This is a genomic window from Streptococcus saliviloxodontae, assembly GCF_016908655.1.
Lineage (GTDB): Bacteria > Bacillota > Bacilli > Lactobacillales > Streptococcaceae > Streptococcus > Streptococcus saliviloxodontae.
In genome coordinates this window covers 1-53,630 of the sequence record NZ_JAFBEI010000011.1, presented here as the reverse complement: position 1 = coordinate 53,630, position 53,630 = coordinate 1, and the positions used below count along the sequence as shown (strand labels likewise).

31 protein-coding genes and 4 pseudogenes are annotated in these 53,630 nt (G+C 39.7%); 25 read left to right on the top strand and 10 right to left on the bottom strand.

Going from position 1 to position 53,630, the window contains the following annotated elements; all coding sequences use genetic code 11:
* The first annotated feature begins 97 nt into the window (after positions 1 to 97).
* From JOC31_RS03575 to nox, 15 genes and pseudogenes are all read left to right on the top strand, one after another.
* Entirely contained in the window at positions 98 to 700 is a 603-nt protein-coding gene (locus JOC31_RS03575) for a prolyl oligopeptidase family serine peptidase (RefSeq protein WP_205016812.1), read from the top strand.
* A gap of 12 nt (positions 701 to 712) precedes the next feature.
* A pseudogene (locus JOC31_RS10075) lies at positions 713 to 1,368 on the top strand (ATP-binding cassette domain-containing protein).
* Between the two features lie 12 nt (positions 1,369 to 1,380).
* Positions 1,381 to 2,739: an FtsX-like permease family protein gene (locus JOC31_RS03560; protein ID WP_205016809.1), complete on the top strand. Its 1,359-nt coding sequence runs from the start codon at positions 1,381 to 1,383 to the stop codon at positions 2,737 to 2,739.
* Between the two features lie 973 nt (positions 2,740 to 3,712).
* Positions 3,713 to 3,787 (top strand): annotated as a pseudogene (locus JOC31_RS03555) (maturase); the annotation flags it as partial.
* Positions 3,783 to 3,935, top strand: a pseudogene (locus JOC31_RS03550) (DNA-binding protein); the annotation flags it as partial. The pseudogenes JOC31_RS03555 and JOC31_RS03550, both read left to right, overlap by 5 nt.
* A gap of 78 nt (positions 3,936 to 4,013) precedes the next feature.
* A complete protein-coding gene (locus JOC31_RS03545; protein WP_205016808.1) occupies positions 4,014 to 4,472 on the top strand; it encodes a hypothetical protein in 459 nt (152 codons plus the stop codon).
* Between the two features lie 225 nt (positions 4,473 to 4,697).
* On the top strand, positions 4,698 to 5,549 hold the full coding sequence (gene ylqF / locus JOC31_RS03540; protein WP_205016807.1) for a ribosome biogenesis GTPase YlqF: 852 nt from the start codon (positions 4,698 to 4,700) through the stop codon (positions 5,547 to 5,549).
* Positions 5,536 to 6,315, top strand: coding sequence for a ribonuclease HII (locus JOC31_RS03535; RefSeq protein WP_205016806.1), 780 nt, complete (start codon positions 5,536 to 5,538; stop codon positions 6,313 to 6,315). Before ylqF ends, JOC31_RS03535 begins: the two co-directional genes overlap by 14 nt.
* Positions 6,312 to 6,860, top strand: coding sequence for a sugar O-acetyltransferase (locus JOC31_RS03530; RefSeq protein ID WP_205016805.1), 549 nt, complete (start codon positions 6,312 to 6,314; stop codon positions 6,858 to 6,860). The genes JOC31_RS03535 and JOC31_RS03530 overlap by 4 nt, the downstream gene beginning before the upstream one ends.
* Before the next feature lie 124 nt (positions 6,861 to 6,984).
* A complete protein-coding gene (gene dprA / locus JOC31_RS03525; protein WP_205016804.1) occupies positions 6,985 to 7,821 on the top strand; it encodes a DNA-processing protein DprA in 837 nt (278 codons plus the stop codon).
* A gap of 155 nt (positions 7,822 to 7,976) precedes the next feature.
* A complete protein-coding gene (gene topA, locus JOC31_RS03520; protein WP_205016803.1) occupies positions 7,977 to 10,097 on the top strand; it encodes a type I DNA topoisomerase in 2,121 nt (706 codons plus the stop codon).
* A 380-nt stretch (positions 10,098 to 10,477) separates the two neighbouring features.
* The gene (trmFO, locus tag JOC31_RS03515; RefSeq protein ID WP_205016802.1) at positions 10,478 to 11,812 is read left to right on the top strand and encodes a methylenetetrahydrofolate--tRNA-(uracil(54)-C(5))-methyltransferase (FADH(2)-oxidizing) TrmFO; all 1,335 of its coding nucleotides are present in this window, start codon (positions 10,478 to 10,480) and stop codon (positions 11,810 to 11,812) included.
* Between the two features lie 317 nt (positions 11,813 to 12,129).
* Entirely contained in the window at positions 12,130 to 16,662 is a 4,533-nt protein-coding gene (locus JOC31_RS03510; protein ID WP_205016801.1) for a glycoside hydrolase family 70 protein, read from the top strand.
* A gap of 285 nt (positions 16,663 to 16,947) precedes the next feature.
* On the top strand, positions 16,948 to 21,894 hold the full coding sequence (locus JOC31_RS03505; protein ID WP_205016800.1) for a glycoside hydrolase family 70 protein: 4,947 nt from the start codon (positions 16,948 to 16,950) through the stop codon (positions 21,892 to 21,894).
* Between the two features lie 219 nt (positions 21,895 to 22,113).
* Positions 22,114 to 23,487 (top strand): H2O-forming NADH oxidase, encoded by a 1,374-nt coding sequence (nox, locus tag JOC31_RS03500; RefSeq protein ID WP_205016799.1) that lies wholly within the window; start codon positions 22,114 to 22,116, stop codon positions 23,485 to 23,487.
* 201 nt (positions 23,488 to 23,688) lie between these two features.
* Here the strand turns inward: nox and JOC31_RS03495 are convergent, their stop codons facing one another.
* Complete coding sequence (locus JOC31_RS03495; RefSeq protein WP_205016798.1) at positions 23,689 to 24,678, bottom strand: L-lactate dehydrogenase; 990 nt, start codon at positions 24,676 to 24,678, stop codon at positions 23,689 to 23,691.
* 159 nt (positions 24,679 to 24,837) lie between these two features.
* Here JOC31_RS03495 and gyrA point away from each other — a divergent pair, with 159 nt between their 5' ends.
* The 5 genes from gyrA to JOC31_RS03470 all read left to right on the top strand — a co-directional run bounded on the left by gyrA (position 24,838) and on the right by JOC31_RS03470 (position 31,122).
* Positions 24,838 to 27,306, top strand: a complete 2,469-nt coding sequence (gene gyrA / locus JOC31_RS03490) for a DNA gyrase subunit A (RefSeq protein WP_205016797.1) — start codon at positions 24,838 to 24,840, stop codon at positions 27,304 to 27,306.
* A gap of 15 nt (positions 27,307 to 27,321) precedes the next feature.
* A complete protein-coding gene (locus JOC31_RS03485; protein WP_205016796.1) occupies positions 27,322 to 28,056 on the top strand; it encodes a class A sortase in 735 nt (244 codons plus the stop codon).
* 54 nt (positions 28,057 to 28,110) lie between these two features.
* Positions 28,111 to 28,524: an SMU1112c/YaeR family gloxylase I-like metalloprotein gene (gene gloA2 / locus JOC31_RS03480; protein ID WP_205016795.1), complete on the top strand. Its 414-nt coding sequence runs from the start codon at positions 28,111 to 28,113 to the stop codon at positions 28,522 to 28,524.
* Positions 28,525 to 28,676: 152 nt separating this feature from the next.
* Positions 28,677 to 29,663 (top strand): DUF1002 domain-containing protein, encoded by a 987-nt coding sequence (locus JOC31_RS03475; protein ID WP_205016794.1) that lies wholly within the window; start codon positions 28,677 to 28,679, stop codon positions 29,661 to 29,663.
* A gap of 202 nt (positions 29,664 to 29,865) precedes the next feature.
* Complete coding sequence (locus JOC31_RS03470; protein ID WP_205016793.1) at positions 29,866 to 31,122, top strand: NRAMP family divalent metal transporter; 1,257 nt, start codon at positions 29,866 to 29,868, stop codon at positions 31,120 to 31,122.
* A 213-nt stretch (positions 31,123 to 31,335) separates the two neighbouring features.
* Here the strand turns inward: JOC31_RS03470 and JOC31_RS03465 are convergent, their stop codons facing one another.
* The gene (locus tag JOC31_RS03465; RefSeq protein ID WP_205016792.1) at positions 31,336 to 39,339 is read right to left on the bottom strand and encodes a G5 domain-containing protein; all 8,004 of its coding nucleotides are present in this window, start codon (positions 39,337 to 39,339) and stop codon (positions 31,336 to 31,338) included.
* A gap of 286 nt (positions 39,340 to 39,625) precedes the next feature.
* Positions 39,626 to 41,188 carry a glutamine-hydrolyzing GMP synthase gene (gene guaA, locus JOC31_RS03460; protein ID WP_205016791.1) on the bottom strand — a complete coding sequence of 521 codons (1,563 nt, stop codon included), beginning with the start codon at positions 41,186 to 41,188 and terminating at the stop codon, positions 39,626 to 39,628.
* Positions 41,189 to 41,391: 203 nt separating this feature from the next.
* On the opposite strand from guaA, the gene JOC31_RS03455 reads away from it, so the two are divergent.
* The 5 genes and pseudogenes from JOC31_RS03455 to xerS all read left to right on the top strand — a co-directional run bounded on the left by JOC31_RS03455 (position 41,392) and on the right by xerS (position 46,847).
* Positions 41,392 to 42,090: a GntR family transcriptional regulator gene (locus JOC31_RS03455; RefSeq protein WP_205016814.1), complete on the top strand. Its 699-nt coding sequence runs from the start codon at positions 41,392 to 41,394 to the stop codon at positions 42,088 to 42,090.
* 86 nt (positions 42,091 to 42,176) lie between these two features.
* Positions 42,177 to 42,524: pseudogene (locus tag JOC31_RS03450) on the top strand (putative DNA-binding protein); the annotation flags it as partial.
* Positions 42,525 to 42,584: 60 nt separating this feature from the next.
* On the top strand, positions 42,585 to 44,138 hold the full coding sequence (ffh, locus tag JOC31_RS03445; RefSeq protein WP_205016789.1) for a signal recognition particle protein: 1,554 nt from the start codon (positions 42,585 to 42,587) through the stop codon (positions 44,136 to 44,138).
* A gap of 182 nt (positions 44,139 to 44,320) precedes the next feature.
* A complete protein-coding gene (locus JOC31_RS03440; RefSeq protein ID WP_205016788.1) occupies positions 44,321 to 45,538 on the top strand; it encodes a hypothetical protein in 1,218 nt (405 codons plus the stop codon).
* Between the two features lie 238 nt (positions 45,539 to 45,776).
* Entirely contained in the window at positions 45,777 to 46,847 is a 1,071-nt protein-coding gene (xerS, locus tag JOC31_RS03435; protein ID WP_205016787.1) for a tyrosine recombinase XerS, read from the top strand.
* Between the two features lie 97 nt (positions 46,848 to 46,944).
* Here xerS and queF read toward each other — a convergent pair whose 3' ends face one another.
* The 7 genes from queF to cls form a co-directional block, all read right to left on the bottom strand.
* Positions 46,945 to 47,436 (bottom strand): preQ(1) synthase, encoded by a 492-nt coding sequence (gene queF / locus JOC31_RS03430; RefSeq protein ID WP_205016786.1) that lies wholly within the window; start codon positions 47,434 to 47,436, stop codon positions 46,945 to 46,947.
* A 25-nt stretch (positions 47,437 to 47,461) separates the two neighbouring features.
* Positions 47,462 to 48,178: a 7-carboxy-7-deazaguanine synthase QueE gene (gene queE, locus JOC31_RS03425; RefSeq protein ID WP_205016785.1), complete on the bottom strand. Its 717-nt coding sequence runs from the start codon at positions 48,176 to 48,178 to the stop codon at positions 47,462 to 47,464.
* Positions 48,171 to 48,614: a 6-carboxytetrahydropterin synthase QueD gene (queD, locus tag JOC31_RS03420; RefSeq protein WP_205016784.1), complete on the bottom strand. Its 444-nt coding sequence runs from the start codon at positions 48,612 to 48,614 to the stop codon at positions 48,171 to 48,173. The genes queE and queD overlap by 8 nt, the downstream gene beginning before the upstream one ends.
* Complete coding sequence (queC, locus tag JOC31_RS03415; RefSeq protein ID WP_205016783.1) at positions 48,614 to 49,267, bottom strand: 7-cyano-7-deazaguanine synthase QueC; 654 nt, start codon at positions 49,265 to 49,267, stop codon at positions 48,614 to 48,616. Before queC ends, queD begins: the two co-directional genes overlap by 1 nt.
* A 185-nt stretch (positions 49,268 to 49,452) precedes the next feature.
* Entirely contained in the window at positions 49,453 to 50,388 is a 936-nt protein-coding gene (gene dapA, locus JOC31_RS03410) for a 4-hydroxy-tetrahydrodipicolinate synthase (RefSeq protein WP_205016782.1), read from the bottom strand.
* 70 nt (positions 50,389 to 50,458) lie between these two features.
* Positions 50,459 to 51,535: an aspartate-semialdehyde dehydrogenase gene (locus JOC31_RS03405; protein ID WP_205016781.1), complete on the bottom strand. Its 1,077-nt coding sequence runs from the start codon at positions 51,533 to 51,535 to the stop codon at positions 50,459 to 50,461.
* A gap of 310 nt (positions 51,536 to 51,845) precedes the next feature.
* Positions 51,846 to 53,375, bottom strand: a complete 1,530-nt coding sequence (cls, locus tag JOC31_RS03400; protein ID WP_205016813.1) for a cardiolipin synthase — start codon at positions 53,373 to 53,375, stop codon at positions 51,846 to 51,848.
* Positions 53,376 to 53,630: the final 255 nt, after the last annotated feature.

Sequence of the window (53,630 nt, the reverse complement as noted above, 5' to 3'; positions counted from 1 at the left end):
CTCATCGCTTTAAACATGCAAAAAGAGAGAACCAATCTGATTCTCTCTCGCTGCTGATTATAAGTCAACCCACTACAGTTGACAAAGAGCCAAAAAATTGATCCAAGTTGACAATCAGGAAAATTGGGAAGATGTTACCTATCAGACAAATCCTAATAGTCAACTGATAACTGAGAAACTTGTTCAAAGTTTCTTACCTTTTAATGCAGTTAAATACTTATCTCATCGAAATATTGTTGATAAGCATCGAATAGGTCTTGTTGCATCTAGTGCTGGAGGAATAATAGCAGGAGCAGCACTAAATGAGGAGTATAAGATGTTTAAGAGTATTCTATTATTTTCACCATTTATAAACCCATACAATTCATTAGTAGAATCTGCAGATTCTTTATCCAAATTTGAAAATTTCGAGTGGGGGGATATTGAGAATAAGCTAGTGAGAGAGTATATTAGATCTTATTCACCTGCTCAGAATATTAGTAAAATTCGTGACTCTTCTACAGTTATTATTAGTATTTTGGGAGGAAAAGATAATTATATTAGTAATACAGAGGTTATTGACTGGATTGAAAAACTGAGAGAGAAAGAGATACCAGCTTACGCATTGTTGGATGAATCTGCTGGACATGGTGGTTGGAATAATGATAACAATAATTTAATGTTCAGCATATTAAACTATTTCTTTGAAATGATAGGATAAAGGGGTATTTATATGGAAAAAAGAGTTGCAGTAAGGGCATCACGAGTATCGAAAGAATTTAGGATAGATAATGAAAGAGTGAATGCTGTTTTAAAAGAGGTGTCTTTTGAAGCACATTATGGAGAATTTGTTTCAATTCTAGGTATTAGTGGTTCAGGAAAGTCTACGTTATTAAAGTGTCTCTCAAGTCTCTCATTACCAACAAGTGGTGAAGTAGAAGTTAATGGAATTAATCCATATCAACTAAGTAACAGTAAACTAGCTAAATTCAGGAGAGGAGATATCTCTTTAATTTTTCAATCCTATAATTTGTTGCCAGCATTACCTGCGATTGAAAATGTTACGCTACCTTTAAGGCTATCTCATAAAAAAATAGATAGAAAACAAATAGAAAACAAATTGAAAAGTTGCTAGACAAGATGGCATTTTCTGCTAATCTAGATAGTTCAATTAGCTCTTTATCAGGTGGGGAACAACAGAAATTAGCAATAGCCAGAACCATACTGGCGGATAGTCAGATTATTTTTGCTGATGAGCCAACTGATATTGAACTGGCTTCACGTACAGATAGATCATTAATACTAAAAGAGGGTAAAATTTTTCAGGATTTACAAAACCCTTCAGCAGAAGTATTATATCAGGCATTAGAGTCTATACCAACTGAGTGACAGGAGGACGATATGCTTACATTAATTTACTATCAGTTTTGCTATACTAAGAAACAGTGGTTAGGAACGATACCTGTATTTTTAATTTCAAGTATTTTGGTGGGGACTTGTTTGACAATCGCTAACAATATTTCTGCCAACCCAATACCGTTTCAAGATGTTGGAACTCCGACGCCCATATTTGTAGGTCCAATTATTTTCGGTGGTTTAACTTTATTATTTTTAATATCAAGTTCGATTCAGTTACTGTTAAACTACTTTAAAGAGGACTATCAAACTTGGAATAATTTGGGTACTAATAGAAATCAGCTTTCATTTTTAATTGCTGGGCAGATCACAATTATTTCCTTTTTGGTCAGTATTGTTGGAAGTTTTATCTCCTTTTTTGTTGCTAGATATTATTACAGTTTAGTTCAAAGTTTAGCAGGCAAAACACAATTACCTAGTATTCCTATCGTTTTTAATTTTAAAGCTTGTTGCTTCACCGTATTGCTCATTTCACTCTTGGCTTTTTGCGGTAGCTTTATTCATGCACATAAAATTTTAAATCAAGTTATCCAATCAGAAGAAAATAATAATCCAAAAGGAAATAAGTTACTTAGAGTAGTTAAGCTAGGTGGTGTGATTGTATTATTCCTCTTATGGATTTGGTTAGCATCTGTATTTTTTTATCATCCAGCTTCTCTATCAGGCGATAACCTTATCTTTAAGTTGGACGACAATCTTTTAATCATATTAATACTTCATATTGTCATAATTCATTTTCTTTCCCCAGAGCTACCAGAGTTTATCGTAAAATTGTTATTTAGAAAAACCTATAGCTATAGTTCTACACTAGCTAAGTGGCAAGTTCTTGAAAATCGTTCGTATCTAAAATCACTATCTTCTTCCGTAATTATGGGGATAGTGCTGATTTCTGGATTCTTGATGTACTCTAAAGTTTCATATGGTGATTTAGCAAGTCAGTCTCAGCAGAGTAATGAAACTAATGCAGTGTTACTGCTCTTTGTAGCAGGACCAATTTTAGTTATTCTTGCAAATATTATTACGATTACAATACTTTCATCATTTGCAGAAAAAAGGATAGTTCAACAGTGGAATGTACTTGGAATTTCCAAATCACAAAGATATTTTGTTCGTCTGTCTGAAGCAGGTATTTATAGTCTTTTGATTGTGATTGTTTCTTCAATTTTTAACTTTGTGTATTATGTTCTGTCACTTCAGTTAGCCAAGGTTATGAGCGTAAAAGTTAATAGCAGTGTAAATGCATTTCTTTGTACGTTACTGATCTCAATTCTTATGTTTATTTTCATAGTTATAACTAAAATATCTACAGATAGAACTGTTGATAAAGGTACAAAAGAAATTTAATTTTCAAGCATTATCCTCATAAAGAAAAGAGCGAAGAATTGAAAATTTTTCTATGTAAGCTATTGCATCCGTTTCTGCTATAGAAAAAACGGATTTATCGAGTTATTTTAAGGCTCTCTTCTACGATTTGTCATATCTATCAATACTTTAAGGTCGAGAATATTTTTTAGATAGTAACTATTTTTGTTGCAGTCTAATTTTTATACTCATTCACCTTAGCTTGAAGAAATTTGATAAGTTGTTACAATGATAGAGCATAATAATTTACTGACTTTTAGCTAAATTATAGAGTTTGTTAGGTATGATGAGGTTAATGAGACTAGATATAGAGGCAATCGTATGTGGTTTAGCTGAAGCTGTTTACGATTATCAACTCAATATCAAGTATATTTGTCAACTGTAGTGGGTGACTTATAGCTAAGCACGAGAGGAGACGAATTTTGTCTTCTCTTTTTGCGGTACGACGGGCATGTCGTACATCTGAGGTGAAAGTCCTCTGTGGGCACCCGCTACCGGTGAACCCAATAGCGATTTCCAAGCCTGACTATCGCGAGGTAGCGGGGAGAGGAAGGGATAGCGAAACTGTGGCTCTACGAACAGAAATGTGATATGAAGGCGTATATAGAGGATAAGGTGGCCGCAAACACTAAAGTCCCAAAAGGTAGTCGTAACCTATATGCGTAAATCACAAGAGTAAACGAGGAAAGATGTACGACTTATCCCGTGAGGTCTCATGAGCGTCCTAGACGTAGTAACAACGAATCATGAGAAGTCAGCCGAGGCCGTAGTAGTGATGAAGCTTCTGTAATGGAAGTGGAGCGAAGGGCTGAACAACTAACCGAAGTATACCTACTTCACTTGTGTCTGTAAAACGAGTGGTCTGATAGAACTGGAAGTAGTCACGTATTGACTAACGGAAAGTTCACCAATATAAGATGTCCCTCAGACACCGAAACAAGAAAGGAATACGCACATGTCAGAATTACTAGATACCATTCTATCACGTTCCAACATGCTTGAAGCTTACAATCAAGTGAAAGCCACTAAATCTATATACCTTAAATCGATGGATTGGGGAGATGCGAAACCATAAGCAATATAGGGAATATGTAATCAATCCCACTCATAAGCTGGTTTACATCAATTTAGATGGTTTCGAAGAGTTCCTAAGATGGAAACAAGGGGCGGTAAAATAGATAAAATCGTGATATAATGATAGAAGTACATTTATTCTATATTATATAGCGATTTATTTTTTTACAGGAGAAATTGTTATGTATGTTAGAACGATAAAAAATAAAAAAGGAGAGACCAGATTTGAAATTTCCGAAAAATATAAGCATCCATTGACTGGTAAATGGAAAACTGTAACTGAGTCATTTTACAAAGATACTGCTAGAGAAAGAAAAATGGCTGAAAGACGCCTTCTTTCTAAAATAGCTAAAATTCTAGATGATTTAGAAAGAACGTATAATCCAGAAAAAATAACAACTTTTGGTCAATTGAAAGAGAGTTGGTTACAAAATTGGTCAGTATCTGTTAAGCCTCAAACTATTGAAAGAGAAAAACTCGTAATTCGAAGGCTGGGGGAAATTATTGGCGATGATTATCTTTTGAGTAAAATCACACCAATGCTAATGAGAGATAGCTTAATGACATATGCACTGATGTATGATGCTTCACATTCTACAATGACACATATCAAGAGTACATGTAATAGGTTTGAATTCTAATTATTCTGCTAAGAGTATATCGTCAAATATCTTTCCAAATCTAAAAAAAGATTTGACTAAATACTATAAAAAATTCGAAATTTTATGCATAAAAGAAAATCGTAGAAAAATCGTTGGTTTTGAATTATCGTGGTGATTTTAAAATTCTTGGTGATTTTTTGGTGATTTTTGTAAAAATCGAGAGCAAGGGGCTTGAAAACCTTGCTATGAAAGGAAAAATTTACTATGGCTACTATTCAATGGTTTCCTGGGCATATGTCTAAGGCGCGTCGCCAGGTTCAGGAAAATATTAAACACGTCGATTTTGTGACAATTTTGGTAGATGCACGTTTACCGTTGTCTAGTCAAAATCCAATGCTGACAAAGATTGTGGGGGATAAACCAAAACTGCTCATTTTAAACAAGTCTGATTTGGCTGATAGCAACCGTACTAAAGAGTGGCGTAAGCATTTTGAGAGTCAAGGGATAAAAACTCTAGCTATTAATTCAAAAGAGCAAGCGACAGTAAAGTTGGTTACAGAGGCAGCTAAGGAGCTTATGTCAGAAAAGATTGCTAAATTGCGTGAACGTGGGATTCAAAAAGAAACCTTGCGCACGATGATTATTGGTATCCCAAATGCAGGCAAATCAACCCTGATGAACCGTTTGGCTGGGAAAAAAATTGCTGTCGTGGGAAATAAACCGGGTGTGACTAAGGGACAGCAGTGGCTCAAGTCCAATAAGGATTTAGAAATCTTAGACACACCAGGGATTCTATGGCCAAAATTTGAGGATCAGTTAGTTGGTCTTAAGTTGGCTTTGACAGGAGCTATCAAGGATCAACTCTTGCCGATGGATGAGGTGACTATTTTTGGTATTAACTACTTTAAAACTTACTATCCAAATCGTTTGGTAGAGCGTTTCAAAGGGATTGATTTATCAGAAGAAGCTCCCGAAATCATTATGTCAATGACACACAAACTAGGCTTCCGAGATGATTACGACCGCTTTTATCAATTGTTTGTCAAAGAGGTTCGTGATGGTAAGTTAGGCCGCTACACACTGGATCTTGTCGGAGAAGTTGATGGCAACGATTAAGGAGATCAAGAAAACTCTTCAAGAATTGATTGATTTGGAAGATCCTCGCTGGGAGCAGTATTATGAGGATAGCCGAGCAGGGGTCCAAGTAGCGATCAAACAGCGTCGCTCTGCTATTGAAAAAGAACTAGCTGAAGATGCTCGCTTGGAGCAGATGTTGTGCTATGAAAGAGCTGCCTATCAAAAAGGGTATCAAGTGATTGCGGGTATTGATGAGGTTGGTAGAGGGCCTCTTGCAGGTCCTGTGGTGGCAGCCTGTGTTGTTTTGCCAAAGGATTGTAAAATCAGAGGTCTCAACGACTCCAAAAAAATTCCCAAGAAAAAGCACGAAGAGGTTTATCAGCATGTTCTAGATGAGGCAGTAGCGGTAGGTATAGGAATCAAAGATAATCAGGTGATTGACCGAGTCAATATCTATGAAGCGACTAAATTAGCTATGATAGAGGCTATAGATAAACTACAGGGACAAGTTTCTCCTGACTATTTGCTTATCGATGCTATGACGTTAGAAGTGCCTATCGAGCAGGAGTCTATCATCAAGGGAGATGCCAATTCATTGTCTATTGCGGCAGCTTCTATCGTCGCCAAGGTAACTCGAGATCGCTTGATGGCAGCATATGATCGTGAGTTTCCGGGTTATGCCTTTGCTCAAAATGCTGGTTATGGCACTAAGGACCACTTGGCAGGGCTAGATAGACTTGGAGTAACCCCAATCCATCGCCAAAGTTTTGAACCTATAAAGTCTATGTTGAAGGGACAAAGATGATGCGTGAATACGATAAAATGTTGGCAGGACAGCTTTATAAGGCAGATGATGCAGAACTGTCAGCTATGAGGGCACAGGCGCGTGCTAATATGAAACAGTTTAATGACGAAAGTGACCGCCATAAAGCAAGTGAACTGTTAAAATCCTGGTGGGGAACGACTGGTAACACTTTGACAGTTAACCCTAATATCGTCTGTGACTATGGTTGCAACATTCATGTTGGCGAGAATTTCTATGCGAATTTTAACTGCACTTTCTTGGATGTTTGTGAGATCCGTATCGGTGACAATGCCTTAATCGGACCCAATTGCCAACTGTTGACGCCACTACACCCGTTAGATGCCAAAAAGCGCATATCAGGACTTGAATACGGTGCTCCTATTTGTATTGGAGATAATGTTTGGTTGGCAGCGGGCGTTACCATTTTACCAGGTGTGACCTTGGGAGATAATGTCGTTGTAGGTGCTGGGGCTGTTGTGACGAAATCATATGGTGACAATGTTCTCTTGGCTGGAAACCCAGCACGTGTGGTAAAACAATTGTGATTGGTAGCTTTTAGTCTGCTTTATTAAAGTTAACAAGTATCAATAGGTCATCTAAACCTCTGTTGCGAGTTTTTCAAACTTGCTGACAGAGGTTTTTTTCGAATAGTTTTAGTGGAGGTCAATGATGAATAATTTTGATATTTATAAACTAAAAAAAGCAGGTTTAAGCAACCTCAACATTTTAAATGTGATTCGTTATCAAGAGAGTCAGTTCAAATCACTATCTCTGAGAGATATAGCAGTGGTTTCTAAGTGTAAAAATCCAGTAGCTTTCTTAGAGGCTTACAAGCAACTAGATTCTAAGTCTTTGAGAGAAGAATTTAATCGTTTTTCTAGCCTTTCAATTTTAGATAAGGCTTACCCCTTGGCTTTGAAGTCAATTTATAATCCACCAACCCTACTTTTTTATCAGGGTAACTTGAGTTTGTTGGACAAGCCGAAGTTAGCAGTGGTAGGCTCGCGTAAGTGTAGCCAGGTAGGAACGAAGTCGGTGCAAAAAATTATCACAGAACTCGGCAATCGATTTGTCATTGTATCGGGTTTAGCGCGTGGTATTGATACTGCTGCTCACTTGTCTTCTTTGAAAAATGGCGGTGCAACTATTGCAGTTGTTGGTACAGGGCTTGATGTTAATTACCCAAAAGAAAATAAAGCCTTACAGGACTATATCGCGTCTAATCACTTGCTGTTAAGTGAGTACGGTCCAGGTGAGCAACCTTTAAAATTCCATTTTCCGGAGCGTAATCGCATTATTGCAGGGTTGTCTCAGGGGATCATCGTTGCCGAAGCTAAATTACGTTCAGGAAGTTTGATTACTTGCGAGAGGGCCTTGGAGGAGGGACGAGATGTTTTTGCGATTCCAGGAAGTATTTTAGATGGTTTATCAGATGGTTGTCATCATTTGATACAAGAGGGTGCAAAGTGCATCACAACGGGATTTGATGTCCTAAATGAATACTAAGTAAATAGTAGTTTTTCCTATAGAAAAAAGTTTTTTATTGACAGTTTAAGAAAAGTGGGGTATTATGCTATAGGTTTGCAGTCACTGCAAATAGTTGGTTTCGTTATCTAGTATAACGGTACCGATTATAATGAAGCGTAATAGAAAGTAATCATATGGCAACAGCAAAGACATCAACAACGTCAAAAAAAGCGACGGCTAAGAAAAAAACAACCACTAAAAAAAATCTTGTTATCGTAGAGTCTCCTGCTAAGGCGAAGACGATTGAAAAATACCTTGGGCGCAACTATAAAGTGGTTGCGTCTGTAGGTCATATCCGTGATTTAAAAAAATCAAGTATGTCAATTGATTTTGAAAACAATTATGAACCGCAGTATATCAATATTCGTGGAAAAGGTCCTTTGATCAACGATTTGAAAAAAGAAGCTAAAAAGGCTAAAAAAGTCTTTCTCGCAAGTGACCCGGACCGAGAAGGAGAAGCTATTTCATGGCATTTATCGCATATTTTAGGACTCAGTCTTGAAGATAAGAACCGTGTTGTTTTTAATGAAATCACAAAAGATGCGGTGAAAAATGCCTTTGTTGAACCACGCCAGATCGACATGAATCTGGTAGATTCACAACAGGCTCGTCGTGTTTTGGACCGTATTGTAGGTTATTCGATTTCTCCGTTATTATGGAAAAAGGTGAAAAAAGGGTTGTCCGCAGGACGTGTTCAATCTGTTGCCTTGAAGCTCATCATCGACCGTGAAAATGAGATTAAAGCCTTTAAGCCAGAAGAATATTGGACTATTGATGGTGCTTTTAAAAAGGGTACCAAGAAATTTCAAGCAGCTTTTTATGGTTTAGATGGTAAAAAGGTAAAATTACAGACCAATGACGATGTCAAAGAAGTTCTTGCTCGTATTACTGATGATCTGTTTAATGTCGATAAGGTTGAGAAAAAGGAGCGTCGCCGAAATGCTCCGCTACCTTATACGACCTCCTCACTGCAACAAGACGCTGCTAACAAAATCAACTTCCGTACGCGTAAGACTATGATGGTTGCCCAACAACTCTATGAGGGAATTAAGATTGGGTCTGCTCAACAAGGTTTAATCACCTATATGCGTACAGACTCGACACGTATCAGTCCGATTGCCCAAGGGCAGGCTGCAGATTTTATCACTGAAAAATTTGGTAGTCAGTACTCTAAACATGGTAATAAGATCAAAAATGCCACTGGGGCTCAAGATGCTCACGAGGCCATTCGTCCGTCTAATGTTTTCCAAACACCAGAGTCAATTGCTAAATACCTTGACAAAGATCAATTAAAACTTTATACCTTGATTTGGAATCGTTTTGTAGCCAGTCAGATGACTGCCGCAATCTTTGATACGATGAAAGTAACGATTTCTCAAAACGGTGTCATATTTGTGGCCAATGGTAGTCAGGTTAAGTTTGATGGTTATATGGCTGTTTACAACGATTCTGATAAAAACAAAATGCTTCCTGAAATGGCTGAGGGGGATACTGTGAAGAAAGTATTGACTAGCCCAGAGCAACACTTTACTCAACCTCCAGCCCGCTATTCAGAAGCAACGCTTATTAAGACATTAGAAGAAAATGGTGTAGGTCGTCCGTCAACTTATGCGCCGACACTTGATGTCATTCAGCGTCGCTATTATGTTAAACTAGCAGCGAAACGATTTGAACCGACGGAGCTAGGAGAGATAGTCAATAGCTTAATCGTAGAATTCTTCCCAGACATCGTCAATGTTACCTTCACTGCTGAAATGGAGGGAAAGCTTGACCAAGTCGAAATTGGTAAAGAGCAGTGGCAAAAAGTCATTGATTCTTTCTACAAACCTTTTGAGAAAGAACTTGCTAAAGCAGAAGAAGGCATTGAGAAGATTCAAATCAAGGATGAGCCAGCAGGTTTTGATTGCGATGTCTGTGGTCATCCAATGGTGATTAAATTGGGACGATTTGGTAAATTTTATGCCTGCAGCAACTTCCCAGATTGTCACAATACAAAACCGATTACTAAAGAAATCGGAGTTGAATGTCCGACTTGCCATCAGGGTCAAGTAATCGAGCGTAAAACTAAACGAAATCGTGTTTTCTACGGATGCAATCGTTACCCAGAATGTGAATTCACCTCATGGGACATTCCAGTTGGACGAAACTGTCCAAAAGCTGGCGATTTCCTAGTTGAAAAGAAAATTCGTGGTGGTGGTAAACAAGTTATCTGTAGCAACGAATCATGTGATTATAAGGAAGAAAAAGTAAAATAGTCCTGCAAGGCATTACATTACAAAGAGCATGAGCTAAAGTAGTCTCGTGCTTTTTTTTGTTTACTTTCGAATTTCTCCAAAGTGAGTGATTTTACGCCTTTTGTTTATGATCAAAGAGAAACTAACGAACTTGATTGCATCCTAGTACTTGAAATAGGAAATTTTGGTTAAAAAATACTAATCCTTGCCATTTAAGGCTCATTTTATGTTTTTACGTTTATGCAAACAAAAAATATTTTTGTCGTGACGTTTTGGTAATAAATTAGCTTTTGGCCCTACTATTTGTTATAATAGTCTCTATAGCTATTTTATTAAAATTATTTAGAAAGATTTGAGGGTCTAGTTGACAGTGTCAACTCACTCCCAAAGAGGTATTAGTCTTGTCTCAATCTTATATTAATGTTATCGGTGCTGGTTTAGCTGGTTCCGAAGCAGCCTACCAAATTGCCAAGCGTGGCATTCCTGTTAAACTCTACGAGATGCGTGGTGTTAAATCAACCCCTCAACACAAAACAAGCAACTTTGCAGAGTTGGTTTGTTCGAATTCTTTTCGTGGGGACAGTTTAACCAATGCTGTCGGTTTGCTTAAAGAAGAAATGCGTCGTTTGGATTCCATTATCATGCGAAATGGTGAAGCGCATAGAGTTCCAGCTGGTGGAGCAATGGCAGTGGATCGTGAAGGTTACGCAGAAGCCGTTACAGCTGAACTCGAAAACAATCCTTTAGTTGAGATTATCCGAGGAGAAATCACCGAGATTCCTAATGATGCGATCACCGTTATTGCGACTGGTCCTTTGACATCGGATGCCCTAGCTGAGAAGATTCACGCTTTGAATGGTGGCGACGGGTTCTACTTCTATGATGCGGCAGCTCCGATTATTGATAAATCAACCATTGATATGACTAAGGTCTATCTCAAGTCTCGCTATGACAAAGGCGAAGCTGCTTACCTCAACTGTCCGATGACTAAAGAAGAGTTCATGGCTTTCCATGAAGCATTGACAACAGCAGAAGAAGCACCGCTTAATTCCTTTGAAAAAGAGAAATATTTTGAAGGTTGTATGCCAATTGAAGTCATGGCTAAGCGTGGTATTAAAACCATGCTTTATGGTCCGATGAAGCCTGTTGGTTTGGAATACCCAGACGACTATGAGGGACCACGTGATGGAGACTTTAAAACACCCTACGCCGTTGTTCAACTTCGCCAAGATAATGCTGCAGGAAGTCTCTACAATATCGTTGGTTTCCAAACTCATCTCAAGTGGGGTGAGCAAAAACGCGTCTTTCAGATGATCCCAGGTCTTGAAAATGCAGAGTTTGTACGCTATGGTGTGATGCACCGTAACTCTTATATGGACTCACCGAATCTTTTGACCCAGACCTTCCAATCACGCGCTAACAAGAATCTTTTCTTCGCTGGACAGATGACAGGTGTAGAGGGGTATGTTGAGTCAGCAGCTTCAGGTCTTGTTGCTGGTATCAATGCTGCTCGTCTCTTCAAGGGAGAAGAAGAGGTGGTCTTCCCTCATACAACAGCAATCGGAAGCCTACCTTACTACGTAACGCATGCAGAGAGTAAACATTTCCAACCAATGAATGTCAATTTCGGTATTATCAAGGAATTGGAAGGACCACGTATCCGCGATAAGAAACTACGTTATGAAGCAATCGCAGAGCGCGCTTTATCTGACTTGGAAAATTATCTAACTTTTTAATATTCTAAAAAAGAAGCCTAAACATGATATATTCAGGCTTCTTTTTATGCATTAAAAGGGCGTTGCAACTTCTCTTATATGCATAAAAAATGCCGATCGCATTAGCTTGTAACCGTAAACACGCTAAGTTTTTTAATCTTATATTGTATTAACACCTCTTTTAAAAAATAAATGAACCCTATAAATGTTGGTATATCAACGTTTTTTGGGTTTTTAGTTTTATTTTCGATTAGATGTAAGTGAGAAAATTAACGCATTTGCATATTAAGTATTTTTTTAGTTATAATGTGGTTAACATTTTATATGGGGAGAAGTAAATGGAAATTAAAATGCGTTATAAAATGCGGAAAGTCAAGAAAAAGTGGCTAACTGTAGCTATTACTTCGGTTGCAGGAATGTCGCTCGTTTCAGGGATATCATCAGTACAAGCAGATGATCTAACACCAGCTACTAATAGTGATTTGACAAGTACAACAACTGTTAGCACTAGTACCGATGAAGTGACTTCAGAAGCAGTTGCTCAGACAGAGGAGTCAACGACAGATGAAACAACAGATACAGTAGGAACAAGTCTTCTAGCAGATGTAGCTACTACACCAGCTACCGAAAGTGAAGAAACTACCGAAGATACAGCGACGACAGAGGTTGTTTCTGAAATCGTTACTACTGTCTCGGAACCTACAGCAGAAGAGATTTCATCTGCCTTAAGTAGTAGGTCAAATATCAAAAAATCTGGTGATAGTTATTATTACTATGATGAAGCAGGAAATATCGTTAAAAACATTAGTGTCAATGTAAATGGTGTTGACCTTTATTTCGATGCAGAAACAGGGGCTTACACAGACACAACTGCTAAAAGTATCGTTTCAGAAAATAATCAAAATCAAGATTACAACAGCTATAATCAAGCCTATGATAATACTGCTAAGAGTTTTGAAACCGTTGATAATTATTTGACAGCTGATAGCTGGTATCGTCCAAAATATATTCTAGAAGATGGAAAAACATGGACAGTATCAAGCGAAACAGATTTCCGACCAGTTTTGATGTCATGGTGGCCTGATACAACAACTCAAGTTAATTATGTCAATTACATGAATAAAGAGTTAGGTATTTCTGGAACAGTTTCAACAAGTTCATCAACTCAAGTGCTCACAACAGCTACTCAAACAATCCAAGCGAAGATTGAACAAAAAATCACCGCACAAGCAAGCACAGAATGGCTAAGAGAGACCATGAAAGCTTTTGTCGCTACGCAATCTCAATGGAACCAAAGTTCTGAGTACCGTACAGGTGATCATTTGCAAGGTGGAGCCTTTGAATACGTTAATAGCGATAAGACACCTTGGGCAGATTCAGACTATCGTTTGATTAGCCGCACGCCAACCAATCAAACAGGGACTCGTAAGTACTTTATAGATAATTCAATTGGTGGTTCAGAGTATCTTCTTGCCAATGACGTAGATAACTCAAATCCAGTTGTTCAAGCAGAGCAGTTGAACCAACTTTACTATTTGATGAATTTTGGTAGCATCTTCGCTAACGATCCAGATGCAAACTTCGACGGTGTTCGTATCGATGCTGTTGACAACGTGGATGCGGATCTTTTGCAGATTGCTGCAGATCTTTACCAAGCTATGTATGGCACTGACGAAAGTGATGCTAAAAACAACGCTCACTTGTCTATCTTGGAAGCGTGGAGTCACAACGATCCTAAGTACACTAAAGACAATGGTGGTGAGCATTTGAATATGGATGATAGTTTCCGTATCTCAATGCTTAATACCCTAACACGTTCATATCGTTATTCACTTCGTAACCTTATTAAGAGTGAACTAGTAGATCGCTCAAGTAACAGTACCTATAACACATCTCAAGCAAACTATGCTTTTGTTCGTGCACACGACAGTGAAGTACAGACAATTATTGCTAACATCATCTCATCAGAGATTAATTCAGCAACGGATGGTTACACATTTACTTTGGATGAACTTGAAAAAGCCTTCAAGATCTACAATGATGACATGAATAGCACGACGAAGAAATATACTCACTACAATATTCCTTCAGCATATGCGCTTTTGTTGTCAAACAAAGACACTGTTCCACGTGTTTACTATGGAGACCTTTATACTGACAATGGTCAGTACATGGAAACAAAATCACCATACTTCAATGCGATTGATACCTTGCTTCAAGCTCGTATCCGTTATGCATCTGGTGGTCAAAGCATGCAGGTAACAGACGTTGCCACACCAACTTGGGGTAAAACAAGTGAAATCTTGACATCTGTTCGCTATGGTCAGGATATTATGACGGCTTCAGACACTAGTGGAACAGCCTTGTCTAAAACATCTGGTATGGTTACCGTGATTTCAAATGATCCAAACCTTCAAATGTCATCACGTACTAGCCTACAAGTCAATGTTGGTAAAATCCATGCTGGTCAAAAATACCGCCCGCTTTTATTGTCAACAAGTACAGGAATCGCAACCTACCTTAATGATAGCGATACAACAATCTATAAGACAGTTGACTCAAGTGGTAATTTGACATTCACGTCTGCTGACATCAAAGGATACTCAAATGCTCAGGTATCAGGTTATCTAGCTGTTTGGGTACCAGTAGGTGCTAAGGCAACACAAGACATCCGTGTTGAAGCAAGCACTACTAAGACAAATGACGGTCAACAATACCACTCAAATGCCGCCCTTGATTCACACCTTATCTTTGAAGGGTTCTCAAACTTCCAAGACTTCGTGAAAACAGACGAGCAGTACACCAATAAAGTGATTGCCAAAAATGTTGATCAATACGTTAAGTGGGGAATCACTGATTTTGAAATGGCACCTCAGTACGTTTCTGCAACTGACGGTACCTTCCTAGACTCTATCATCCAAAATGGTTATGCCTTTACAGATCGATACGATTTGGGAATTAGTCAAAACAATAAATATGGTTCTGCACAAGACCTAGTAGGAGCTTTGAAAGCATTGCACTCAGTTGGTATCAAAGTGCTTGTCGACTGGGTTCCAGACCAAATTTACGATTTGCCAGGTAAGGAAGCAGTAGCAGTTAAACGTGTAAATATCTACGGGGACTACCTATCAGCTTCAGGTATCAATGGTCAAGTTTATGTCGCTAATACAAAATCAAGCGGTAGCGACTTGCAATCAGTTTACGGTGGTGCTTTCTTAGATGAGCTTCAAGAGAAATATCCGGAACTCTTCACAGTAAAACAAATTTCTACTGGAAAAGCGATTGATCCAACTACTAAAATCACTCAATGGTCAGCCAAATACTTCAACGGAACTAACATCCTTGGACGTGGTACAGGTTATGTCCTAAGTGATGCGGCTGGCTACCTCAACTTGTCACGTGACAATCTTAACTTGCCAACAGAGTTGTTCAGTAACGGTTCGATTTCAGGTCTTACCTTTGACGGTGTTGGCTACACTTATAAATTAGCTTCTGGTCAAACAGCTAAGAAGCAGTTTATCAGTATTGATGGCGATGCCTACTACTTTGACGGTAAAGGTCACATGGTGACAGGATTAGTGACAATCGATGGAACTGTTTATTATTTCTTGTCAAATGGTAAGCAGCTCAAAGATGGTATTTTCACAGACGAAAACGGTCAGTCTTACTATTTTGATGAAACAGGTAAGCAAGTAACAGGAACTGGTTATAAACAAATCAATAATCGTTGGTATTATTTCAATAACGGAGTAATGGCAACAGGTCTTCAAACAATCTCTGGAAATGTCCAATACTTTACAGTGGATGGTAAACAAGTTAAAGGTGCCTTTGTAACTGAAAATGCTGTTAAGCGTTACTTTGATCGTGATTCAGGTAATCAAGTCTTCAACCAATTCATCATGGACAGACAAGGTAACTGGTACTTTGCTGACAAAGACGGTGTGATTGTGACCGGTCTTCAAACTGTCTATGGTCAAACTCTTTACTTTGATGAAACTGGTAAACAAGTTAAAGGGCAAGTTGTTACTATTGATGGTAGCCGTTATTACTTTGATATGAATTCAGGAGAGATGGCTGTAAATCGTTTCGCCTGGGATTATACAGCAAGTGCATGGTATTTCTTTGGCAAGGATGGTAAAGCTGTGACCGGTCTTCAAACTGTCTATGGTCAAACTCTTTACTTTGATGAAACTGGTAAGCAGGTTAAAGGTCGCTTGGTCACAGATAGCTCAGGTAATGTCCGTTACTTTGATGCTAACTCAGGTTCAATGGTGGTAAGCACTTCCCTTGTCATCGGTGGGACGCTCTATCGTTTCGATGCACAAGGTATTGGCACAAGTAACCGTAATGGTTTTGTGACAGATACTAACGGTTCAGTTTACTACTATAGCAACAATGTAGCTGTTAAAAACCAATACATCCAAAACACATCTACCGGCAAGTGGTACTATTTTGGTTCAGACGGTCGTGCTGTAACAGGTTTCCAAACGATTAACGGCGTTAAACAGTATTTCTATAGCAATGGTGCACAAGCTAAAAACGAATTTGTGACGATTAATGGTAGCCTATACTATTTTGATAATAAATGGGCAGCTATGGCGACTAACCAATACATCCAAAATACATCTACCGGCAAGTGGTACTATTTTGGTTCAGACGGTCGTGCTGTAACAGGTTTCCAAACGATCAACGGTGTTAAACAATATTTCTATAGCAATGGTGTCCAAGCCAAAGGCGAACTTGTGACGATTAATGGTAAATTGTACTACTTTGAGTCAAGTTGGGGTCAGATGGTGAGAAATACTCGTATTTCATATAACGGTCATTTATTACGTGTGGATAGCTACGGAGTAGCAACCTATATTTATTAAGACTTGCTTATAAAATGATTGAGTAATTGTCTTTCATTTTAATGCAAAGTCGATCGGCTGTTCTATAGAGGACCTATCGGAACTTAGTATATAAAAGACTTTGCAAATACGCAAAAAAGTTATTTTAGACAGAGTTTTGTATTATTAACTATAAAAATAGCATCGATAGTCGAACGGACAAATACTTTATTCGATTATAAAAAAATTAATTTTTGTAACTACTTGATTTTTATAGGATGAAAGAGTTATAATAGTGCGAACATTTATTTAAGAGAGGGATTAAAAATGGAGAACAAGATTCATTTTAAAATGCGCAAAGTTAAGAAAAGATGGGTAACAGTTGCCGTTACAACAGCAGCTGTCCTATCTTCAGGTTTCATCAGCTCAGCATCAGCTGATGAGCAAGTTAGCCCTACGACAGAACCGGCAACAACTTCAACAACAACTGAAGTCGCTGAAAGTTCAGCTCAAACGAGCGAAGTAACTACTGCTGAAACAACAGTAGCTGCTGAAGCTACCGTTTCAGAAACAAGCCAAGCAACGACCTCTGAAGCTACTACCTCAGAAGTTGCAACATCTGAGGCTGCTACGTCAGAAGCTAACACAACAACTGTCTCTGAAACATCAGCAACAACTGAAGCAGAAGAAACAGTAACAACGACTGCAACCGAAGCGACTACAGTGGCTAAAGAAGAAACTGCTACAATTACTGATACAGCATCAGCAATCGCAAGTCTTTCAAATGTTAAACTCGTAGATGGTTCATACTATTACTATGATGAACTTGGTCAAGTTGTTAAGAATTTGACCGTGACAGTTGGCGATGTTACTCTGCACTTTGATTCAAAAACAGGTGCCCTCATCACTGACACTGCAAGCACTATCAAACTTTCAGATAGCACAAACAAAACTGCTTATACTGAAAATAATAGAGCTTACGATGCAACAGCAAGTAGCTTTGAAGTAGTTGATAACTACTTGACAGCTGACAGCTGGTACCGTCCAACATCAATTTTGAAAGATGGTAAAGAATGGGTTGCTTCAACAGACAGCGATTTCCGTCCTATCTTGATGGCATGGTGGCCTGACACAACAACTCAAGCTAACTATGTTAACTACATGAACAAAGAGTTGGGTATTACTGATACAACAACTTACACAGGTGAATCAAAAACAGTTAGCTTGACTGCAGCTGTTCAAGCTATTCAAGTGAAAATCGAGCAAGAAATCGTCGCTCGTCAAAGCACAGAATGGCTACGTAATGTGATTAACTCATTTGTAACAACTCAAGATCAATGGAATATCACATCAGAAATCAAAAATAAAGACCACTTACAAGGTGGAGCACTTCTTTATGTAAACAATGATAATACTGCCTGGGCAAACTCAGCTTACCGTTTACTTAACCGTACAGTAGCTAACCAAACTGGTACAATCAACCCTGCAGTCCTAGATAAAGCATCTGATCCAACAGATATCAGTGGCTATGACTTCTTGCTTGCCAATGACGTTGATACATCTAACCCAGTTGTTCAAGCAGAGCAACTTAACCAACTATACTACCTCATGAACTGGGGTACAATCGTTAAAGGTGACGATCAAGCTAACTTTGACGGTATCCGTGTTGACGCGGTAGATAACGTGGATGCTGATATGCTTCAACTTTACACTAAATTCCTCGAAGAGGTTTATGGTGTGAACGAAAGTGAAGCAAAAGCACTTGCCCACATCTCAATTCTTGAAGCATGGGGTTACAATGATAACCACTACAACGCTCAAAATAATGGTGCTGGTCTTGCAATGGAGAATAAAACACGTCTTGCCTTGCTTTACTCATTGACTAAACCAAAATCAGAGCGTACTGTAGCAGTTAGCCCAATCTACAACAACACTTTCAACGAAACAAACGAAGAAATCAAGACTGAGCAAATCAACTCAGACGGTACTGTAGCTAAAGATGCTGAAGGAAATACACTCTACTCTACAGTAGGTAAATTAAACACTGAGTACGGTGATGTTGATCCAACATATGTCTTCATCCGTGCCCACGATAACCAAGTGCAAGATTTCATCGCTAAAATCATCCAAGAGCAAATCAACCCTGAAACAGACGGTTACACATTTACCTTGGAAGAACTTGAACAAGCCTTCAAGATCTATAACGAAGACATGAACAGTGTTGAGAAGAAATACACACTTTACAACATTCCAGCAGCTTATGCTATCATGCTTTCAAACATGGAATCAATCACTCGTGTGTACTATGGTGACCTCTATACTGATAACGGTCAGTACATGGAAACTAAATCTCCATACTATGATGCCATCACAACACTCATGAAAAACCGTTACAAATATGTATCTGGTGGTCAAGCAATGCGTAGTAACTGGTTAGCAGGTGATTCATCAATTGCAGCTTATGCAGCAGCTAACCCATCTGATCTTTATGCTTCAACAGAGGTATTGACATCTGTTCGTTATGGTAAAGACATCATGACTGCTGATGACACAGAAGGTTCAGAATACAGCCGTACATCAGGTATGGTGACAATCGTATCAAACAACCCTAAATTATCACTTCACGAGTCAGCAAGTCTTCGTGTTGAAATGGGTCAAATCCACGCAAACCAAGCATACCGTCCATTGATTCTTGGTACTGTTGATGGAATTAAAACATTCGCTAGCGATGAAGAAGCAGCTTCATATGTTAAATATACTGATGCTAATGGTGTCTTGACATTTGGCGCAAATGATATTCACGGTTATGAAACTGTAGATATGAATGGTTTCGTAGCAGTATGGGTACCAGTTGGTGCAACAGATACTCAAGATATCCGTGTCGCAGCTTCAACAGAAGAAAAACCAGAAGGTAGCAAGACTAACGTTACAACAGAAGCTTACGATTCACAATTGATCTACGAAGGCTTCTCTAACTTCCAAGATTTCGTTAAAGATGAGTCACAATACACAAATAAAGTGATTGCTCAAAATGTTGACCTCTTCAAAGAGTGGGGAATCACATCATTTGAATTGGCACCTCAATTCGTATCTGCGACTGATGGTACTTTCTTGGATTCAATCATCCAAAATGGTTACGCCTTCACAGACCGTTACGATTTGGCTATGAGTAAGAACAACAAATACGGTTCATCAGAAGATCTTCAAAATGCCCTTAAAGCTCTTCACTCTGTTGGTATCCAAGTTATCGCTGACTGGGTTCCGGACCAAATCTATCAATTGCCAGGAAAAGAAGTTGTTACAGCAACACGTGTAAACAGCTACGGTGTAACAACTCCAGGTGCAGAAATCAACAACACTCGCTATGTTGCAAACAGCAAGTCATCTGGAACTGACTTCCAAGCTAAATATGGTGGTGAATTCCTTGCGATGTTGCAAGAGAAATACCCAGCAATCTTCCAAGAAATCATGGTTTCAACTGGTGAAACAATTGATGCTAGCGAATTGATTAAAGAATGGTCTGCTAAATACTTCAACGGAACTAACATCCTTGGACGTGGTGCAGGTTATGTTCTTAGCGATGGTGCTGGATCATACTTCTCAACATCAGCAGACAAAGCTTACCTTCCAGATCAATTGTCTGGTAAATCAAGCGAAATCGGCTTCAGTTATGATGGAACAGGATACAAATACACAACATTGAGTGGAGCAGTAGCACACAATGCATTCGTTACAGATGAAGGTGATCTTTACTACTTCGATGGTGAAGGTTACATGGTAACAGGTCTCCAAACTATTGATAACACTGTTTACTACTTCGCTGAAAACGGCAAAGCACTTCGTGATGGTGTTTACACTGACGAAGAAGGAAATGCTTACTACTTTGATAAGACAGGTAAACAATACACATCATCAGGATACACCCTTTTCGAAGACAAATGGCGTTACTTCTCAAATGGCGTTATGGCAACAGGTCTTACAACTATTGACGGCAACGTTCAATACTTCACTGCTGAAGGTTACCAAGTTAAAGGTGATGCTGTAGCTGGTAAAGATGGCCTAATTCGCTACTTTGACAAAGAATCAGGAAACCTTGTTTCAGGTCGTTTTGCTACAGATTCAAAAGGTAACTGGTATTACCTCAATGAAGAAGGGGTAGCTGTAACTGGATTCCAAACAATTAACGGTCAACACCTCTACTTCAACGAAGACGGTACTCAAATCAAGTCAGGTCCTGCAACAATCAATGGTAAACACTACAGCTTCGATGTGGATTCAGGTGAAATGTATATCAACCGCTTCAACGAAGATGAAAACCACAACTGGTTGTACTTCGGTGCTGACGGAGCAGCAGTAACAGGTCTTCAAACAATTGATAGCCAGTTGCTCTACTTCAACGAAGATGGCACACAAGTTAAAGGACAATTCCTTGTGGTTGATGGTGCAACATATTACTTCCAAGCAGATTCAGGAGCAGCAGTGAAAGGCTCATTTGCATCAGATGCTTCAGGCAACTGGTATTACTTCGATACTAACGGCAAAGCAGTAACAGGTCTTCAAACTATCAACGACCAAACTCTCTATTTCAACGAAGATGGCACACAAGTTAAAGGACAATTTGTCACAATCAACGGTGCAACTTACTACTTTGACGCTAAATCAGGCGAAATGGCTGTTAACACAACACTAACTGACGAAAATGGAAATAAATACACATTTAACTCTAAAGGTGTTGGCTCTCTTGTTAAGAGTGGTTTCGTAACTGTAGATGGAGCAACTTACTACTACACTAACGGTAGTGCCGTTAAGAATCGTTTCATCCAAAATAACGATACTAAAAAATGGTATTACTTTGATACTAACGGTAAAGCTGTAACAGGAACACAAGTTATCAACGGTGTGACATTGTACTTCTATGCTGATGGTACACAAGCTAAAGATGAGTTTGTAACAGGAACAGATGGTAAAATCCGTTACTACGATGCAAACTGGGGACAACTTGCTAAAAACAAATACGTTCAGAATGCAGAAACTGGAAAATGGTACTATTTCAATAGTACTGGAGTAGCAGTTACTGGTTACCAAACTATCAATAATGTTAAACAATACTTCCACGCTGATGGCACACAAGCTAAAGATGAGTTTATCGTCGAAAGCGATGGCACACTCCGTTATTTCGATGGTAACTGGGGACGTATGGCTACCAATACAACGAAAATTTATAATGGTAAGCGTGTTTACTTCAATTCAAACGGTGTCGGTGTTATCCGCTAAACCTGGTTATTTATCGACTATCGAGAATTGACTGATAACTATAAAAAGAGAATCAATACGATTCTCTTTTTATTATTCTTAATGAAAAATTTTCTGTAAGTCTGATGCACTGCAATTGATAGCGTAATGAAAACTTTTCAAATATAAGTCGTAATTGTTGTAAGCGTTTTTACATTGTGGTATAATGGAGAGGTAATAAATTTGAAAGTTGGAATAACTATGTCTAAAATCGTTGTTGTTGGTGCAAACCACGCAGGTACATCAAGTGTTAATACTATCCTTGATAACTATGGTTCAGAAAACGAAGTAGTTGTTTTTGACCAAAACTCAAATATCTCTTTCTTGGGATGTGGAATGGCTCTTTGGATTGGAAAACAGATCTCAGGCTCTGATGGTCTTTTCTATGCTAACAAAGAATTACTTGAGTCTAAAGGTGCTAAAGTTTACATGAACTCGCCAGTAACTGCTATCGATTACGATGCAAAAACTGTTACTGCACTTGTTGATGGCAAAGAACATGTAGAATCTTATGAAAAGCTTATCTTGGCGACAGGATCAACACCAATCCTACCTCCAATCGAAGGTGCAGCTATTAAAGAGGGTAGTCGTGAATTCGAAGCAACTCTTGATAATCTTCAATTTGTTAAACTGTTCCAAAATGCTGAGCAAGTGATTGAAAAATTACAAGATAAAACACAAAATCTTGAACGTATCGCTGTTGTCGGTGCTGGTTATATCGGTGTTGAGCTTGCAGAAGCCTTCAAACGCTTGAACAAAAAAGTAACACTTATCGATGTTGTTGACACATGTTTGGCTGGTTACTACGATCGTGACCTTTCAGATATGATGCGTCAAAACTTGGAAGATAACGGTATTGAGTTGGCATTTGGTGAAACTGTTAAAGCCATCGAGGGTGATGGTAAAGTTGAACGTATCGTGACTGACAAAGCAACACGTGATGTCGATATGGTTATCTTGGCTGTTGGTTTCCGTCCAAATACTGGTCTTGGAAATGGTCAATTGGAAACTTTCCGCAACGGTGCCTTCCTTGTTAACAAACAACAAGAAACATCAATCAAAGATGTTTATGCAATCGGTGACTGTGCGACTGTTTATGACAACTCAATTCAAGATGTTAACTACATTGCTCTTGCGTCAAATGCCCTTCGTTCAGGTATGGTCGCAGGACACAATGCAGCAGGTAATCCAGTGGAATCACTCGGCGTTCAAGGTTCAAACGGTATTTCAATCTTCGGTCTTAACATGGTATCGACTGGTTTAACTGAAGAAAAAGCAAAACGCTTTGGTTTCAATGCAGCAACAACTGAAATTACTGATCAACAAAAAGCAGGCTTCATGGAGCACGGTAACTTTGATGTCGCCCTTAAAATTGTTTACGATAAAGATACACGCGTTGTTTTAGGAGCGCAAATGGCAGCTCGTGAAGATATCTCAATGGGTATCCACATGTTCTCACTGGCTATTCAAGAAAAAGTGACGATTGATCGTTTGGCATTGCTCGACTTGTTCTTCTTGCCACACTTCAATCAACCACTTAGCTACATCGCTAAAGCAGCAATCGCAGCTGAATAGGATATTAGATAGTAAAAAGGTTAGACAAAAGTCTTACCTTTTTCTTTTTGTCCTAACAAGCGGAGGTAGTGGCGGATTGATATTTTTGTTATTAATTTCATAGAGGCATCAGGCCTGTACCAAAAGTAGTAGCGAACCAAAAAGAACTCCCAGTCTCTAGACTAGGAGTTCTTTTATCTGTAATAAACTTCAGTAACTAAATTAGTTTTTTGAAGCTTCTTGGAATTCAGAGTTTTTCCAAGCTTCGTCGATGATAGCTTTCAACTCATCAGCAGAAGCTTTCATTTTTTGTTGTTCAGCTTCGTTCAATGGGATGTTAACTGGACGAACGATACCGTGCGCACCGATAACGGCTGGTTGACCGATGAAGCAATCAGTAACGCCAGCATATTGACCTTCTTGGAATACTGAAAGTGGAAGTACTGCATTTTCATCATCAAGGATAGCTTTAGTGATACGAGCAAGAGCTACTGCGATACCGTAGTAAGTTGCACCTTTTTTGTTGATGATTGTGTAAGCAGCGTCACGAACACCTTCGAACAACTCAACAAGTTCTTCAGCGTTGAAGTTTTTAACGTCTTTAAGGTAGTCTTCAAGGTTAACACCGGCAACGTTAGCGTGTGACCAAACGGCAAATTCTGAGTCACCGTGTTCACCCATGATGTAAGCGTGAACTGAACGAGCATCTACGTCAAGTTTTTCTGCAAGAGCTTGACGGAAACGAGCTGAGTCAAGTGAAGTACCTGAACCGATAACGCGTTCTTTAGGGAAACCAGAGAATTTCCATGTAGAGTAAGTCAAAACGTCAACTGGGTTAGCTGCAACCAAGAAGATACCTTTGAATCCTGATTCAACAACTTGAGTAACGATTGATTTGTTGATTGCAAGGTTTTTACCAACAAGGTCAAGACGAGTTTCACCTGGTTTTTGTGGAGCACCAGCAGTGATAACGACCACATCAGCGTCTGCACAGTCAGCGTATTGTGCAGCGTAGATTTTTTTAGGTGAAGTGAAAGCTAGGGCGTGGCTAAGGTCAAGCGCATCACCAACAGCTTTTTCGTGAAGTTGAGGGATTTCAATGATACCAAGTTCTTGAGCGATTCCTTGAGTAACCAATGCGAAAGCGTAAGATGAACCTACGGCACCATCACCGACAAGGATAACTTTTTTGTGTTGTTTAGTTGCAGTCATGTCTAAACATCTCCTTAATTTTTTTTGGGACTAGCCCATACGATTCTTATTTTAGCACGTTTTGTTACACTTGTCACTAAGAAACTGTGTAAAATAGTGAAAAAATAGACAAGATATGCTATAATGTAAATGTTGAACTTCGATTAGAAAGAGAAAAAAATGGAAGATAAAAATTTAGTAGACGTTAATCTGACTAGTGAGATGAAGACAAGTTTCATCGATTATGCTATGAGTGTTATCGTAGCTCGTGCTCTTCCAGATGTACGAGATGGCTTGAAGCCGGTTCATAGACGTATCCTCTACGGAATGAACGAATTAGGTGTGACTCCAGACAAGCCTCATAAAAAATCAGCCCGTATCACTGGGGATGTCATGGGTAAATATCACCCTCATGGTGACTCATCAATTTACGAAGCGATGGTTCGTATGGCACAATGGTGGTCATACCGTCACATGCTAGTTGATGGTCATGGTAACTTTGGATCTATGGATGGAGACGGAGCAGCGGCTCAGCGTTATACTGAAGCTCGGATGAGTAAAATTGCGCTTGAAATGCTTCGTGATATCAATAAAAACACCGTTGATTTTCAAGATAACTATGATGGTAGCGAACGCGAGCCTTTGGTTTTACCAGCACGTTTTCCTAATCTCTTGGTGAATGGTGCAACTGGTATTGCGGTTGGTATGGCGACCAATATCCCTCCACATAATCTTGGTGAAACGATCGATGCTGTCAAATTGGTCATGGAAAATCCAGATGTCACTACACGTGATTTGATGGAGGTTCTGCCTGGTCCAGATTTCCCAACAGGGGCTCTGGTTATGGGAAAATCAGGTATTCATAGAGCTTACGATACCGGTAAAGGATCAATCGTTCTGCGTGCCCGTACAGAGATTGAGATGACCAAATCTGGTCGTGAACGTATTGTGGTGACGGAATTCCCTTACATGGTCAATAAGACCAAGGTACATGAACATATTGTTCGTTTAGCCCAAGAAAAACGTATCGAAGGTATCACAGCTGTTCGTGATGAATCTAGTCGTGAAGGTGTCCGTTTTGTTATCGAAGTACGTCGTGATGCTTCAGCTAATGTCATTTTAAATAACCTTTTCAAAATGACTAGTTTACAGACTAACTTTGGTTTCAATATGTTGGCTATTGAAAATGGTGTGCCTAAAATCCTATCCTTACGTCAAATTTTAGATAATTATATTGCTCACCAAAAAGAAGTTATCGTCCGTCGTACACGTTTTGACAAAGAAAAAGCTGAAGCACGCGCTCATATTTTGGAGGGCTTGTTAATTGCACTTGATCATTTGGATGAAGTGATCGCGATTATCCGTGGTAGTCAGACAGATGCAGAAGCGCAGGCTGAATTGATGTCACGCTTTGACCTATCAGAGCGTCAAAGTCAAGCTATCCTTGATATGCGTCTTCGTCGCTTGACAGGTTTGGAACGCGATAAAATTCAAGCAGAGTATGATGACTTGCTTAAATTGATTGCAGATTTGGCTGATATTTTAGCTAAACCAGAGCGTGTGGTAGCGATTATCAAAGAAGAACTTGATGAGATCAAACGTAAATACAACGATCCTCGTCGTACAGAACTTATGGTTGGTGAAGTTCTTTCTCTTGAAGATGAAGACTTGATTGAGGAAGAAAATGTGGTTATCACACTTTCTAACAAGGGCTATATTAAGCGTTTGGCTCAAGATGAATTTAGAGCCCAAAAACGTGGCGGACGCGGGGTACAAGGTACTGGTGTCAATGACGATGACTTTGTTCGTGAGTTGATTTCAACAAGCACTCATGACCCAATCTACTTCATGACTAATAAAGGCCGTGTTTATCGTTTGAAAGGCTATGAAATTCCTGAATATGGTAGAACTGCCAAGGGATTACCTGTGGTTAATCTATTGAAACTAGATGAAGGCGAAACCATCCAAACAATCATTAGTGGCAATTCACAAGAGGAGCAGGAGTCTTATCTCTTCTTCGTGACACGTCAAGGGATTGTCAAACGTACAAGAGACTCGGAGTTTAAAAATATTCGCCAAAACGGTTTGAGAGCAGTTAATCTGAAAGAGGGCGACGAATTGATTAATGTCATCCTTACCTCAGGAGAGCAGGATATTATTATCGGTACTAAATACGGCTACAGCGTGCGTTTCAATGAGACGGTTGTTCGTAGTATGAGCCGTATCGCGACCGGCGTAAAAGGCCTTACACTTCGTGAGGGTGATGAGGTTATCGGAGCATCAGCTATTTCAGACGACCAAGAAGTTCTCATTCTGACTGAGAAAGGTTATGGTAAGAAAACACCGGCTACGGAATACCCAACAAAAGGTCGTGGCGGTAAAGGTATCAAAACAGCTAATATCACTTCTAAAAATGGAAATTTAGCTGGTTTAGTTACTGTATCAGGCGACGAAGATATCATGGTTATTACTGATACGGGTGTTATTATTCGAACAGACGTTGCCAACATTTCTCAAACAGGTCGTGCAACGCAAGGGGTGAAGGTGATGCGTCTTGATGATGAGGCGAAAATTGTGACCTTTACACTAATCGAAAATGAATCAGATGGAATTGACGAGAACCAGGCATCTGAAACATCCAATGAATAGGTTCTTTTTAGAAAAATGAAAAAATCAAATAAAATTGGTCATATTATTAGAACAAGTATTTTTGTACTACTGATCTTAGTTGGCTTAGCTTTGGTCTTTAACAAATCTATCCGAAATACCTTAATCTCATGGAATACAAATAAGTATCAAGTTTCCCATGTTTCTAAGAAGACGATTGCTAAGAATCAGTCAGCAGATGTTTCTTATAATTTTGATGAAGTGAAGTCTATTTCAACGGAATCAGTCCTGTCTGCTCAAATGGACGCCCAACAGCTACCAGTTGTGGGAGGTATTGCTATTCCTGATGTTGGGATCAATCTCCCTATCTTTAAAGGTTTAGGAAATACAGAGTTGACCTATGGCGCAGGGACAATGAAAGAAGGGCAAGTTATGGGTGGCGAAAATAACTACGCTCTTGCTAGCCATCATGTTTTTGGTTTGACGGGTTCATCATCAATGCTCTTTTCACCACTGGATCGTGCTAAGACAGGGATGAAGATTTATTTGACAGATAAAAATAAGATTTATACCTATGTCATTTCGAGTGTTGAGATTGTTGAACCGACAGCTGTTGCCGTTATCGATGACACACCTGGTCAAAAAGAGGTGACCTTGGTGACTTGTACAGATGCTGAAGCAACTCAACGGACGATTGTTAAAGGAACCTTTGAATCTGAAATTGATTTTGATCAAGCGTCAGAAGATATCACAAAAGCCTTTAACACAAGTTATAATCAAATTGTTTTGTAAGCAGAAATAAGGTTGAGGTTGTTCCCTCAGCCTTATTCCTTTAGGAGGAAAAAGATGAAATTAGAAGCAGTTCACCATGTTGCTATTATTGTGTCTGATTACGATAAATCACGAGATTTTTATGTGAATCAATTAGGATTTGAGGTTATCAGAGAAAATCACCGTCCTGACAGACATGATTACAAATTGGATCTAAGATGCGGCGATTTAGAGCTTGAGATTTTCGGAAACAAACTGACTGATTCAGCTTATCAGGCTCCACCGAAACGTATCGGCAGACCGGAGTATTCGCAAGAAGCCTGTGGGTTAAGGCATCTTGCTTTTAGAGTGCAACATATTGAAAATTATGTTGCAAGATTAAAAGAGTTGAACATACCAGTAGAACCTATTCGTCAAGATAGTTTTACTGGTGAGAAGATGACCTTCTTTTTTGATCCTGATGGGCTTCCTTTGGAGTTGCATGAATAAGGACTTTAAGGCCATCCAGATGAGCCGTGAGAGATGTTTTGTTAGAAATAGTCTGGACTAAGAGTTTTTAATAGCAACGTGATATAATAGAAGTGAGATTTCTAAAGGATCAGTTAGGATATAAAACTTATCTGTTTTAGAAAGGACAATTTATGACAGTGAAAAAGTATGTTATTGCTGGGATGCTTCTTCTTGCTTCCTTTGCCTTATCAACCAGAGTTTTTGCATCATCTGATGTTCAAAAGGTGATCGATGAAACCTATGTTCAGCCAGATTACGTTTTGGGCTATTCCTTATCAAGTGATCAACAAACAGAAACACTTAATTTGTTGCATTACGACAGTAGTCAGGATACCCAGATCAAAATCCTTAATACTTCAGACTATGCCTCTATTATGAATGTGGCTGATGATAGCAGCTTGCAATTGTACTCATCCGTTAAGATAAAGAAACTAGGTAGTAAAGAGGTGCTAACAGTCAATATCGTCACTCCTAATAATATTACCAAGGTAACCGAGGATATGTATCGCAATGCTGCGGTGACATTGGGTATTGAGCATGCCGAAATAACAGTAGCTTCCCCAATCGCAGTTACAGGGGAGTCTGCTCTAGCTGGAATTTACTATTCATTAGAGCAGAGCGGAGCAACAGTATCAGATGAAGCGAAATCTTTGGCTCAGAGTGAGTTATCAACATTATCAGATATTAATGCTGAAAATACAGGTAAAACAGGATATGACGCTGATAAGTTGAACGTCGCCTTGACTGACATTAAGGCAGCTGTTGCTGATAAAGGAAGTAGCTTGACGCAAGATCAAGCCCAAACCATCGTTGAAGAAACGCTCGATAACTATCAACTGAAGGATGTGTTGACCAGCAATCAGATTACTCTGATTGTGAACTTTGCCTTGAACCTTTCAAAAAGTTCTATCATTAAAGATAGCAATTTCACGAAAACCTTGACGTCATTGAAAGACTCTATTGTTTCTAAGGCAGGCTCGACGTTTTCAAATATCAATGTTAATTTCAACGCCACTCAAGCCTTGACAAAGGGAGGAAACTTCTTAACCAATCTTTGGAATAAAATTGTGACCTTCTTTCAACAATTAACTCATCAAGCGATCCTTTCTTTGGATTGATATGACATGAGAGTAACTTCTATATGACTAAAAAATAGCGATGATATTTTCAAAAGAAATCCCTATCGCTATTTTTATTTTGGGAGGAATTAAAACGTTTACATAAGTATGTGGTATTGACAGTATTGTCTGAAATTGTATAATAATAACATAAAATTTTTGAAAAATCTGAAAATTGAAAGTTTGAAAGGAGTGTTTTAAGATGACTCAACCTCAGTCAACATCGACTTGGAAGACAAAATTCAAGGCGATGGGTCCTGGTATTCTCATGGCTTCCGCAGCCGTAGGAGGATCTCACATCGTATCCTCTACGCAAGCAGGTGCAATCTACGGATGGCAACTTGCTCTGTTAGTTCTATTAATCAATTTATTCAAGTATCCGTTTTTCCGATTCGGTTCTCAGTACACTGCCGAAAATGGTAAAAACCTTATCGAAGGTTATGCAGAAAAGGGAAGATTTTACCTGATTATTTATTTTGTCTTAAATATCTTCTCAGCCATTGTCAATACTGCTGGTGTTGGTATTTTATGTGCTGCAATTGTAGCTAACTTCTTCCCTAATAGTTTAAGCATCAATACGGCTCAATTAACAACTATTATCATCGTGATTATCTGGGGGATGCTTCTTATTGGAGGCTACCGTTTCTTAGATGGTTTGTCTAAGTGGATCATGACTGCCTTAACGATTGCGACAGTAGGAGCGGTTGTCATCGCCTTGTTCCAACACCGTGAGTATGCTCCAAACTTCGTGGTAACTTCTCCATGGCAAATGGCTGCGCTTCCTTTCCTTGTTTCACTCATGGGATGGATGCCAGCACCTATTGAAATTTCTACTATCAACTCATTGTGGTCAGTTGAAAAGCGTAAAACTGTTTCATTTAATGAAGCAGATGCCTTGTTTGATTTCAACGTTGGTTATGTAGGAACTGCCATTTTAGCATTCTTCTTCTTAGCTCTAGGTGCCTTGATTCAATATGGTAATGGTGAACAGGTTCAGAGTGCTTCAGCGGCTTATATCGCTCAATTTGTATCAATGTATGTGGCTGCATTTGGTTCTTGGGCAAAACCATTTATTACTTTTATTGCCTTCCTCTGTATTTTTGGAACAGTTATTACAGTTATTGATGGTTATTCACGCGCCAACAACGAAGCGCTCCGCTTATTGAGAGGTCAAAAAGAAGCGTCTGGTAAGGCTCTAACTGTATGGATGACATTGACTTCAGTGTTAGGATTAGTTATCGTCTATGCTTTTGCTGGTCAAGTAGCGACAATGCTTCGCTTTGCGATGATTGCATCATTTATCACGACACCATTCTTTGCCTACCTCAACTATAGCCTTGTTAACAATGATAAACATCAAGTGACTGGCTGGTTGAAATGGTTATCAATTATCGGATTGACTTACTTATTCGGTTTTGCGATATTCTTCGTCGTCGCTTGGTTGACAGGAAACGTTTAATTACAACAATGTTTTAGGTTCTCGTGATGAAAAATGACGAGGACCTTTTATGATAGGTTTAAAGCAGTGTAACTACTCAAATTAAAAAATAAGCTAGGACTTAGTCCTAGCTTATTTGAGTTTATTCTTAGATCAGTTACTAAGAAGTGGAGCAGACTAATAAAATAAGATGCTTTTTGACCTTATCGATGTCATCTCATTTATTAGTATTGTTTAAATTGAGGTTGTGTAGATGGACTCTCTGAAGTCATTTGTTGTTAAGAGGTAATCGTTGTAGATAGCAGCCTCTACAGCCTTGACTAGAGAATTACCGTCTAAGCGATTTTGTTCTAAATCTTTCTGCATGGCATCACGCATGAGATTTTTAATGTCATCATAAGATGTCAAAACGTTGGCTTGTCTATTCCATTGAACGGTTACAGGTTTAAGACTACCACTTGCTTGAGCAGCCGCTTTATGCTCTGCATATTTCTTAATCTTGAAATCATCCCATGATGTATATCCGAGTGGTTTGAGAATCTTATCAAAAATATAACTGTCTGTTAAATGACTATTACCCGCTGCTTGAGCTTCGCTAAGAAGTTGGTTACTTGCATATGGAATCAAACCTTTTTCGTAACCAAGCTCTGCCAATAATTCGTAACTAGTACGACGGAAGGTTAGGTCACCAGGGGAACCAAGGGTATTATCGTTTTCACCCCACATGCCCGCAAACATGCTAACAGCCTGATAAGATCCACGACCGATTTTGCCGCTATCATTCTTAGAACCGAAGTGGCGGACGCTTGCGACATCTGCATTAACAAAATCCTCAATGGTTTTAAGGCTTTCAGCCTCTGTAGTAGTCAGGCTACGGTAGGTATCTGCAGCCCATGCATCATTTCCAGAACTGTCCTTATCGTAAGCTTTTTCCATCTTACGAAGCAGTTTTTGTTTGTTTTCAGTTGTTTGCTCGGCGATAAGTTCAGCTTCAATGGCTTCCAAGGTATAGATGACATCAAAGGATCTTTGAGTGTATTCTTGTACATCCTGAGCATTTTGATAACGTTCAGGGCTAAGGGCATAATAACGACTCTTAGATGTCTGTCCATCAGTTCCTGTCCAATCAAAGAGAAGGTTAAGAGCAAAGTAGTCATTGCTATATCCTGTAGGAGATTGGAAGTAAGCTTGCGCATATTGCTCAGGTCCAAGTCCTTCACGTCTACCATATGAATAGAGGTAAGTTTTACCATCAGCATTGTGGGCTGTTTCGTGAGTAAAGATAGAGATTGTATAATCACTCAAGAGACTGTAGATGAAGAAGGTAGAAGTACCATTTGCATAGGCTGAGGCTGGGGCAGTCTGAGTCTTACCGCGACCAATTGGGAAGAAGAAGTCCTGCATGGCATCGTTTGTAGTAGTGGCACTATCACTCATCAACCAATTTCCTCTGACGCTGTAGCTATCCCAGTTTGGCATTGTTCTAAAGAGTGTCGCATCAACATCACTTGGCAAGATACGGAACCAAGCATCAAAGTGAGCACGTTCCATATCGGCGTATTTTTGAATACGTTTTTTAAGCTCTTCTACTTTAGTAGCGTAAGTTTCAGGATCAGATGTTTTGAGCTTCATATCGAGATAGACATCGTACATACCATAAGTGATAACTGGCACTGTTGTGATAATGTAAATCCCTTCTCTAGCTGTTAGAAGTGGTAGAAGACCGTTTTGCTCACTAGTGGCTCCCTTGAGTCGATTGTATACCGCAACATCTTGATCTGGGTATTCTTCAGATTGCTTTTCAACGATATAGGCGGTTGTATGAGCTTTGAACCAATCATTCATGCTTGAATAGTTATTATCCAAGAGTTGCTTATGACTTTCTAGGAAATCAAATAAGCTGAGATCACCTGAAGCAGTTGATAAGGACGATGCATAGGTAGAGATATTATTTTGAGGATCAAGGTTAGAGAAGCCAGTTTTACCAAAGTTTACAAGCCATTCTAACTGTTCGACATTGCTCTTGCCATAGAAGTCTTGGGCATAGAGTAGGAGATCATCAGCTCCAATCTTATCAAAATCAAAGCCGTACCAACGCACAAGATAGCTAAGTCCTAACATAAGGGCTGACTTATTCTCTTTGATGTAATCTACGATATAGGATTTTGTAGCACCGCCGAGGTTATTGATTGACTTATCTGAGCTGAGAAGTTTGTTAAGGTAAGTGTCAATATTTTCCTGAACCTTTTCATAGGTTTCTTGGAGGTAGAGCTTGCTAATCTTTTTAGCAGGGTCAGATTCACTAGTGATACCGAGTGTTTTGTAGTTATCATCAGATGCGTAAGCAAGATTCTTAAGGACATCAGATACTTGAGAAATAATATCGCTGTGATCGCTGACAAAGACTTCAGGTGTGTAGATTAAGTCTGTACCGGTAATCTTGTATTGACGGACAGCATCATTGGTATAGGCTTTATCAAAGCTAACGGATAGTTTTTCGATACTATCATCAGCATAACGAATCATAATTTGATCAATATCATTTTGTGAAAGATCACTTGCGATATTCCCGTCTTTAAGTGGGGTTACTGAGACAATTTCTTTCCTTGCTAACTGACTTGAAGCATCTACAAGATTGCCGTACTCGACCAAGGTATCACGGTCATAGAATGGAATTATTTTTTCCATGTTCTTATAAGCTATAAGACGGCTTTCTTGACTATCTGTTAGGCTAAGGTAATCTACTTTGTTAGTTTCGGAATCGCTTGCGATTAGGTCTTTAGCCGTATTACCGAAAGCCGCAACCTTGTCTTGACCATCCTGTACAGAAATTCCTTTTGCGTAAGATGTAGAGGAACCGTCTGATAGGTCGGTAATGTAGTAATTATCCGTTACACGGCTTGTTGCGTAAGCAGAATCTCCATAGAATAGAGTACCGTTAGTGACTTTAGCAGCTGTGACATTGTTGTTAGCGTAGCCGTTTGTATAAGTTGAAGCGACTCCCGCAGCAACTTGCATTCCTGAGTTACCTGTATTGGTCACGCTACCTTGCATGTAAGAATCACGTAAGCGCCCATTAGAGCTGACTAATGCAACAAGACCTGCAATACGTATGTTGTTAGAGACACTACGTCCAGATACATCTGCTGAGACATAGGCTTTTTCAATGATAGTCCCATTGTCATTAGCACGACCTGCAATTGCAGCAACTTCTGCAGTCCCATTTCCGACACCTGTAGCAGTTATGCTACCTGTGAAAGCGACGTTTGATAGGACAGCCCCAGAGGATACTCTGTTGACCAAACCTGCGACGTTGTTAGTCCCTGTAATAGACCCTTGAACAGCAACGTTTTCGATACGTGTATTACGGTAGGCAGTTTGAGAGATAGCACTTGTAGCATTTGCATTGCTAGTGATATTGACGTTTGACAAGACCAAATTTTTAATGGTAGCAGATTGTAGATGCTCAAAGAGTGGTTTGTCAAGATCATAAATACGGTATTGCTTACCTTGATAGTTGCTTGTGAGACTACCTGTGAAAATACCAGTAATATATGACGCGTCACTAGTTGATAATTCTGTAGCTGATACGTCTGCTGCTAGCGTATAGTTTCCTGAAGGGTTTGCCTTCATAGCAGTGATGAGTTCAGCGAAACTTGTATAGACGGTAGAGTCAGCTTGCTCTTGTTTTTTCGCAACATTGAAACTATAGCCATCTGTGTAAGGGGTATCGTTACCTGCGAATGTCGTTAACTCAGTAAAATTCAAGTTAACGGCATAAGTACCATCCCCATTATCACTGAAGCTAGATACCGGAATAAGCATCTGGCGTAAATCCTCAGTCTTAATGCGCACATAGTAGTTATCAGTCGTTGCCGTATCATCAGTCGTTAAACTTAAAACGTGCTCTTCACGACCATCTGTGTATTTATAGAGCTCCTGACTAAGGATATTTTTGATTTCAATAGTTGGTGCAGTCCCGATTTCGGTAACTTGATCAATAGCTGGTGTATCAACTGAGCTCAACAAGGTTTCAGAAAGTACTTGTCCATCTTTTGTTTTAACGATTGAATACGTCTCAGTTGTGTATCCTGCAACACCTTCTACAGCGATACGTTTAACATTCCGTCTAAGACTATCTGTTTTCTTTTCAACTGATTTAAAATCAACAGGATTAGTACGCTTCTCGATAGTTTCTGTAATGGTTTCGAGCTGTCCAACATTGGTGATTTCTTCCACCATAGGTGTTGTTACTTCTGTTGAAACAATTTGGCTATCCACTAGTTGACCGTCCACGTAAGTATTACGCGTAACAGTGGTTTCTACCCCATCTTGACCTGTTTGTGTAATCTTAGTCTCACCAGCTAGCATGGTAGGATCAGAGACGGTTCTCTTGGTGAATGGAATTGCGCGTGTCTCCGTAACATCCTCAGTAGTTACCTTAGCTTCAGGAAGCTCAGTGTTAGCACTGTCGCCTTTATCAGTCTCGAGAGTTCCGACAGTGGTAATCTCATCAACCGGCTCAGACGTTACTGTAGAGGAAACAGCTTCGGTATTAGCGAGCTGCCCATCAATGTAGGTATTGCGAGTGACTGTAGTCAATATGCCGTCTTGCCCAGCCTGAGTAACTTTGGTTTGACCTTTAGGAAGGAGAGGATCTTCAACCGTGCGCTTAGTGAATGCGATAGCCTGTGTTTCTGTAATATCCTCAGTAGTTACCTTAGCTTCAGGAAGTTCAGTGTTAGCGCTGTCGCCTTTATCAGTCTCGAGAGTTCCGATAGTGGTAATTTCGTCAACCGACTCAGTTGTTACTGTAGAGGAAACAACTTCAGTATTAGCGAGCTGCCCATCAATGTAGGTATTGCGAGTGACTGTAGTCAATATGCCGTCTTGCCCAGCCTGAGTAACTTTGGTTTGACCTTTAGGAAGGAGAGGATCTTCAACCGTGCGCTTAGTGAATGCGATAGCCTGTGTTTCTGTAATATCCTCAGTAGTTACCTTAGCTTCAGGAAGTTCAGTATTAGTAGAGTCACCTTTATCGGTCTCGAGAGTTCCGACAGTGGTAATCTCATCAACCGGCTCAGACGTTACTGTAGAGGAAACAACTTCGGTATTAGCGAGCTGCCCATCAATGTAGGTATTACGAGTGACTGTAGTCAATATGCCGTCTTGCCCAGCCTGAGTAACTTTGGTTTGACCTTTAGGAAGGAGAGGATCTTCAACCGTGCGCTTAGTGAATGCGATAGCCTGTGTTTCTGTAATATCCTCAGTAGTTACCTTAGCTTCAGGAAGTTCAGTGTTAGCGCTGTCGCCTTTATCAGTCTCGAGAGTTCCGATAGTGGTAATTTCGTCAACCGACTCAGTTGTTACTGTAGAGGAAACAACTTCAGTATTAGCGAGCTGCCCATCAATGTAGGTATTACGAGTGACTGTAGTCAATACGCCATCTTGTCCAGCCTGAGTAACCTTAGTCTGACCTTTAGGAAGGAGAGGATCTTCAACTGTTCGTTTGGTAAATGCGATAGCCTGTGTTTCTGTAATATCCTCAGTAGTTACCTTAGCTTCAGGAAGTTCAGTATTAGTAGAGTCACCTTTATCGGTCTCGAGAGTTCCGACAGTGGTAATCTCATCAACCGGCTCAGACGTTACTGTAGAGGAAACAACTTCGGTATTAGCGAGCTGCCCATCAATGTAGGTATTACGAGTGACTGTAGTCAATACGCCATCGTGCCCAGCCTGAGTCACCTTAGTCTGACCTTTAGGAAGGAGAGGATCTACAACCGTGCGCTTAGTGAATGCGATAGGAGTTTGTGTTTCTTCATCCTTACTTGTTACCAAAGCAATCGGTAGATCTGTCGACTCTGCATCGCCTTTTTTCTTAACTAAAGTACCGACTTCGATGATTTTTGAAATCGGTAGCACTTCCTGTCTAGCTACTTCTAGTTTTGATATAATCTGCCCGGTTTGATCGCTAGTTACTTGATAAGTAATGGTAACATGTCCGTCTCGCCCCTCTTGAATCGTATTTGTTTTTCCCTCTTCAAGGAGAGGGTTTTCGCGAGTCTCAGTTTGGAAAGTTTGTCCAGCAACTTGTTCAGTTACTAATTGAGTAGTGGTAGTTGAGGATTCTTCCTTGGTTCCAACGGCGATAATTTCAGCTTGTGAGGATTGGCTGATTTCTTGAGAGAGAGTTTCTGTTGTTACTAGCTCACCATTTAGATAAACATGACGGAGTTTAATGGTCTCAACGCCATCTTTCCCCTCTTGGATAACTCTAGTTTGTCCTTTAGGAAGATTGGCATCTTCGACAGTCTCTTGAGTATGAGGAATAGTCTTGGTCTGAGTTTCTTCTTGATAGCTTAGTTGCGCTTCAGGAATCTCTGTATTAGTCGAGTCCCCTTTATCGGTCTCAAGAGTCCCGACAGCGATAATTTCTGAAACAGGGGATTGAGTGATGGTTTCAGAAACTAACTCACTTGTTGCCAGTTGTCCATTGATGTAAGTATGACGATAAGTTTGGGTTAAACTACCTGTTTGACCGGTCTGGAGGACTTTGGTTTGCCCTTTTGGTAGGGTTGGATCCTCGATGGTTTGACTGCTAAATGGCAGAGCAGTCATCGTACTTTCATCATTTGTTGTGATGATTGCTTCAGGAAGCTCTGTAGTTGTCCCTGTACCAGTATCTGTTTGCGTTGTTTCTTCAACTTTGGTTCCAATAGCGATAATTTCAGATACAGGAGCCTGGCTTACCGCTTGTCCAACAATATCAGATGCTACTAATTGGCCATCAACATAGGTATGTCGGATGGTTTGTGTCTCTACCCCCATTACACCAACTTGGATTACTTTAGTCTGACCAACAGGAAGACTAGGATCTTCGATGGTTTGACTAGTGTAGGCAAGACTATTTGTTGTTGTTTCGTCACTCGTCGTAATAACAGCTTCCTTAGGCGTGACTGTATCTGAGTTTCCTTTGCCAGTTTCAAGAGTACCAATCGCTATAATTTCATCTTGAGCTGGGCTAGTCGTAGTTTCTGAAATCATGTCAGTTGCAACGAGCTGGTCATCAATGTAAGTGTGACGTAGCGTTTTAGTTAGGCTACCGTTTTGTCCTGTCTGAAGGATCTTGGTCTGACCTTTTGCAAGGCTAGGATCTTCGACAGTTTTGCTGTTGTAAGCGATACTTTCAGTTACCGTTTCATCGGTAGTCGTCACCTTGGCGATAGGGAAATCTAACTGTTCTGAGCTCCCATTACTAGTTTCAAGTGTACCAATGGCTGTGATTTCATCTTGAGCCTTTTGAACCACTGTTTCAGATAAGACTTGGCTAGAGACAACTTTGCCGTCTTGGTAATTGACTTGAACTTGCTTTTCAATCTTCCCATTCTTACCTTCTTGAACAATTTTGGTTTGCCCTTTTGGCAATAGAGGATCTTGGATAGTTTGTTTACCATAGGTGATTGTTTCCGTCTGAGTCTCTTGTTTAGACACTAGCGGAGCTTCTTCGGTAGTTATCGGTTCTTGCTTTACTTGCGTTGTCGCTTGGTTTGACGGTGTGGTCTCTTGAGTACTGTTAGTCGTTGTAGCTTCAGTGAATGTCACCGCTTGATCTTTACCATACTGATCAGTAAAATAACCAACCAAGTGATAGCCAGAAATATTATCAGCTGTTACTGACTGTCCTGTAAGAACAAGCTTTGAATCCCTTAATTGAAGGACATCAGCGACAGCTAAGCTGGCAGTCATGACAGTTCCACCAAAAGCAAGGAGTAAGATTAGCTGTTTACGATTGCGTTTACTTCTGAGAACTAAAATACCACCCAAGGCTAAGAAACCGATACCTGTCAGTGAAAGAAGTTCCTGATCTTTAGAAGATGTATTGGGAAGGAACTGACCAACAAGTGTTTGTTGAGGACTGGATGTTTTTTGCTTTGTGGCACCCGTCTTAGTATCTGCCTTTTGACTAGCGACACTGTCTTTGGCATAGACAAACGTGTAATCAACATTTGCTTTTGCGGTAAGGTCGTCTGTGATGGCTTGAACACGATTTTTATCGGCTTGGGAGAGTGTGTAGTAGTCAACGTAGTTGACATCAGAGCCAGCATCGCTTTGAGCGAATGCCGTTGATGGGGAAGCTAGAAGTGAGGAGAGTATAACAAAGCTTCCAATCAAGCACGAGCCTACGATGCCATTTTTTTTACGAATGGCATATTGATTTAATTTATCTCTAAATAGCATGAGAAACCTTTCTTTGCATAAAAGTAATTTTTACTATTATATTTTATCATATTCTGACAATTCATTTAAGAAGATAGCTCAATATTTTTAATTGATATACATTTTAATTTTCAAAAAGAGACTTTGCTATAAAACTCTTGTTTTTAGCTAACAAATCAACTTCCTCGTCTTAGGCTCTCACACCTATAAAAATTCACTCAAACTGATGGCTAATACACAAAAAAAACGAATGAAGTATAGGTGATAAACACCATCATTCATTCGTTTTTAAATATTAGATTTTTGCTTATTCCCACTCAACTGTTGCAGGTGGTTTACTTGTGATATCGTAGACAATACGGTTGACGTGATCAACTTCATTAACGATACGGACAGAGATTTTTTGGAGAACTTCCCAAGGGAGTTTTGCAAAATCAGCTGTCATACCATCGACGGAAGTGATGGCACGAATCGCGATAGTGTAGTCATAAGTACGACCGTCACCCATAACACCAACTGAACGAACACCTGTGTTAACAGTGAAGTATTGCCATGCATCACGTTCTAAACCAGCTTTAGCAATCTCTTCACGGAGGATAGCATCTGATTCACGGACTGTCTCCAATTTTTCTTCAGTGATTTCCCCCATAATACGGATAGCAAGACCTGGTCCTGGGAATGGCTGACGCCAAACAACTTCATCAGGCATTCCAAGAGCTGTACCAAGAGCACGCACTTCATCTTTGAAAAGGGTATTAAGTGGTTCAATCAATTCAAATTGCATGTCCTCAGGAAGACCACCAACGTTGTGGTGAGATTTGATTGTTTGAGCTGTTTCAGTACCTGACTCGATAATATCTGTGTAGAGTGTTCCTTGTGCTAAGAAATCAACACCTTTGAGTTTACTTGCTTCATCATCGAAGACGTAAACGAATTCGTTACCGATGATTTTACGTTTTTTCTCAGGGTCATCGACACCAGCGAGAAGATCAAGGAATCGTTTAGACGCATCAACACGGATGATATTAAGACCGAACTTACCACCAAGCATCTCCATAACCTGATCGCCTTCACCTTTACGAAGAAGACCGTGGTCAACAAAAATACATGTCAATTGATCGCCGATAGCACGTTGTAAAAGGACACCAACAACTGATGAATCTACACCACCTGAAAGTCCAAGAAGAACTTTACGGTCTCCGACTGTTTCACGAATTTGTGCGATTTGCATGTCGATGAAGTTATCCATAGACCAATCTTGACGCGCGCCACAGATTTCAACAGCAAAGTTTTTCAAAATGTCGTTACCGTAGACAGAGTGACGAACTTCTGGGTGGAATTGGATACCGTAGAAGTTTTTCTCAGAGTTTTCCATAGCAGCATAAGGACAGTCAGCTGAATCACCAACAAGGTGGAAACCTTCAGGAATTTCAGTAACAGCATCTCCATGGCTCATCAAAACAAGTTGTTCTTCAGGAGTCCCTGCAAAAAGTTTTGATTCTGAACGGAGACGAAGCGTTGATTGACCATACTCACGGTTACCAGCTTCACCAGCAGGAACAACCTTACCACCAAGCTTGTGAGTGATGAGTTGCATCCCGTAGCAGATACCAAGGATTGGAATACCAAGTTCAAAAATTTCTTCATCGATACCAAATGCGTTGTCAGCATATACTGAATTTGGACCACCAGAAAGAACGATACCGATAGGATTGATAGCACGAAGTTCATCAGCAGAGATCTTGTGACTCTTCAACTCAGAAAAGACACCGAATTCACGGATACGGCGTGCAATGAGTTGGTTGTACTGGCTACCATAGTCAAGAACGATGATTTTTTGAACATCATTCAAAGTAGAAATGTCAGTCATTGTTACCCTTTCATTTAACGTCTGAAAATGGCAGACGATATAGTTTGTACCTATTGTAGCATAAAAACTTAGAATTCGCATTACATTTATGTAGCGACAGCCGAAAATTATTCTCTCAAACTCAGGTTATAAATATCACTATCAATAGCACTAATAGCCTGTAAAATGGTATAATGTAGGGAATGACAAAAGAAGGAGTTGCTATGACACCAGCCTATATTCATATTCATGATCATATCAAAAAAGAGATTGAAGACGGTAAGTGGCAGATTGGGCAACGTTTGCCTAGTGAACGCGATTTATCGGAGACTTTTCAAGTCAGTCGAATGACTTTGAGACAAGCGATTACCTTACTGGTAGAAGAGGGAATTTTAGAACGACGTGTCGGTAGCGGAACTTACGTCGCAGGACGTCGCGTCCAGGAGAGGATGCGAGGAACCACCAGCTTTACCGAAATTGTTAAATCCCAAGGAAAATACCCATCATCTAAGCTAATTTCTTATCAAAAAAAACTGGCGAGTAAAACCGAGCGCGACCAACTTCAGCTAACTGCAAAAGACTATGTGATCTCGATGGAACGCGTCAGGTATGCTGACCAATTACCTCTGGTTTACGAAGTAGCTTCTATCCCAGAGAAGTTGATTGCTTCTTTTAATCAAACTGAAATAACGGAGCATTTCTTCCAAACCCTGACTCAAAATGGCTATACCATCGGCAAAAGCCAACAGACGATTTATGCCAAAACAGCTAGTGATAAAGTGGCTGGACACTTGGATGTCGCTAAAGGTCACGCCATTCTGGCGTTAACACAGGTTTCTTACTTTTCAGATGGGACACCTTTTGAATATGTCCGTAGTCAGTATGTGGGAGATCGATTTGAGTTTTATTTAGAAAACAATTGATAAACAACATTTTTAAAATTATGTTGCAAGAAAATCATTTAAAAATATTAAGATAGGGTTTAGGCTACTCTTTACAGTCTTTTTGTGATAAAATGGAGCTTATGGAAATTGAAAAAACCAATCGAATGAATGCTCTATTTGAGTTCTACGCGGCCTTGTTGACCGACAAGCAAATGAATTATATTGAACTCTATTATGCTGATGACTATAGCTTGGCAGAGATTGCCGAAGAATTTGGTGTGAGTCGCCAAGCTGTCTATGATAACATCAAGAGAACAGAAAAGATTTTGGAAGCCTATGAGATGAAGCTACACATGTACTCTGATTATATCGTCCGAGGTCAGATTTTCGACGATATTGTAGCCAAATACCCAGATGACGCCTATCTTCAAGAACAAATTGCTGTACTAACAAGCATCGATAACAGAGAATAATACTGAGAGAAAGGAAGAGAACTGCAGGATTTTTTGAACCCAGCAGTTCCAAAAATATCAATGGCATTTGAAAGCTTAACTGAACGTCTGCAAGGCGTTTTCAAAAATCTACGTCGTAAAGGAAAACTATCTGAAAAAGAAGTCCAAGAAGTCACTAAAGAGATTCGCTTAGCGCTTCTTGAAGCTGACGTCGCCCTACCGGTTGTCAAAACGTTTATCAAGCGTGTCCGTGAGCGTGCAGTTGGACATGACATTATCGATACACTTGATGCCTCTCAACAAATCATTAAAATTGTCAATGAAGAGTTGACTGAGATTTTAGGTTCAGAAACTGCAGAGATCATCAAGTCACCTAAAATTCCAACCATTATTATGATGGTTGGTTTGCAGGGTGCTGGTAAAACAACTTTTGCAGGAAAACTGGCTAACAAACTCATCAAAGAAGAAAATGCTCGTCCTATGATGATTGCTGCGGATATTTATCGTCCAGCAGCCATTGATCAATTGAAGACTTTAGGGCAACAAATTAACGTCCCTGTCTTTGATTTAGGGACAGAGGTTGCTGCAGTTGATATTGTCCGTCAGGGTCTGGAAGAAGCTCGTAACAACCATAACGACTATGTTTTGATCGATACCGCAGGTCGTCTACAAATCGACGAAGTTCTTATGCAAGAATTGCGCGATGTTAAAAAACTTGCACAACCAAATGAAATCCTATTGGTTGTGGATAGCATGATCGGTCAAGAAGCTGCTAATGTCGCCCGTGAATTTAATGAACAATTGGACATCACTGGGGTTATCTTAACCAAGATTGATGGGGATACACGTGGTGGTGCCGCTCTATCTATTCGAGAAATTACAGGAAAACCAATCAAATTCACTGGTACTGGTGAAAAAATCACTGATATCGAAACCTTCCACCCAGATCGTATGTCATCACGTATCCTGGGGATGGGTGACCTCTTAACACTGATTGAAAAAGCTTCTCAAGAATACGACGAGAAAAAATCATTGGAACTTGCTGAAAAAATGCGTGAAAACACATTTGATTTCAATGATTTTGTAGAGCAACTCGATCAAGTACAAAACATGGGACCTATGGAAGATCTCTTGAAGATGCTTCCAGGAATGTCAAATAACCCAGCGCTTGCAAATCTTAAAGTAGACGAGAAGCAGGTAGCTCGTAAACGCGCTATTGTATCATCGATGACGCCAGCCGAGCGTGAAAATCCAGAACTCCTAACTCCGAGTCGCCGTCGCCGTATCGCTGCAGGGTCAGGAAATAGCTTTGTAGAAGTCAACAAATTCATCAAGGACTTCAACCAAGCCAAAGGTATGATGCAAGGGATGATGTCAGGAGACATGGAAAAAGCCATGCGTCAAATGGGCTTAAATCCTAACAATTTACCGAAAAATATGCCTGATATGAATGGCATGGATATGTCAGCTCTTGAGGGAATGATGGGAGGAGCTGGTATGCCAGACCTTTCAAACATGGACCTCAGTCAAATGATGGGTGGCGGTCTAAAAGGAAAATTAGGTTCCTTTGCGATGAAGACAGCTATGAAACGTCAGGCTAATAAAATGAAAAAAGCTAAGAAAAAACGCAAATAATACGCAACCACCTATCTCATTGTCTAAACACGAAATGAGATAGGTGGTTTTAGTCATATATTTTATTATGTAACAAAAAATTCGATAGGCTACTCTGTTAGAAAATATAAAACATTCAATATATTTTTGTTTGCATTTATGCTATACTATGTTACATCAATAGAAAAAGGATCTCATTATTTATGAAATGGAAATTGACTCTGGGAGCGATTGCTGTCTTTTCTCTGCTCGCAGTCTCTGAACAGACATTTGCAGATAGTAGCATTTATAGACTCTATAACCCAACCTTAAAAGAACATCTTTTTACCTCAGATACCAATGAATATGATGTCTTGTCATCCAAAGGTTGGAACCAAGAAGGTTTAGCCTGGTATGCCCCTGATAACGGTCAGCAAGTAACCCGACTTTACAGTAAGATTACCCACAAACATCTCTACACAACAGACCAGAATGAAGTGTCGGTTTTAACGAGGTCTGGTGCTTGGGTTCAGGATGCAATGAGTTTTTACTCAGGTGGTGATACACCGATTTATCGTCTTTATCATGAAGGTATTAAGACCCATCTTCTAACAGCTGATACCAACGAGTACCAAACCCTAGCTGGGGCTTGGAATCAAGAAGGAGTCAAACTGTATGCTACTGCCTTACCAGATTCAGACAGGTCATCATCCATCGCTCAACCAACCTCAAAAGTTATCAAAACATTACCAGTTGGGGAACAAGGGATAGAAAATACACCCTCGACGGATACAATTGAAGCCGACGTTTCATTGACAGGTTCAGGGACTGGTTATCACGCAAAGTTAGTCATGGCAACAGCAACATCAGCCATTAGCTTTGGAATTCAATACGACACAGGAGCTGGGGATCCCGATTTCAGGAATCAACTCGCCTTTATGGTTGAAAATGTTGCAAGTAACGCCAGTGGGCAACAAGCTTATTCTTGGACTAATCACGTTGGAGAACTGGGACAAACCTACCATATCATGCTTACTTTAGATGAAGCGACAGGAAATTACGCAGGTTATATCAATGGTTCCCAAGTTATTACAGGTAACAATGCCATGTTGACAAGTCAAGCCATCGCAGCACGTGGCGAGAAGATTTATCTTCGTACCGAAGGTTCAGGTAGAAAAGAAGGGGATAATATTAGCGCCAGTTTTTCGAATGTTAAGCTTAAAACGAATGGCGTGTATGACCCAAATATAGCCTGGACAACTCATTTTTATCAAGAAAATCCAGGTGTCAGTATCTCTGGAGACGTGACAAATCACACCATCTCAGGTATCATGACTGGTATGGGAACCCATGTCGACTGGGATTCGGCCTACGAATCCTTTAGCGGTATTTTACAATATGATAATGTTGTTCAAGAAAATCCAACATCACAAACAAATTAATAAAAAGTCTCGTTTACATGACGAGACTTTTTATTATATAAAGAGCAGTTGTAAGTGTTAGAACTCTACAATTTTTATTTTTTGAGATGAACCCATTTATTTTAAAATCACAGCACGAAGTAGCTTCTATCAAAAACTCTTTATACATCTTTCCGAAAAACTGTAATTTTCTTGAAAAATATTTGTGGGTGTGATATACTTCTATTAACACCAAATCAATGATAAAAATGGAGAAAAAATGAAACGTGAACGTTTACTTGAAAAAATTGATGACTACAAATCAATGATGCCTTGGTATGTTTTAGATTATTATCAATCAAAATTATCGGTTCCTTATAGTTTCACCACCCTGTACGAATACCTTAAAGAATACCATCGATTTTTTGATTGGTTGATAGATACTGGAATCTCAGATGCTAATCGGATTGCTGAGATTGATCTAGCCGTTTTAGAAAACCTGACCAAAAAAGATATGGAATCCTTTGTTCTTTACCTTAGAGAACGACCATCTTTAAATACCCATTCAACCAAGCAAGGTGTTTCTCAAACAACAATCAATCGTACCTTATCGGCTCTTTCAAGTTTATATAAGTATTTGACTGAGGAGGTTGAAAATGAGGATGGTGAACCCTATTTTTACCGTAATGTGATGAAAAAGATTGCAACCAAAAAGAAAAAAGAGACACTTGCTGCTAGGGCTGAAAATATCAAACAAAAGCTCTTTTTGGGTGATGAGACAATCGCTTTTTTGAAACATATAGATTGTGAATATGAGAACAAACTTTCCAATCGTGCCAAGTCTTCTTTCCGTAAAAACAAAGAGCGAGACTTAGCTATTATCGCACTTCTTCTGGCATCCGGAGTGAGGCTCTCAGAGGCGGTCAATCTAGATTTGAAGGATTTGAATCTCAATATGATGGTTATCGAGGTAACCAGAAAAGGTGGCAAACGAGATGCTGTCAACGTTGCTAGTTTCGCCCAACCTTATCTGGCCTCTTATTTAGAGATTCGTCAAGCACGCTACAAAACTGAAAAACAAGATACTGCTCTTTTTGTGTCAGAGTACCGAGGAGTACCAAATCGAATTGATGCATCAAGTGTCGAAAAAATGGTAGCAAAATATTCTCAAGACTTTAAAATCCGCGTCACTCCCCACAAATTACGCCATACATTAGCCACAAGATTGTATGATGCAACGAAATCTCAAGTATTAGTGAGTCACCAGCTAGGACATGCTTCGACACAAGTAACTGACCTTTACACCCATATCGTCAACGATGAACAAAAAAACGCTCTGGATAATCTCTAGCAGTTGACTGAAAAAGCAAGTGGCACTTCTGCTATAATTTTAGAGATTCTAAAAAAAGACACTTCTGAATGAGTTAGAAGTGTCTTTTTTGCTACTATTAACGATTATCAATGGTTTCAGGATAAAGGTCGTGATTCATTAAGCGGAAGTTCGCCATTTCTTCATATTTGCTACCTGGACGACCATAATTATAATAAGGATCGATAGAAATACCACCACGTGGAGTGAATTTTCCCCAAACCTCTAGATATCTAGGATTAAGAAGTTCAACCAGGTCTTTACCGATGGTATTGATACAATTTTCATGAAAATCACCGTGATTTCGGTAGCTAAAAAGGTATAACTTTAATGATTTCGACTCGACACACAACTCATCTGGAATGTAAGAAAGGTAGATGGTTGCAAAGTCTGGCTGACCTGTCATTGGGCATAGTGAGGTAAACTCTGGACAATTAAACTTGATAAAATAATCATTGCTTTGGTGACGGTTTTCAAAGGTTTCTAGAATATCAGGACTGTATTCGAAGATGTAATTAGTATTTTGATTCCCAAGTAGGGTGAGATCTTTCATTTCAGTTTCTTTTGACATAGGATTTCTCTTTTCTAAATAAGATTTAAACACCACGTTCGTTATCATAGAGTAAGGTGTGTAATTGCGGAAGAACACGAACATTTCCCCAACTATCATCATTGGCAATGCGTTCCCAAAGTTCTTTGAGTCGGTTTAGTTGATTTAAGACAATATCACCTTCTTTGTTAGGTTCGGGGTTCCCTGCGGATAGGTACAAAACATCAGGATTATATCTATCTTGGATGGTTTTAGCAAATGCTAAGTCATCATCATCGAAAACAGGAATTTTAAAAGTCACACGCTCAGGATCTAAACGACCAACAATAAAATCAAGGGTTTCAAAATTAACGACCATCTTTGAAGATGGTGGCTTGGGGCTTAAGGTAACTTGATCGATATCTGTTAGCCAATCCTGCCACCTAGAACCTTGAGTTTCTACTGCCAGAGTTACACCTCTATCTTTTAACTTTTGGACGAGCTCTGCCATATTGGCTGCTAACAAGCAAGGATTTCCTCCTGATAGGGTGACATAGTCGTAGTTTCCGAGTTTGTCCAGTTGTTCGATAACCTGGTCACTGGTCATTCGAGTTGGTTTTTCAGAACCGTCCCAAGTAAAGGCGGAGTCACACCAGTCACAGTGGTAATCACACCCTGCAGTTCTAACAAACATCGTTTTTTGTCCGATAGCACGTCCCTCTCCTTGGAATGTTGGACCAAAAATTTCTAAAACAGGCAATGTTAATTGTCTTTTATTAGTCAATATCCCACTCCTTTCGGAACTCTGCAAAAGAGGTTGGTGTTTCGTAAAGGCGGACATACTCCATTTCAAGACCACGATCACTTGGCAATGACTCTGCACATGTCTGGTAAATCCAATAAACCATATTTTCAGCAGTCGTATTCATATATGGGAGGCTTTCATTTAGGTAACGGTGATCTAACTTAGGCTCTAGCTCATTTTTGTAGATTTCTTTTAAATCTCCAAAGTCGTAAACCATTCCACAATCATCTAAAAAACCAGAGACGGCTAGCTGCAAGCGATAGGTATGCCCATGCAAAGCTTTGCATTTTCCCTCATAGTTAAATAAGTGATGCGCCGCATCAAAGGTGAATTCCTTTGAGACAAGGACACGCCTAGGGCAGTAGATTAAACTGTCACCAGTTTCTTTTTTGATTTCTTTAGGCGCTAAAAACATTATGCTAGTCCTCTCCTTGCCATATAGTTGTCCAAACCAGCCTGACGTAGATGACAAGCTGGACACTCTCCGCAACCACTTCCTTTGATACCGTTATAGCAAGTTAGCGTATTTTCTCGAACGTAATCGAAATAGCCTAATTCGTCTGCTAAAGCCCATGTTTCAGATTTGTCCAACCACATGAGTGGGGTTTGAATCACAAAGAGATAATCCATGGCTAAATTAAGTGTCACATTGAGAGATTTGATAAAGGCATCTCTACAATCAGGATAGCCTGAAAAATCTGTTTCACAAACACCAGTGACGAGATCTGTAATACCACGTTGCTTGGCTAAGACGGCTGCAAACGATAGAAAAAGATGATTACGGCCGTCAACAAAGGTATTTGGAATTTCCCCTTCTTTACTTTCGATGGGTTTATCGCTAGTTAAGGCATTATCCGTTAACTGACCAAGCAAAGACATATCGAGCAAGTGATTTTCGACGCCAAAATCGGCAGCGATTGCTTTTGCGACATCAACCTCAAGGGAGTGCTTTTGCCCATAAAGGAAGGTAACTGTTTCGACGTGTTCATAGTGTTTCTTGGCCCAGGCTAGGCAAGTGGTAGAATCTTGGCCACCACTAAAGACGACAAGTGCTGTATTTCGTTTCATTTCGACTCCTTTGAGAGAGTTGAGAACAAGGCATCAAAAATGCTCCTATTAATCATAATAGGAGCATTAAAAACAAACTGGTTTTTTTTAACGATGGTGTCTCCCAAACATCTCTTGTATTAAACTGTTTCTCAGTTTAGCATAAATAGTGACTTATTTCAAGTTATTATTTATGCTAACAAATCTTAGTAATCTGGTCTTACAACCCCTGTTACAGTTGCCTTAGTAGCTTCGTAGTCGCCGTCGACAACAACCTTAATAATGCGTTTGGCATCTTCTTCAGGTGCTGCAACTAGAGGAAGACGCAATGGGCCCACTTCAAAACCAAGGTAGTTAAGCACTGCTTTGACAGGTGCAGGACTTGGATATGAGAAAAGGGCATTGACTTTAGGGATGAATTGACGTTGAATTTTAGCTGCTGTTTTAATATCGTTTGTTTCAATAGCTTGTAACATTTGGTGCATTTCATCACCGTTCGTATGTGAAGCAACGGAAATAACCCCATCAGCTCCTAAGTTCATCGCATGGAAAGCATCCCCATCTTCACCTGTATAAACTAAGAAATCTTTAGGTTTATGTTCGATGAGATAAGCCATATTAGCAAGGCTTGTACACTCTTTGACACCGATAATATTTGGGTGCTCTGCTAGACGAAGCATTGTTTCGGGAGTCATTTCAACGACTACTCGACCTGGAATATTGTAGATGATGATTGGTAGGTCAGAAGCGTCAGCAATCGCTTTAAAATGCTGATACATCCCTTCTTGGGAAGGTTTGTTGTAGTAAGGGACAATAGCAAGTCCAGCTGCAAACCCTCCAAAAGCAGCCACTTCTTTAGCAAACTCGATAGAATCACGTGTATCATTTGTACCAACACCTGCGATTAAAGGCACACGACCTGCAACGATTTTTTGAACGGCAGCAAACAGTTCTAATTCTTCATCGTGAGTCAGTGTAGGACTCTCTGCAGTCGTTCCTGCTAATAGGATTCCGTCTGTATGGTGAGCTAGCAAATGCTCAACCAATTTGGGAAGAGCATCGAAGTTGATAGACCCGTCCTCATTAAATGGCGTAATCATCGCCGTAATTATTTTCGCATTGCGTAATTGTTCAATAGACATCTTAGCCTCCTTGTTTTTGATGATAAAAGTGAGGTTGAAACAATTGTCCCAGCCTCACTTTATAACTCAATTATTTCAATTCAAACTTAAGTTCGGCAGTTGGACGCACGAGTCCTCGTTCATGAAGTGTCTCTGCGATTTGAACAGAGTTCCACGCTGCTCCTTTAAGAAGGTTGTCTGATACAACCCACATATGGATTCCTTTTTCAGCATCCAAGTCTTTACGGATACGACCAACAAATGTATCACGTGAGCCTACAGCGTTAACAGCTTGTGGGTAAACTTGGTTAGCAACGTCATCCTCAAGGACAGCACCTGGAAAGGCTGCAATAGCAGCTTTCACTTCTTCGATTGGTGCTACTTCTTTTGTTTCAATGTAGACTGACTCAGAGTGAGCTGATAAAACAGGAATACGAACACATGTCGCTGAAACAGCGATAGAATCATCTTCCATGATTTTTTTAGTTTCTTTTGTCATCTTCATTTCCTCATAGGTATAATCGTTATCAGTGAAGACATCGATTTGAGGAAGGGCGTTAAATGCAATTGGGAAATGTTTCTTATCGCCACCACATGGTAAGATATCAGCTTTGACATCGCGTGGGTTAACACCGTCATTTAAAACTTCTTTCAATTCACGCTCAGTCTCATTGATAGCAGATTGACCTGCACCTGAAACGGCTTGGTATGTTGAAACGATGATACGGTCAAGACCCCATTTTTGACGAACAGGTTCAAGAGCTACCATCATTTGGATAGTTGAGCAGTTAGGGCAAGCAATGATACCGTTATGAGCATCGAGGGCATGTGCATTTACCTCAGGTACTACTAGGGGCACATCGGGATTTTGACGGAAAAATGACGTGTTGTCAACAACTACAGCTCCTGCTTTAACAGCGTAAGGAGCAAACTTAGCAGATACTGAACCACCTGCTGAGAAAAGAGCGATATCAACACCTTCAAATGAGTCTTCTGTTGTTAATTCAACTTCGATATCTTGACCCTTATACTGCAACACTTTACCAGCTGAACGAGCTGATGAAAGTAGGCGAACTTTATCAATTGGAAGTGTAGATTCTTCCAACATTGTAATCATACGTGTTCCGACGGCACCTGTGGCACCTACGACTGCAACTGTGTAACCCATAGATTTACCTCATTCTTTAAAAAATAGCAAAGCTATTCTCAAAATTTTCTAACAATTTATGATAATAGCTACATTATACTATTTTTTTAAGAAATTGAAAAGTCTTGAAAGGAAATTCACTCAAAATATAACTAAAAATCCCTCTATCTCATAGATAGAAGGATTTAGGGGGCATTCCAAGGAATGTGACAAAAAGGTTCACACAGATTGTCAAAGTCCGCTCCTGCGTTAATGACCTCCCCAGCGCAATATGGTCAAAAGACCAAATCGACTCATCGCATACCAATATTATATCACGTATGAAGTGAATTTACAAGAGTGGTGCAATGAGTTTTGCTGAATAACCAAGTAATTTCACGTATGGTGATTCATTCTTGACGACTTCTAGAGTGACCTCTTCACAGTCAAGGAGTGTCTGTTGGAAGTCGGCCTCGATTTTAGGGATTTCTGAGTTCTGGTAGAGATAGGTTGCACATTCAAAATGGTGGTAAAGGCTGCGATAGTCTAAGTTGATCGTTCCAACAACTGCTTTATGACCATCTGCCACAAATACCTTAGCATGCACAAACCCTGGAGTATAGGTATAAATTTTAACGCCAGATTTAATCAGTGTCTTAAAGTAGGTTTTAGCTAGAGCATAAGGAATAGCCTTATCTGGGATACCGGGCATAATCAACTTCACGTCCACGCCGCGTTGCGCCGCAAATTTAAGAGCGTGCTCCATCTCACTGTCGAGGATAAGGTAAGGTGTCATAATGTGAACGTAGTCTCTAGCGTGATTAAGGATGTCAATATAGACGTTTTCCCCTACTTTATCTTCATCAAGAGGAGAGTCTCCGTAAGGAATGACAAATCCATCTGAACTAGAGGCTTTCTGATGGTTACCGAGATAACTACCGTAGTCTATTGCCTCTTTAGACTCGGTGATTGACCACATTTGCATAAAAAGGATAGTGAAGGTATCTACTGCTTCTCCCTTCAGCATAATAGCGGTATCTTTCCAATGACCAAAGCGTTCAATTTTATTAATGTACTCATCTGCAAGGTTAACACCGCCAGTGAAGGCCACCTCTCCATCGATTACCACGATTTTACGATGGTCACGATAGTTGTAGTAGGTAGATAAGAATGGAGAAATCGGTGAAAAGGATTTGGCTTGGATGCCTATCTTTTCAAGTCTTTTTGTATAATCAAATGATAGCGTCGAAAACTCAATCATTCCGTCATACATCACTCGAACCTCAACCCCTTCAGCTACTTTTTCTTCCAGTATAGCTAGGATTTCTCCCCACATCATCCCTTCATCAATAATGAAGTACTCCATGAAAATATAGCGTTTAGCAGCTCGAAGTTCTTTCTTTAAGGCTTCAAACTTTGCTTCTCCTGATGGGAAGTAGGTTATTTTAGTATTTTTGTAAACTGGAAAGTATTGACTATCGCCATCTCCGCCCAAGTAACTTGCCAAATTGTAAGTGGTTGAGTGGCTTAACTTTAGCTCGTTTAAAATTTGGGAATGTTGGACAAGATAGGGTTGGCTATCGGCCATACTTTTATTGAGTGCTATTTTAAGACCGTTGTATCCCCAATCAATCTTGGTGTAAAGCAAAAATAGACTGCCAGCGATTGGAAAAGGAATGATAAGCAACATCCAAGTGATAACGGATAAGCGATCCATCTCACTATTGACCAAGTATAATACTGCTATTGTGGCAATGATAGCTCCTATGATTTGAACATGAACTTGATATTGATTGAACCAATCAAAAGTTGCAACCAGTATCAGCAGTTGAACGATTAAAAGAAGAGCGATGACTGTCATTCGACTGAAAATCCCTCTCAGTAAACCTCGTCTCCCTTTGTCAAGTAAGCGTACCACTTGATTTCTCTGACTAATTTTGCTGTCCTCCTTGTAACATTTTCAATAGTTTCATTATACCATAAGAAAGCCATAAAAAGCCTCCTTATCCACGACAATCGCATGAAAGATTTTTAGCAAGAAAGTGTACTGACCCCAAAAAGTTGGACACTATATTTATTGAAGGGATTTAGTTCTGTATTGCACAGGACTAAGTCCTTTTAGTTTTGCTTTGATTCG

Coding starts and splice junctions, on each gene's coding strand:
- ylqF (WP_205016807.1), top strand. CDS start 4,698: ATGGCTACTATTCAATGGTTTCCTGGGCATATGTCTAAGGCGCGTCGC.
- queC (WP_205016783.1), bottom strand. CDS start 49,267: ATGAAACGAAATACAGCACTTGTCGTCTTTAGTGGTGGCCAAGATTCT.
- topA (WP_205016803.1), top strand. CDS start 7,977: ATGGCAACAGCAAAGACATCAACAACGTCAAAAAAAGCGACGGCTAAG.
- JOC31_RS03510 (WP_205016801.1), top strand. CDS start 12,130: ATGGAAATTAAAATGCGTTATAAAATGCGGAAAGTCAAGAAAAAGTGG.
- xerS (WP_205016787.1), top strand. CDS start 45,777: ATGAAACGTGAACGTTTACTTGAAAAAATTGATGACTACAAATCAATG.
- JOC31_RS03545 (WP_205016808.1), top strand. CDS start 4,014: ATGTATGTTAGAACGATAAAAAATAAAAAAGGAGAGACCAGATTTGAA.
- gyrA (WP_205016797.1), top strand. CDS start 24,838: ATGGAAGATAAAAATTTAGTAGACGTTAATCTGACTAGTGAGATGAAG.
- JOC31_RS03440 (WP_205016788.1), top strand. CDS start 44,321: ATGAAATGGAAATTGACTCTGGGAGCGATTGCTGTCTTTTCTCTGCTC.
- queD (WP_205016784.1), bottom strand. CDS start 48,614: ATGTTTTTAGCGCCTAAAGAAATCAAAAAAGAAACTGGTGACAGTTTA.
- queF (WP_205016786.1), bottom strand. CDS start 47,436: ATGTCAAAAGAAACTGAAATGAAAGATCTCACCCTACTTGGGAATCAA.
- JOC31_RS03405 (WP_205016781.1), bottom strand. CDS start 51,535: ATGGGTTACACAGTTGCAGTCGTAGGTGCCACAGGTGCCGTCGGAACA.
- JOC31_RS03455 (WP_205016814.1), top strand. CDS start 41,392: ATGACACCAGCCTATATTCATATTCATGATCATATCAAAAAAGAGATT.
- JOC31_RS03560 (WP_205016809.1), top strand. CDS start 1,381: ATGCTTACATTAATTTACTATCAGTTTTGCTATACTAAGAAACAGTGG.
- JOC31_RS03470 (WP_205016793.1), top strand. CDS start 29,866: ATGACTCAACCTCAGTCAACATCGACTTGGAAGACAAAATTCAAGGCG.
- ffh (WP_205016789.1), top strand. CDS start 42,585: ATGGCATTTGAAAGCTTAACTGAACGTCTGCAAGGCGTTTTCAAAAAT.
- JOC31_RS03475 (WP_205016794.1), top strand. CDS start 28,677: ATGACAGTGAAAAAGTATGTTATTGCTGGGATGCTTCTTCTTGCTTCC.
- JOC31_RS03505 (WP_205016800.1), top strand. CDS start 16,948: ATGGAGAACAAGATTCATTTTAAAATGCGCAAAGTTAAGAAAAGATGG.
- nox (WP_205016799.1), top strand. CDS start 22,114: ATGTCTAAAATCGTTGTTGTTGGTGCAAACCACGCAGGTACATCAAGT.
- dprA (WP_205016804.1), top strand. CDS start 6,985: ATGAATAATTTTGATATTTATAAACTAAAAAAAGCAGGTTTAAGCAAC.
- JOC31_RS03530 (WP_205016805.1), top strand. CDS start 6,312: ATGATGCGTGAATACGATAAAATGTTGGCAGGACAGCTTTATAAGGCA.
- JOC31_RS03535 (WP_205016806.1), top strand. CDS start 5,536: ATGGCAACGATTAAGGAGATCAAGAAAACTCTTCAAGAATTGATTGAT.
- JOC31_RS03495 (WP_205016798.1), bottom strand. CDS start 24,678: ATGACTGCAACTAAACAACACAAAAAAGTTATCCTTGTCGGTGATGGT.
- JOC31_RS03485 (WP_205016796.1), top strand. CDS start 27,322: ATGAAAAAATCAAATAAAATTGGTCATATTATTAGAACAAGTATTTTT.
- dapA (WP_205016782.1), bottom strand. CDS start 50,388: ATGTCTATTGAACAATTACGCAATGCGAAAATAATTACGGCGATGATT.
- gloA2 (WP_205016795.1), top strand. CDS start 28,111: ATGAAATTAGAAGCAGTTCACCATGTTGCTATTATTGTGTCTGATTAC.
- guaA (WP_205016791.1), bottom strand. CDS start 41,188: ATGACTGACATTTCTACTTTGAATGATGTTCAAAAAATCATCGTTCTT.
- JOC31_RS03465 (WP_205016792.1), bottom strand. CDS start 39,339: ATGCTATTTAGAGATAAATTAAATCAATATGCCATTCGTAAAAAAAAT.